Annotated in this window: 51 protein-coding genes (1 of these 51 only partly in view); 15 read left to right on the top strand and 36 right to left on the bottom strand. The window is 63.1% G+C overall.

Annotation, left to right across the window (positions count from 1 at the left end; all coding sequences use genetic code 11):
* Positions 1-132 precede the first annotated feature (132 nt).
* The 9 genes from ACIOWL_RS09240 to ACIOWL_RS09200 all read right to left on the bottom strand — a co-directional run bounded on the left by ACIOWL_RS09240 (position 133) and on the right by ACIOWL_RS09200 (position 8,752).
* Entirely contained in the window at positions 133-417 is a 285-nt protein-coding gene (locus ACIOWL_RS09240; protein ID WP_400383886.1) for an HU family DNA-binding protein, read from the bottom strand.
* A gap of 168 nt (positions 418-585) precedes the next feature.
* Positions 586-1,572 (bottom strand): SDR family NAD(P)-dependent oxidoreductase, encoded by a 987-nt coding sequence (locus tag ACIOWL_RS09235; RefSeq protein WP_400383883.1) that lies wholly within the window; start codon positions 1,570-1,572, stop codon positions 586-588.
* A gap of 24 nt (positions 1,573-1,596) precedes the next feature.
* The gene (locus ACIOWL_RS09230; RefSeq protein ID WP_400383880.1) at positions 1,597-2,547 is read right to left on the bottom strand and encodes an ABC transporter substrate-binding protein; all 951 of its coding nucleotides are present in this window, start codon (positions 2,545-2,547) and stop codon (positions 1,597-1,599) included.
* A complete protein-coding gene (locus tag ACIOWL_RS09225; protein WP_400383877.1) occupies positions 2,544-3,869 on the bottom strand; it encodes an LLM class flavin-dependent oxidoreductase in 1,326 nt (441 codons plus the stop codon). The genes ACIOWL_RS09230 and ACIOWL_RS09225 overlap by 4 nt, the downstream gene beginning before the upstream one ends.
* A complete protein-coding gene (locus tag ACIOWL_RS09220) occupies positions 3,866-4,894 on the bottom strand; it encodes an LLM class flavin-dependent oxidoreductase (protein ID WP_400383874.1) in 1,029 nt (342 codons plus the stop codon). The genes ACIOWL_RS09225 and ACIOWL_RS09220 overlap by 4 nt, the downstream gene beginning before the upstream one ends.
* The gene (locus tag ACIOWL_RS09215; RefSeq protein WP_400383871.1) at positions 4,891-5,988 is read right to left on the bottom strand and encodes an LLM class flavin-dependent oxidoreductase; all 1,098 of its coding nucleotides are present in this window, start codon (positions 5,986-5,988) and stop codon (positions 4,891-4,893) included. The genes ACIOWL_RS09220 and ACIOWL_RS09215 overlap by 4 nt, the downstream gene beginning before the upstream one ends.
* On the bottom strand, positions 5,988-6,944 hold the full coding sequence (locus tag ACIOWL_RS09210) for an ABC transporter substrate-binding protein (protein WP_400383868.1): 957 nt from the start codon (positions 6,942-6,944) through the stop codon (positions 5,988-5,990). The genes ACIOWL_RS09215 and ACIOWL_RS09210 overlap by 1 nt, the downstream gene beginning before the upstream one ends.
* A 10-nt stretch (positions 6,945-6,954) precedes the next feature.
* Positions 6,955-7,773 (bottom strand): amino acid ABC transporter ATP-binding protein, encoded by an 819-nt coding sequence (locus tag ACIOWL_RS09205; protein WP_400383865.1) that lies wholly within the window; start codon positions 7,771-7,773, stop codon positions 6,955-6,957.
* Positions 7,748-8,752: an amino acid ABC transporter permease gene (locus ACIOWL_RS09200; RefSeq protein ID WP_400383862.1), complete on the bottom strand. Its 1,005-nt coding sequence runs from the start codon at positions 8,750-8,752 to the stop codon at positions 7,748-7,750. The genes ACIOWL_RS09205 and ACIOWL_RS09200 overlap by 26 nt, the downstream gene beginning before the upstream one ends.
* Positions 8,753-9,021: 269 nt before the next feature.
* Here ACIOWL_RS09200 and ACIOWL_RS09195 point away from each other — a divergent pair, with 269 nt between their 5' ends.
* The 3 genes from ACIOWL_RS09195 to ACIOWL_RS09185 are packed head-to-tail and all read left to right on the top strand — an operon-like array spanning position 9,022 to position 12,076.
* Positions 9,022-10,965, top strand: a complete 1,944-nt coding sequence (locus tag ACIOWL_RS09195; RefSeq protein WP_400383859.1) for an FAD/NAD(P)-binding protein — start codon at positions 9,022-9,024, stop codon at positions 10,963-10,965.
* A 7-nt stretch (positions 10,966-10,972) separates the two neighbouring features.
* Positions 10,973-11,467 (top strand): GNAT family N-acetyltransferase, encoded by a 495-nt coding sequence (locus ACIOWL_RS09190; protein WP_400383856.1) that lies wholly within the window; start codon positions 10,973-10,975, stop codon positions 11,465-11,467.
* Positions 11,468-11,479: 12 nt separating this feature from the next.
* Positions 11,480-12,076: a DnaJ family domain-containing protein gene (locus tag ACIOWL_RS09185; RefSeq protein WP_400383853.1), complete on the top strand. Its 597-nt coding sequence runs from the start codon at positions 11,480-11,482 to the stop codon at positions 12,074-12,076.
* A 67-nt stretch (positions 12,077-12,143) separates the two neighbouring features.
* On the opposite strand, the gene rpsN is transcribed toward ACIOWL_RS09185, so the two are convergent.
* From rpsN to ACIOWL_RS09145, 8 genes are all read right to left on the bottom strand, one after another.
* Positions 12,144-12,449, bottom strand: coding sequence for a 30S ribosomal protein S14 (rpsN, locus tag ACIOWL_RS09180; RefSeq protein WP_400383850.1), 306 nt, complete (start codon positions 12,447-12,449; stop codon positions 12,144-12,146).
* 3 nt (positions 12,450-12,452) lie between these two features.
* On the bottom strand, positions 12,453-12,623 hold the full coding sequence (rpmG, locus tag ACIOWL_RS09175) for a 50S ribosomal protein L33 (protein WP_022874359.1): 171 nt from the start codon (positions 12,621-12,623) through the stop codon (positions 12,453-12,455).
* A gap of 2 nt (positions 12,624-12,625) precedes the next feature.
* Complete coding sequence (gene rpmB, locus ACIOWL_RS09170) at positions 12,626-12,862, bottom strand: 50S ribosomal protein L28 (RefSeq protein ID WP_313810991.1); 237 nt, start codon at positions 12,860-12,862, stop codon at positions 12,626-12,628.
* A 330-nt stretch (positions 12,863-13,192) separates the two neighbouring features.
* Positions 13,193-13,693, bottom strand: a complete 501-nt coding sequence (locus ACIOWL_RS09165) for a MarR family winged helix-turn-helix transcriptional regulator (RefSeq protein WP_400383846.1) — start codon at positions 13,691-13,693, stop codon at positions 13,193-13,195.
* 87 nt (positions 13,694-13,780) lie between these two features.
* Positions 13,781-14,572 carry an ABC transporter permease gene (locus ACIOWL_RS09160; protein WP_400383843.1) on the bottom strand — a complete coding sequence of 264 codons (792 nt, stop codon included), beginning with the start codon at positions 14,570-14,572 and terminating at the stop codon, positions 13,781-13,783.
* Positions 14,573-15,487 (bottom strand): ABC transporter permease, encoded by a 915-nt coding sequence (locus tag ACIOWL_RS09155; RefSeq protein ID WP_400383840.1) that lies wholly within the window; start codon positions 15,485-15,487, stop codon positions 14,573-14,575.
* Complete coding sequence (locus ACIOWL_RS09150) at positions 15,484-16,632, bottom strand: ABC transporter ATP-binding protein (RefSeq protein WP_400383837.1); 1,149 nt, start codon at positions 16,630-16,632, stop codon at positions 15,484-15,486. Before ACIOWL_RS09150 ends, ACIOWL_RS09155 begins: the two co-directional genes overlap by 4 nt.
* 57 nt (positions 16,633-16,689) lie before the next feature.
* Positions 16,690-17,910 carry a PotD/PotF family extracellular solute-binding protein gene (locus ACIOWL_RS09145; protein WP_400383834.1) on the bottom strand — a complete coding sequence of 407 codons (1,221 nt, stop codon included), beginning with the start codon at positions 17,908-17,910 and terminating at the stop codon, positions 16,690-16,692.
* 199 nt (positions 17,911-18,109) lie between these two features.
* Here ACIOWL_RS09145 and ACIOWL_RS09140 point away from each other — a divergent pair, with 199 nt between their 5' ends.
* The 4 genes from ACIOWL_RS09140 (at position 18,110) to ACIOWL_RS09125 (ending at position 23,065) form a co-directional block, all read left to right on the top strand.
* Complete coding sequence (locus ACIOWL_RS09140) at positions 18,110-18,577, top strand: Lrp/AsnC family transcriptional regulator (RefSeq protein ID WP_400383832.1); 468 nt, start codon at positions 18,110-18,112, stop codon at positions 18,575-18,577.
* Positions 18,574-19,941, top strand: a complete 1,368-nt coding sequence (locus ACIOWL_RS09135; protein ID WP_400383829.1) for an aspartate aminotransferase family protein — start codon at positions 18,574-18,576, stop codon at positions 19,939-19,941. The genes ACIOWL_RS09140 and ACIOWL_RS09135 overlap by 4 nt, the downstream gene beginning before the upstream one ends.
* Before the next feature lie 83 nt (positions 19,942-20,024).
* On the top strand, positions 20,025-21,074 hold the full coding sequence (locus ACIOWL_RS09130) for an XRE family transcriptional regulator (RefSeq protein WP_400383827.1): 1,050 nt from the start codon (positions 20,025-20,027) through the stop codon (positions 21,072-21,074).
* Between the two features lie 74 nt (positions 21,075-21,148).
* Positions 21,149-23,065: an acyl-CoA dehydrogenase family protein gene (locus ACIOWL_RS09125; RefSeq protein WP_400383824.1), complete on the top strand. Its 1,917-nt coding sequence runs from the start codon at positions 21,149-21,151 to the stop codon at positions 23,063-23,065.
* Positions 23,066-23,068: 3 nt separating this feature from the next.
* Here ACIOWL_RS09125 and ACIOWL_RS09120 read toward each other — a convergent pair whose 3' ends face one another.
* Positions 23,069-24,829 (bottom strand): HNH endonuclease signature motif containing protein, encoded by a 1,761-nt coding sequence (locus ACIOWL_RS09120; protein WP_400383822.1) that lies wholly within the window; start codon positions 24,827-24,829, stop codon positions 23,069-23,071.
* A gap of 131 nt (positions 24,830-24,960) precedes the next feature.
* Entirely contained in the window at positions 24,961-26,490 is a 1,530-nt protein-coding gene (locus tag ACIOWL_RS09115) for a PucR family transcriptional regulator (RefSeq protein WP_400383821.1), read from the bottom strand.
* Positions 26,491-26,600: 110 nt separating this feature from the next.
* On the opposite strand from ACIOWL_RS09115, the gene ACIOWL_RS09110 reads away from it, so the two are divergent.
* The 3 genes from ACIOWL_RS09110 (at position 26,601) to ACIOWL_RS09100 (ending at position 30,047) form a co-directional block, all read left to right on the top strand.
* Complete coding sequence (locus ACIOWL_RS09110) at positions 26,601-28,088, top strand: CoA-acylating methylmalonate-semialdehyde dehydrogenase (RefSeq protein WP_400383819.1); 1,488 nt, start codon at positions 26,601-26,603, stop codon at positions 28,086-28,088.
* Positions 28,089-28,092: 4 nt separating this feature from the next.
* Positions 28,093-29,457 carry an aspartate aminotransferase family protein gene (locus ACIOWL_RS09105; protein ID WP_400383816.1) on the top strand — a complete coding sequence of 455 codons (1,365 nt, stop codon included), beginning with the start codon at positions 28,093-28,095 and terminating at the stop codon, positions 29,455-29,457.
* 131 nt (positions 29,458-29,588) lie between these two features.
* On the top strand, positions 29,589-30,047 hold the full coding sequence (locus tag ACIOWL_RS09100; RefSeq protein WP_400383813.1) for an HtaA domain-containing protein: 459 nt from the start codon (positions 29,589-29,591) through the stop codon (positions 30,045-30,047).
* Positions 30,048-30,088: 41 nt separating this feature from the next.
* Here the strand turns inward: ACIOWL_RS09100 and ACIOWL_RS09095 are convergent, their stop codons facing one another.
* The 7 genes from ACIOWL_RS09095 to ACIOWL_RS09065 form a co-directional block, all read right to left on the bottom strand.
* Complete coding sequence (locus tag ACIOWL_RS09095; protein ID WP_400383810.1) at positions 30,089-30,901, bottom strand: shikimate 5-dehydrogenase; 813 nt, start codon at positions 30,899-30,901, stop codon at positions 30,089-30,091.
* A gap of 117 nt (positions 30,902-31,018) precedes the next feature.
* The gene (locus ACIOWL_RS09090; protein WP_400383807.1) at positions 31,019-31,693 is read right to left on the bottom strand and encodes a FadR/GntR family transcriptional regulator; all 675 of its coding nucleotides are present in this window, start codon (positions 31,691-31,693) and stop codon (positions 31,019-31,021) included.
* Positions 31,690-32,961, bottom strand: coding sequence for an MFS transporter (locus ACIOWL_RS09085; protein WP_400383805.1), 1,272 nt, complete (start codon positions 32,959-32,961; stop codon positions 31,690-31,692). The genes ACIOWL_RS09090 and ACIOWL_RS09085 overlap by 4 nt, the downstream gene beginning before the upstream one ends.
* A 105-nt stretch (positions 32,962-33,066) precedes the next feature.
* Positions 33,067-34,479, bottom strand: coding sequence for an aldehyde dehydrogenase family protein (locus ACIOWL_RS09080; protein WP_400383802.1), 1,413 nt, complete (start codon positions 34,477-34,479; stop codon positions 33,067-33,069).
* A gap of 30 nt (positions 34,480-34,509) precedes the next feature.
* Positions 34,510-35,979 (bottom strand): APC family permease, encoded by a 1,470-nt coding sequence (locus ACIOWL_RS09075; RefSeq protein WP_400383799.1) that lies wholly within the window; start codon positions 35,977-35,979, stop codon positions 34,510-34,512.
* Between the two features lie 113 nt (positions 35,980-36,092).
* A complete protein-coding gene (locus ACIOWL_RS09070; protein ID WP_400383797.1) occupies positions 36,093-37,022 on the bottom strand; it encodes a helix-turn-helix domain-containing protein in 930 nt (309 codons plus the stop codon).
* 74 nt (positions 37,023-37,096) lie between these two features.
* Entirely contained in the window at positions 37,097-37,720 is a 624-nt protein-coding gene (locus ACIOWL_RS09065; RefSeq protein ID WP_400383794.1) for a TetR/AcrR family transcriptional regulator, read from the bottom strand.
* Between the two features lie 130 nt (positions 37,721-37,850).
* On the opposite strand from ACIOWL_RS09065, the gene ACIOWL_RS09060 reads away from it, so the two are divergent.
* The 4 genes from ACIOWL_RS09060 to ACIOWL_RS09045 all read left to right on the top strand — a co-directional run bounded on the left by ACIOWL_RS09060 (position 37,851) and on the right by ACIOWL_RS09045 (position 43,547).
* Complete coding sequence (locus ACIOWL_RS09060; RefSeq protein WP_400383791.1) at positions 37,851-39,773, top strand: primary-amine oxidase; 1,923 nt, start codon at positions 37,851-37,853, stop codon at positions 39,771-39,773.
* On the top strand, positions 39,748-40,224 hold the full coding sequence (locus tag ACIOWL_RS09055) for a hypothetical protein (RefSeq protein ID WP_400383788.1): 477 nt from the start codon (positions 39,748-39,750) through the stop codon (positions 40,222-40,224). Before ACIOWL_RS09060 ends, ACIOWL_RS09055 begins: the two co-directional genes overlap by 26 nt.
* Positions 40,225-40,575: 351 nt before the next feature.
* Positions 40,576-42,021: an NAD(P)/FAD-dependent oxidoreductase gene (locus ACIOWL_RS09050; RefSeq protein ID WP_400383785.1), complete on the top strand. Its 1,446-nt coding sequence runs from the start codon at positions 40,576-40,578 to the stop codon at positions 42,019-42,021.
* Positions 42,022-42,056: 35 nt separating this feature from the next.
* The gene (locus ACIOWL_RS09045; RefSeq protein ID WP_400383782.1) at positions 42,057-43,547 is read left to right on the top strand and encodes a gamma-aminobutyraldehyde dehydrogenase; all 1,491 of its coding nucleotides are present in this window, start codon (positions 42,057-42,059) and stop codon (positions 43,545-43,547) included.
* A gap of 3 nt (positions 43,548-43,550) precedes the next feature.
* On the opposite strand, the gene ACIOWL_RS09040 is transcribed toward ACIOWL_RS09045, so the two are convergent.
* The 3 genes from ACIOWL_RS09040 to ACIOWL_RS09030 form a co-directional block, all read right to left on the bottom strand.
* Entirely contained in the window at positions 43,551-44,675 is a 1,125-nt protein-coding gene (locus ACIOWL_RS09040; RefSeq protein WP_400383779.1) for a CDP-glycerol glycerophosphotransferase family protein, read from the bottom strand.
* 20 nt (positions 44,676-44,695) lie between these two features.
* On the bottom strand, positions 44,696-45,691 hold the full coding sequence (locus ACIOWL_RS09035) for a metal ABC transporter solute-binding protein, Zn/Mn family (RefSeq protein WP_400383776.1): 996 nt from the start codon (positions 45,689-45,691) through the stop codon (positions 44,696-44,698).
* 67 nt (positions 45,692-45,758) lie between these two features.
* A complete protein-coding gene (locus ACIOWL_RS09030; protein ID WP_400383774.1) occupies positions 45,759-47,012 on the bottom strand; it encodes a YibE/F family protein in 1,254 nt (417 codons plus the stop codon).
* A gap of 151 nt (positions 47,013-47,163) precedes the next feature.
* Here ACIOWL_RS09030 and ACIOWL_RS09025 point away from each other — a divergent pair, with 151 nt between their 5' ends.
* Positions 47,164-48,351 (top strand): lysostaphin resistance A-like protein, encoded by a 1,188-nt coding sequence (locus ACIOWL_RS09025; RefSeq protein WP_400383771.1) that lies wholly within the window; start codon positions 47,164-47,166, stop codon positions 48,349-48,351.
* 84 nt (positions 48,352-48,435) lie between these two features.
* Here ACIOWL_RS09025 and ACIOWL_RS09020 read toward each other — a convergent pair whose 3' ends face one another.
* From ACIOWL_RS09020 to gcvT, 7 genes are all read right to left on the bottom strand, one after another.
* Positions 48,436-49,566 carry a hypothetical protein gene (locus ACIOWL_RS09020; protein ID WP_400383769.1) on the bottom strand — a complete coding sequence of 377 codons (1,131 nt, stop codon included), beginning with the start codon at positions 49,564-49,566 and terminating at the stop codon, positions 48,436-48,438.
* A gap of 138 nt (positions 49,567-49,704) precedes the next feature.
* Complete coding sequence (locus ACIOWL_RS09015) at positions 49,705-50,832, bottom strand: NADH:flavin oxidoreductase/NADH oxidase (protein WP_400383766.1); 1,128 nt, start codon at positions 50,830-50,832, stop codon at positions 49,705-49,707.
* A 64-nt stretch (positions 50,833-50,896) separates the two neighbouring features.
* Positions 50,897-52,252: a magnesium transporter gene (mgtE, locus tag ACIOWL_RS09010; RefSeq protein WP_400383763.1), complete on the bottom strand. Its 1,356-nt coding sequence runs from the start codon at positions 52,250-52,252 to the stop codon at positions 50,897-50,899.
* A 427-nt stretch (positions 52,253-52,679) separates the two neighbouring features.
* Entirely contained in the window at positions 52,680-54,089 is a 1,410-nt protein-coding gene (locus ACIOWL_RS09005) for an L-serine ammonia-lyase (protein ID WP_400383760.1), read from the bottom strand.
* Between the two features lie 173 nt (positions 54,090-54,262).
* Positions 54,263-55,585 carry a serine hydroxymethyltransferase gene (gene glyA / locus ACIOWL_RS09000; protein ID WP_400383757.1) on the bottom strand — a complete coding sequence of 441 codons (1,323 nt, stop codon included), beginning with the start codon at positions 55,583-55,585 and terminating at the stop codon, positions 54,263-54,265.
* The gene (gene gcvH, locus ACIOWL_RS08995) at positions 55,585-55,965 is read right to left on the bottom strand and encodes a glycine cleavage system protein GcvH (protein WP_400383754.1); all 381 of its coding nucleotides are present in this window, start codon (positions 55,963-55,965) and stop codon (positions 55,585-55,587) included. Before gcvH ends, glyA begins: the two co-directional genes overlap by 1 nt.
* A gap of 59 nt (positions 55,966-56,024) precedes the next feature.
* Positions 56,025-56,526, bottom strand: partial view of a glycine cleavage system aminomethyltransferase GcvT gene (gcvT, locus tag ACIOWL_RS08990; protein WP_400383751.1) — the final stretch only. Its footprint extends 620 nt past the window's final position; 502 of the gene's 1,122 nt are visible here — the last part of the coding sequence; the start codon falls outside the window, past its right edge; the stop codon is at positions 56,025-56,027.

The raw sequence follows: 56,526 nt of genomic DNA, 5'->3' as shown, positions 1-56,526 counted from the left end.
GACTATTGGCCACTTTTTCGCCCGCCGAACCGTATTTTGGGCCCGCCCGGCCGTTAAAACGCTTAACGACACCGCCCGCCGATTCGACACTGGGCGTCGAATCGGCGGGCGGTGGCTGGTAGGTGCGAGGTCCTACTTCTTGGCTACAGCAGCCTTCAGCTTCGAACCAGCGGTCAGCTTCACCGAGTGACCTGCAGGAATCTCAATAGCCTCGCCGGTCTGTGGGTTACGGCCGGTACGAGCGGCACGATCGGTGCGCTCCACTGCCAACCAACCTGGAATCGAAACCTTCTCGCCCTGCGAGATGTTCTCAACGAATACGTCGAAAAGGGCATCCAGAACACCGTTGACGGCAACCTGGGAGTTTTCGGTCTTCGCTGCAACGGCAGCAACAAGTTCGCTACGGTTCATAGCCAATGTATGTCCTCCTGGACTAGTGATCCAAGGCCCGGTACAGACCTCGAACGCCGCACGGTCGCACGGACTTATCAGATTTGAACTTACCAGCTAATCCCGACAACAAGTGCATCATTCCGCGGTTTTCGGTGTTTTCTGCGCTGAAGGGCCGTGTGAAAGTTCACGAAACTAGCTCCCGCGAAACGGGTCGCAACCTTCATTGGCCCGCACAAAAAGCTCCCACACCGGGTCCTGCAGAGTTTTGCCGCGTGTAGATTTCGCCGCGCTGGCCAGCGAAATTCTGCCCTTGGATGTGAACTTTGGCCCCAGATACACCCCCGGTCCAAGTCCCGCCAGCCCCGGGTTCAGTGCTGCCTCAACAGCTGCCACCGCCCCCTGATGTTTGCCCTGCGCGAAACTTGACTGAAGCTGGCCTGCCAGGCGCTTGGAATAGCTTGGTTCATTGATGTTTGCCACCGGAATGCTCAGCCCGGAGATCGAGTACCCCGGGTGGACGGCCAGCGACCTTCCCGGCCAGGACAGTTGCCGCAGCCGGTGGTCCAAGCTGATGGTGAACGCCTGCAAGGCCGCCTTTGACTGTGCATACGCCCGATACGAGCGATACCCCTGCTCTAGGGCCAGGTTCCGCGGATCTGTGCGGCACAGCCGGGTGGCCATGGACCCCAGGCCGATCAAACGTAGCGGGTGATCACTGAATTTGTCCGCCAATTCACCGACCAGCCTGGCGTGGCCGATGAAATTGACGCTCATCACCGTCTCGAATCCGTACAATCCCGGTTGCCGGGTCGCCGGAGTATGGATCATTCCCGCGTTGGCGATCAGTGCGTCCACGGTGCGTGAGCGAAGCTCGGCCGCCAAACCCATGGCGGATTCCAGGCTGCCGGAGTCGAACTGCATGAACTCCAAGCTGGCCTGCGGAACACGGGCGCGAATCTGCTCGATGGCACGTTCGGCCCGCGCCTGATTGCGGCAGGCGAGCACCACGTGGGCCCCGGCCTCGGCCAGCGCCAAACTCGTGAAAAAGCCGAGACCGGCATTCGCTCCGGTCACCACCATCGTTTTTCCGTTACCCAGCCCTGCCCAACGCCGCCTGTTACGATAAACATCGGCCTCGGGCAGGGAACCGGGAAACGAGGGCTGCGGTGTGTACAACATGAGCCCTACGTTACTGCAGGAATCCTAGCCTTTCAGCCCCGGCGGGTTCAGCAAGGATTCGGTGATTCCCTCATCACTCAGGCCCCATTTGTCCAAGATCTCCTGGTAGGCGCCGGATTCGATCAACCCGTTGATCGCCACCTGCACCGCTGGGGCCAACCCGTTGTCCTTCGCACTGGTCACCGCGACCTGGGCGGTGTCCGGCCAGCCGCCGGGGAAGGTTCCGAGCAGACGCAGTTCCCCGGTGGTTGCGGCCTTGTAGGCTCCGGTGGCATTCGGCCCGAAACTCGCATCGGCGCGGTGCGAGAGCAGGGCCAGGGTGGAGGCCGAGTCATCATCGTAGTATTGGAAATCCACCGCGGCCAAACCATCGGCCTGGTTTTGTTTGTCCCAATCCAGCAGCACCTTCTCCTGATTGGTGCCCGAGCCGACAATGATCTTCAGCCCGGCAACATCCTTGGCCTCGTGGATTTCGCCGACCTCGGAATCCGCGGCCGAGTAGAAGCCCAGCAGGTCTTCGCGGTAGGTCGCGAAATCGAACTTCTTTTTGCGTTCCTCGGTCACCGTCACGTTGCTCACCGCGGCCTCGTACTTGCCCGATTCGATGCCCAACGGCCAGTCGGCCCAGGAGACCGGCACCAAGTCGAGTTCCAGATCCAATGCGTCCGCGACCGCCGAGGCAATATCCGCGTCGTTGCCGATCGGTGTGGTGTTATCGGTAGCGTAGAAACTGAGCGGAGCGGAGTGCGGGGCGGTGACCACACTGAGTTTTCCGTCCTTGGCGATGTCTTCCGGAACCAGCGCCTTGGCCTGCTCATTCACTGCAACATCGGGTCGTTGTTGTTCGGGGCTCAGTAGCGGATCGGCAGCTGCGGAAGAATCAGTTGGTGTTTGCGCCTGGGAAGGATCGGAGCAGCCGGTGAAACCCAGCAGCCCCACCAACAGCACCGGCACCAGGCTCACGCGGCGGCTCATGCGGACACCTGCCCGGCAAATAGTTCACCGCGGGCGCGCTGCTCATGCTGCGGCTCCAGGCTCAGCCCGAGGTTTTCACGCAGGGTCGAGCCGTAGGAGGTGGGATAGATCCCGCGTTCCTGCAGGCGCGGCACCAGCTCGTTGACGATGTCGTCAAGGCCGGTGGGGATCAGCCACGGGCTGATGTTGAAACCGTCCACGGCGCGGTGCGCGGCGTATTCTTCCAGCCGCTGCGCGACCTGGTCATAGGAACCGGTAAAGGTATGTCCGGCGCGGTGCGATCGTTCACGCACAAATTCCACGATGTTCTGCCCTTTCTGTGCTGCCTCGGCACGCCAGGCGGCCGCGAGTTTTTTGCTATCTGCGCCCTGGAACCCGCTGCCGCGGGTCACCGAGCTTTGCTCAACCACCGGGTCGCTTTCAGGCAGCGGACCGTAGGGGTCGACCCCCTCCAACCTGGTGCCCCAGAACTGTTCCAGGTAGGCCAGTGCCTGCTGCGGGCCGATCTGGTTTTCCCGCACCCACTGGTATTTCTCCTGCGCGGCCTGCGGGGTGTCGGCCAGGATGAATTCGGCGCTCGGCATGATCTTCACCGAGTACTCCTCACGGCCAACCCGGGCGGCTCGTTCGTTGATGTCCTGGCGGAAGGCCAAGGCGTCCTCGAGCTGCACATGAGCGGAGAAAATCACGTCGGTTTGGCGGGCGGCGAAGTCCCGGCCCTCAGAGGAGTCTCCGGCCTGGAACAGCACCGGGCGCCCCTGGGCGCTGGCGGGAAGCTTGCTGGTGTAGTCCACCGAATAGTGCTTTCCCTCGTGCCGCACCGCGCCATCGGCCCAGATCTTGCGGACAGTGCGCACAAAATCCTCGGCATGGGTGTAGCGGTCGGCATGATCCAGGTAGCCGCCGCGGCGGAAGTTCGCCCCGGTCCAGGCATTGTCGGTGGTGACAATATTCCAGGCGGCACGGCCCTCGGAGAGCAGATCCAGCGAGGCAAGGCGCTGCGCCAGGTGCGCCGGGTCGTTGTAGGTGGTGTTCTGGGTGGCGACCAGCCCGATCTTGTCGGTCACCGCGGCCAGGGCGGCCAGCATGGTCTGGGCATCGGGGCGCCCGGCAACATCCGGCTCATGCACCCGCCCCAGGTGTTCACGCAAGCGCAGCCCCTCACCGAGGAAGAATGCGCTGAATAGGCCACGCTGCGCGGTCTGGGCGATCCGCTTGAAGGATTCGACGTCGGTCTGCGAGCCGGATTCTGCGCTGCGCCAGATGGTGCCGGAATTGACACCCTGGAAAAATACGCCAAAACGGAGCTGGTGGGTGCTCATGAGGCCTCCTGAAAACGGTTCTGTGCCACTGGCAAGACAAAGGATTCGCGCAGTGTGGGGTGGACGGGTGCCAAAAGGTTGGCGGTGTGCAGGCCCGGAATCACCGAGTCGGCAAGGTGCTGAAGGTCAACGGCAAGCTCACCAGGGTGCAGGTGCACCAGGTGGCGGCGCTGGTCTTCGGGGTTGGCGGTCGCCTGGGCGAAGTCGGCCAGCAGCTGGATCAAGCCCTGCGCTGATCCGGCATACACCGCACGCTCAGAGGCCGCGGCCCGCTGGGCGAGCCGGAACGCACCGGATTGGCCCGCGTGATCCAGGTACACTTCAAGCTCGATCGCCACTGCGCCCCCGGCGCGGGCACTGGCTGCCTGCTCAATCAGAGCTGGCAGCGTGGTTGCGTTCAGGGCCACCACATCGGTGCCGTTCAGCCGGCAATGACGCAGCCGGGTCTCATCGACGAACTGGCGGGAGGCGATGATCGGCAGCTGGCCCTGGGGCGGGCGCGGGGTGATGGCCGGGCCCTTCACGAAGAAGTTCTGCCCCTGGACATCAACGTAGTGGACCTTGTCCGCGTCCAGGTAGCGGCCCGTGGCCACATCGCGGATGACCGCGTCCTGCTCCCAGCTGTCCCAGAGCCTGCGGTGGGTGATCACCACGTCGGCCAGTTCCTGGCTGATCGCCTCGGGCTCCAGCACCGGGCGCCCCACGGCCGCCGCCTGCGCCGGGGTATTGTCCGCCGCGAGGATCCAGCCGGCCCGGCCGTGGCTGATCGAATCGAGGCTAGCCAGCTGGGTGGCGGTGTGGAACGGCTCGGTGTACAGCGCGTCGATGACCGGCAGCAGTCCAATGCGGTGGGTGCGTGCGGCCACGAACGTCGCACGCTGCACCGCGTCGAGCAACCCGGCCTCGGAAAAACTCACCGCGTGGAATCCTGCGGATTCAGCCTCAAACGCCGCCTGGACACTCGCGGTGGAGCTGTGCCCTACCTCATCTAGGTTCAGGGCCAAAACTAGCGATTGCTCACTCATGCTGCGTGCTCCTTAAGTGGTGCGTGAACCCGGTTGGCCCGGGGTTGTTGATCGTGTTCGCTCCACAACGTGGTCGGTGTGGAGATCAGGGGGATCACCTGCGTGGCGAAGCGTTCCAAGGTTTCCAGCTGCCCGGCGAAGGGCAGCGTGGTGGGCAGGGAAATCGACTGCAGGTCATGCCCGTAACTGGTGTGGTAGTCGATGATTTTTGCCGCCACATCCTCCGGGCTGCCCACCAGCAGCGGCCCCTCGGCTACCGCGTGCTCGATACTGCGGTACGGGGTATTGTTGCCCGGCACGTCGCGCCGGGCGGTCAACCCCTCATACACCGGGCCGAACTGCTTGATGGCTTGGGCGGTGCTGTCCGCCAGGTACACTCCGCCGGCCCCGCTGCCCGAACCGATGTACCTGCGCGCCGGGTCGTGTCCGGCCTGCTCGTAGTGCTCTTTGTAGTGGTTGATCAGGCGCAGGTAGTTTTCCCGGGGCTGGATCGCGTTCGCGGTGAACAACGGATCTCCGTAGCGGGCGGCCAATTCGGCCGAACGCAGCGAGGTCGCCGATCCGTGCCAGATCCGGATGCCGGGTTGGAATGGCCGCGGTGTGGTGCGCACCTGGTGCAGGTCGGCACGGAAGCGGCCGCTGAAACTGACCTCGTCCTCGGTGAGCAGCCGTGAGAGCAGCTGGTAGTTTTCCTCCAGCAGGTCCCACTGGTCATCCAGGTCGCGGCCGAACAGCGGGTACTGCAGGACCTCGTTGCCTTTGCCGATCCCCAGCTCAAGCCGGCCGCCGGAGAGTTGATCCACGGTGGCGAAATCCTCCGCCACCCGCACCGGGTCGAGAATGGAGAGCACCACCACCCCGGTGTGCAGCTTGATCCTCCGGGTTTGGGCGGCGATGGCGCCCAGCACCACCGCCGGCGAGGAAGAGATGAATTCCCCCGCGTGCCGCTCCCCCACGGAGAACGAATCAAAACCCAGTTCTTCGGCGCGCACCGCGGTTTCAAGCACCTGGGCGAACCTGGTGGCGGTGTCCACCTGCGCCCCGGTGACCGGGTCTGCCTGGTGCGGGATGATATCCAGGACCTGGAAACGCATTATTTGCCCTCGTAGTTCGCTTCGGTGATGGTTTGCGATTCCGGGACCGCCTCATTGCCCAGGCCCCACCGTTCAAGGACCTGGGTGTAGCTTCCGTCCTCGATGCTCGCGTTCAACGCCGCGGTCAGCTGCTCGGCCAAACCGTTCCCGGCCTTGGTGGTGGCCGCCACGAGCGTCTCGGAAGGCCAGCCGGCGTTGATTTTGCCGACAACTTTCAGGTCGTCGCGGGTGTTTTCGCGGTACACGGTTGACGGGTAGGGGGCGATGTTCAGATCGATGCGCCCGGAGGAAAGCGCCAGGATGGTGTCGGCCTCGCTGGAGTAGTACTGCAGCTCGGCCGGGGCCAGCCCTTCCTCGGCGAGTTCTTCGTTCCAGGCCAGCAGGATCTTTTCCTGATTGGTTCCGGAGCCCACGGCGATCTTCTTGCCCGAGATGTCCTTGGCTGATTCAACGGTGATCTCGCTGTCCGCACGCGCCTCGAACCCCATGAACGCCGCGCGGTAGGTGGCGAAGTCGAACTTCTTCACACGTTCGGCGTTCACTCCGACGTTGGAGAACACCGCCTCGTAGTCGCCGGATTCGGTTTTCAACGGCCAGTTCTCCCAGCTGGTGATCTGCACATCCAGTTCCAGTCCGAGTTTGTCCGCCACCAGCTGGGCCAGATCGACCTCCACCCCGATCAGGGTTTTGTCATCGGTGGCGTGGAAGGACAGCGGGACCGAGCCGCCGGTGGTCGCCACGGTCAGCTTGCCATCGGTTTTGATCTCTTCCGGGACCTTCGCGGCCAGTGCAGGGTCTTCTTCGGTGCGGATGCGGTCCTGTTCGGGGCTGGTGTTGTACTGGATGCTGCTGCCTTCTGAGGCATCCACGGTGGTGGCGGCGCTGCCGGGGTCGCTGCAACCGCTCAGGGCCAAGGCGGAAAGGGCAACAAGGCTCAGAGGTGCGGTGTGTTTCATGTGGTGTCCTTTAGATATGGAAGGCCGGTTCAAGGACCTTGGAGAGAAAAGCTTTGGTTCGTTCGTGGCGCGGGGCGCCGAAAACCTGGGCTGGGGTTCCGGTTTCGATGATGCGTCCGGCATCCATGAACACGATGCGGTCAGCCACGTCGCGGGCAAAACCGATTTCATGGGTCACGATCACCAGGGTGGTTCCGGATTCGGCCAGCGAGCGGATCGTATCGAGCACCTCGGTGACCAGCTCGGGGTCCAGCGCGCTGGTTGGTTCGTCGAACAAAACCACCTTGGGATCCAAGGCCAGTGCTCGGGCGATGGCAACCCGCTGCTGCTGGCCGCCGGAGAGCTGGCGCGGGTAGGCATCGGCCCGGTCCCCCAGCCCAACCCGGGCCAGCAGCTCCTTGGCCCGGGCCACGGCCGCGGCCTTGCGCACCTTCTTGGCGTAGATGGGCGCCTCGGTGATGTTCTGCAGCGCGGTCAGGTGCGGGAACAGGTTGAAGTTCTGGAACACCATGCCCACCTCGGTGCGCTGGGCCAGCACCTCCGATTCGCGCAGCTCGTGGAGCTTTCCGTGGCGCGGGCGGTAGCCGATCAGTTCCTCGTCGATCGCGATGGTGCCGCGTTCCACCTTTTCCAGGTGGTTGATGGTGCGCAGCAAGGTGGATTTGCCCGAGCCTGAGGGGCCCAGGATCACCAGCACTTCCCCGGGGGTCACATCCAGGTTGATATTGTGCAATACCTGCTGCGCCCCAAAACTTTTGTCCACGTTGCGGATGCTGATCGCGCCGCGACTGGTGGCCTGGGAATTATCGGTTCGATTTAGCAGGCTCATGGCTTTCCTTTCGCGGGGCATGGGTGGAGGCAAAACGGCGAACCTTCTGCCACGGGGTCAGCGGCAGGGTGCGCAGTGCACCGCGTGAGTAGTGGCGTTCGATGTAGTACTGGGCGATGCTGAGCACCGAGGTGATCACGATGTACCAGATGGTGGCGACCAGCAGCAGCGGCAGCACCTGCTGGGTGCGGTTGTAGATGACCTGCACCGTGTAGAACAGCTCCGAGTAGGCCAGCACGTACACGATCGATGTTCCCTTCACCAGCCCGATGATCTCGTTGAACGCGGTGGGCAGGATCGCCCGCATGGCCTGCGGCAAGACAATCCGGGTGGAGCGGCGCCATTTGGGAATGCCCAGGGCGGCGGCGGCCTCCAGCTGACCCTGGTCGACCGAGAGGATTCCGCCGCGGATGATCTCCGCGCTGTAGGCGGCCTGGTTCAGCGTCAGCCCGAGCACCGCGGCGGCGAACTGGCTGATCAGCGTGGTGGTCTGCACCTCGAAAAAGGTCACCGAGGTGAACGGAATGCCGAGGCTGATTTTGTCGTACAGGTACCCCAGGTTGTACCAGAGCAGCAGTTGCACCAGCAGCGGGGTGGATCGGAAAATCCAGGAGAACGTCCAGGAAACCGAGGAGAACAGCGGCGAGCTGGACAGCCGCATCAGCGCCAGCACAAAACCGAGCACAAAACCCAGGGTGCCGGCGATCGCTGTCAGTTTCAGCGTCTCACCCAGGCCGCGCAGGATGGATTCGGCGGTGAACCACTGGGCCACCACGTCCCATTCCCAGCGGGGGTTGGTGAACAGCGAGTACAGGATCGCCGCTGCGATTCCCGCGACGATCACGGTGCCGACCCAGCGCCATGGGTGACGTGCGCCCACCACGCTGTATCCAGAATAGTCGGTGGTCAGCTGGGGTTGCGCGGCGGGGGTACCCTCACGCTCCGGGTCTTGCACGGGGGCCGTGTCGATAGCTGGCATCGGGTCCTCCTTGGAAAAGTTCGAATGTTGTTGATGCCAACGCTAAACACCGCCCGGCACCCACCGCACACCGCAATTTCACACGTGGCAACAACAATTCATGCGCCGACATGATGTCGATTCGTGACGCGAAAAAATGGCTGACACGTCACGGAATGTGACGGGATGCGTCGATCCGGCGTGCTCCAAGTCGCCGCGAGTCCTGCGGCTGGCCGGTCCGGCGCCGCGCTTCGTAGGGTGATCTGAAGAAGCACGAGGAAGGAATGCCGATGAGCGAACATCACATCGTTTTTGTTGGGGGCGGGCCACGCACCTCCATGATCCTGGAGCGGATCGCGGCCAACCGGTCGCAGTTCCCCGGTGGTGCGCTCAAACTGCATGTGGTTGACCCCTACCCGGCCGGTGCCGGACGGATCTGGCGTGAAGACCAGTCGCCGCTGCTGAAACTGAATTCCCGGGCCGCGGACGTCACCATGTTCACCGATGAGTCGGTGCAGTGCCTGGGCCCGGCCGTCAACGGCCCGGCCCTTGATGCCTGGGTGCAGCTGATCCGCGACGGGAAACTGCCCGATGTTCCCGAGCTGCTCACCACCGATCGCCTGTTACAGGAAGAGGTGCGTACACTCGGGCCGGAGGATTTCCCCACCAGGCGTTTGCAGTCCTGCTATCTTCACTGGTTTTTCACCCTCATCCGGCGCTGGTTCCACACACCGGATGAGGTTTTGGTCCACCAGGACACCGTCGTCGACCTGATTCAGGGCGATTCCCGGCACCAGGTCCAGCTGGCTTCCGGCCAGGTGCTGCTGGCCGATCAGGTGGTGCTGGTTCAGGGCCACGTGGATGCCAGGCTCGATGCCGAACCGCGCTCGCTGCAGTTGGCGGCGGCCGCCGCGGCGCATCCGGATCTTGGCTACTTCGCCCCGGGGTACACCAATGACATCGATTTCAGCGGCATTCCCGCCGGGGCCGAGGTGCTGGTCTCCGGGATGGGGCTGGCCTTCACCGACCTGTTTGTGCTGCTTTTCGAGGGGCGCGGCGGGCGCTTTGAAAATCTGCCCGACGGCACCCTGCGTTACCTGCCCAGCGGGAGGGAGCCGCGGCTGCTGGCCGGTTCGCGCCGCGGAGTTCCCTACCACTCAAAAATTCGCAGCACCCCGCGCGGTGAAATTTCCGCCGAGGCCCGCTACCTCACCGTCGACGCGGTGGCGCGGCTGCATCAGGAACATGGATCGCTGGACTTTTTCACCCACCTGTGGCCGCTGATCGCCAAGGAGGCGGGGTTCTGGTACTACCGCGAACTGCTGACCGGGCATCCCGAACGCACCACGGGCAGCTTCGCAGACTTTGTCCACCGCTACGACGCACTGCACTGGTATTCGGCCGCGCGCAGCGAGTTGGTGGCTCAATTCATCCCGCACCTCGCGGACCGGCTGGAGTTCGACCAACTTGAATTCCCGCTGCAGCTGGCCAACCCGCCCGGCGCGCCCGGATCGCCCGCTGCACCCAGCGCCAACCAGATAGATCGGCTGGTGAGCGAACACATTCGCCAGGACCTTGAACTGCGCGACGGGCTGGAGCATTCACAGCTGCAGGCATTGTTTTTGGGCTTGCTGCGTTCCTACATGGACCTGCGGCTGGTCACCCACCTGCTCAGCGACGCCGGCCGGTTGCAGCTGGCCGGCTGGTGGCAGGGATTTTTCAGTTTTGTCGATTCCGGTCCGCCGGCCCACCGGCTGCGCGAACTGCTGGCCCTGCATCAGGCGGGGTTCATCGGCTTCCTGGGGCCGCAAGTGGGTTTCGGGTTTGACCCCGATGCCCAGCTTTTCAGCGCGGCGACCATTTCCGGGCCGGTTCACGCGCGCTGGCTCATCGAAGCCAGGCTTCCGCAATCCACCGTCGAGAGCACCGCCAACCCATTGATCGCCGCACTGAACCGCCGCGGTCTGGCGGCCACCGAACCAGGAGGTTCAGGAAAAATGAACATCAACACCCAACGCCAGGTGATCGGGGCCGATTCCAAGGCCCGCCGCTGGCTTTTCGCCGTCGGCGCCACCGTTGCAGGATTCGGCGGCGGAGCGTTCTCCCGCCCCGCGTCCAATGCCGCGCCCTTTGTGGATTCCGACGATCTGGCCCGCGAGTTGCTCACCGCGCCAACCATGTCAGAATGGGAATTGGCCGGATCCGTTGCCAGCGCCCACCACACCATCGGATAGGACCACCATGCACCTGATTACCCCGCACATTGTGGAGCTCACCGATCCACGCCTGGCCCCGCTGCTTGCCGGGCTCACCGCGGAATACACCCAACGCTACGGCGACCACGACGGCTCCGTGGCCCGGGAGCTGAACCGATTCCCGGCCGAGGAATTTCGCGCGCCGGTAGGGCGGATCGTGATCCTGGAGCTCGACGGGCAGACCGTGGCCGGCGGGGCATTTCGCCCCTATGATCGGCAGACCGCAGAATTCAAGCGCATCTGGACCCATGATGACTACCGCCGCCGAGGCCTGGCCCGGAAAGTCCTCACCGAACTCGAGCTGGAAGCAGCGAAGCTCGGGTATAGCCAGGTTTATCTCACCACCGGACCGCGGCAGCCCGAGGCGCGGAACCTCTACCTGCGCGCTGGCTACACCCCGCATTTCGATCTGCACGCAGATCCTGCCTCGCTCGCATACCTGGCCTTCAGCAAATCCTTGGCATCCCTGAGTGCGCAGTGACACCATTGGTGTATGAAGGATGAGAAGTCCGCCCGGGACGCGGCCCTGAATGCGGCACGCTACCGGGCGCAGCAGGCAAGCCAGGAGCCGTTGCCGGTCGACGAATACGCCGAAGCGACCGGCATGGCCCCGGTGGCCGAGCCGAAAACCCCGCTGCAGTTCTACGCGCAGGATGAAGCTTGGGAGGTCGCCAATTCGGTGCTCGACGAGGCATTCGCCCGCGGCGACTTCGACAATCTTGCCCTGGCCGGGCAGAACATCGATCACCTGACCAGCTCCACCGACCCGGATTGGTGGCTGAAGTCGATGATGCACCGCGAGAAGATCTCTGGCCTCGGCCCGCCGGCGCTGACGCTGCGCGTGGAAGACGAGCATATGGACAAGACCCTGGATAAGCTGCCTACCGAGGCGGTGGTCCGCGAACATATCGAGGACTTCAACCAGCGCGTTATCGAGGCCCGGCGCCAGCTGCTGGGCGGCCCGCCGGTCATCACTTCGCTGCGCGAGCCCACCGCGGAGGTCCTCGCCTGGCAGCAGCGACGCCACGCCAACGCCCCCGAGGAGCAACCTGCCCAGCCCACGCGCCGCTGGTGGCGGCGGCGAAAATAGGTATTAACGGCGAATGCCGCCCTCCCGAAGGAAGGCGGCATTCGCTAAGTCAGAAGACTTGCAGGTCTTACCAGGAAGACTTGGTGATGCCCGGAAGCTCACCACGGTGTGCCATGTCGCGGAAGCGAACACGGGAGATACCGAACTTCTGGAAGGTACCGCGTGGGCGGCCGTCGATTGCGTCGCGGTTGCGAACGCGCACTGGGGAAGCGTTGCGTGGCAGCTTCTGCAGGCCAACGCGGGCTGCTTCGCGAGCCTCGTCGGTTGCGTTTGGATCAACCAGGGTCTTCTTCAGTTCGAGGCGCTTTTCAGCGTAACGCTCGACGATGACCTTGCGCTGTTCGTTCTTTGCGATCTTGGACTTCTTGGCCATGTCTTAGCGCTCCTCTCGGAATTCTACGTGCTTGCGGACTACCGGATCGTACTTCTTCAGAACCATACGGTCTGGATCGTTACGACGGTTCTTACGGGTGACGTAAGTGAAACCGGTGCCGGCGGTGGACTTCAGCTTGATGATCGGACGTACGTCCTTATCCTTCTTTGCCATTTTTAGAGCTTCACACCCTTCGCAATCAGGTCTGCAACAACAGCGTCGATACCGCGGGCGTCGATGATCTTGATGCCCTTGACCGACAGGGTCAGAGTTACCTTACGGCGCAGTGAAGGCACGTAGTAGGTCTTCTTCTGGATGTTCGGATCGAAACGACGCTTGTTGCGACGGTGCGAGTGGGAGATGCTATGTCCGAAGGCCGGAGTAGTACCGGTTACCTGGCAAACAGCTGCCATGATCACTCCTTAGTTAGTTAGTAGTAAAAATTCGGCGGTACTCGCGCGTGCTGCCCATAAGTGAATATCGGCACCACATCTGCGTTATGAGTCCCGCCAACCAGTGAAACACCGTTATTACTGCACACTAGGAAGAAACCAGGCTGGGTGAGAACCAACCGAAGAGCCTATAAGTATGTTAGACGGTGAACTTCGCAGCCGATCGAGCATTTTCCCCGTACTCAGTGGGTTGCGACATTCGGTATTACGGGCTATTCGTGCCTGCCAGGATCCCAAAAGATGGCATCACGGCACACGCGATTAACGCCAGATTAGCTTATCGAGAATTTCTCAGGGTTCCAAATCCTCCGACGGGTCCCGCAAAATCCAATGTTCCGCATCCATCCCCGCGGTCAGCTTGCGGGTAATTCGTCGAAGATCGTTAACATCCTTGTCATCAAGGGAATCAAAGAGTTTTTCACGGACTGTTGCCACGTGATGCGGCGCCATCCGCACTACCGCATCCCATCCCGCGTCGGTTAATGAGGCGATTTTCACACGTGCATCCTCGGCAGATTGCTCACGCGCCACCCAACCGCGGGCCTCAAGCTTCTTCACCACGTGCGACAGGCGGGAGAGCGAGGCGCTGGTGTGCGAGGCGAGTTTTGTCATCGTCAGCTTGCGGTCGGAAGACTCGGAGAGCATCGCGAGCATGTGGTAGTCGAAGAGCGTGATCCCATCCAGCAGGTGCAGGTCAGAATCAAGTGCGGCTGGAAGCAATGTCAAAACGGCGTTCAGCCCCAACCAGGCCTCGCGTTCCTGCTCCGAAAGCCACACCGGCGCCTCACCCATCAACAGTCCCATCCTTCGCTGTGCACCACGTCGCACGGCACGACGTACTTTCATTGTAGGTGCCGCAAACCCCTGTAACAGGCGCGCCTAGACCTTTTCGAGTTGCCGCTTCTTCCGGTAGCTGATGATCTGCCCGATGATCACCACCAGCAGGGCGATGATGAACATTGCCGAGCCGATCACGTTGGCCTGGGCGGGGATGCCGCGCGTGGCCGAAACGTAGATGAACTTCGGGAAGGTCTGGAAGTTTCCGGAGTTGAAGTTCGTGATGATGAAGTCGTCGAAGCTCATCGCGAAACTGAGCAGCGCGGCCGCCACAATCCCGGGCAGCAGCAGCGGAAAGGTGATCTTCCAAAACGCGAGCCGCGGTGAGGCATACAGGTCGGCGGCGGCCTCTTCGAGCCGCGGATCCAAGGAGGAGACCCGGGCGCGGACCGTGACAATCACAAACGACATGCAGAACACCGTATGGGCGATCACGATGGTCCAGTAGCCAAGCTGCCAGCCGAGGTTCAGGAACTGGGCCAGCAACGAAGCGCCGAGCACCACCTCCGGGGTGGCCAGCGGCAAGATGATCAACACGTCGGTGAGCCGGCGGAACCGGAACCGGTAGCGCACCAGGCCCAGGGCGATGCAGGTGCCCAGGGCAGTGGCGATCACCGTTGCGACCAGGCCGACCTGCAGCGAGTTCGCCAGCGATTCGCACACCGCCGGGGCGCCGCAGGGATTTTGCCAGTTCGCCCAGGTGAACCCGCGCCATTCAAGGTTGGTACGGCCCGCATCGTTGAACGAAAACACAAAAATGTAGATGATCGGCACCAGCAGGTACACAAATGCCAGGCCCCCGGCGAGCGGGACAAACCAGCGTCCACGTGTCATTTACCTCAGCTCCTCGGTGCCGAACCGCCGGATATAGATCGTGACCAGGATCAGGATGGAGAGCATGAGCACGAAGCTCAATGCGGCCGCCCCGGGGTAATCGATGACCTTGAAGAACCTGGAGTCGATGACCTGGCCGATCATCGTGGTATTGCGGTTGTTGCCCAGCAGCGCCGCGTTGACGTAGTCGCCGGCCGCCGGGATGAAGGTCAGCAGGGTGCCGGCGAAAATCCCCGGGGCGCTCAGCGGCAGGGTGATCTTGACGAAGGAGTTCACCGGGCTGGCATACAGGTCCCCGGAGGCCTCCAGCAGGCGGGTATCCAGCCGCCCGAGGTTCGCATAGATCGGCAACACCATAAACGGCAGGAAGTTGTAGGTCAGGCCGGCGACGACGGCGATCGGGGTGGCGGTCAGATGGCCGTCGGCCGGCAGGATCGCGACGAATTTCAGGCTCTGCGCGATGAACCCCTCATCGGCCAGGATCTGCTTCCAGGCCTGGGTGCGCAGGATGAAGCTGGAGAAAAACGGGGCGATCAAAAGCACCAGCAGCATCCCCTGCAGCAGCGGTTTCTCCCGCAGACGCACCGCCACCAGGTAGGCCATCGGAAAACCGATCAGCAGCGCCAGCACCGTGGCGATCAGCGCGAAACCGAATGAACGCAGCAGCTCCGGCCAGTAGGCGGAAAGCACCACCAGGTAGTTCCCGATCTCGAAGCCCGGAACAAATTCTCCGATCTCCGCGCCCGGCGGTTTCACATACAGGCTCATGGCCAGCAGCACCACCACGGGGAGCGCGAAAAACAGCGCCAGCACCGCCAGCCCCGGGGCCACCAGGAACACCCCGGCGCGCCCCTTGCGGCGTTCGGACCGGATCTCGTCCTTGCTGCGCAGGTCTGAGGTGGCACGCCGAGTCATGACTGCACCCCGGCATCCATCCGCTCGTCCCCCGCCAGCCCAAAGGAGTACTCGGTGTCCCAGGAGAGGAACACGGTATCCCCCACGGCCGCCGGCTGCTGCCCGCGGTTTTGCGTGAAGGTTCCCAAACGCCCCACCCCGGGCACATCCACCAGGTATTCGGTGGTGGTGCCGGTGAAGGAGACATCTACCACGATGCCGGAGAATTCGTTGAAGCCGGCCCCGGAGGCGGCCCGGGCGATGCTGATCTTCTCCGGGCGGACCCCCACCACCACCTGCCCGCTGTGCTGCACCGCACGATCCGCCGGCAGCAGCACCCGGTGGCCGTCGACGTCCACCTCCAGCACCGCATCCTGCTTCCCGCGCACCTGCCCGCGCATCAGGTTCGATTTGCCCAGGAAGTTCGCCACAAACGCGGTGCGCGGCAGCTCGTACAGTTCACGCGGCCCTCCCAGCTGCTCGATCCGCCCCTCGTTCATGACCGCGACCACGTCGGCCATGGTCATGGCCTCCTCCTGATCGTGGGTGACGTGGATGAAGGTCAGGCCCACCTCGGTCTGGATGGTTTTCAGCTCGAACTGCATCTGCCGGCGCAATTTCATGTCCAGCGCGCCCAGCGGCTCGTCCAGCAGCAAGACCCGGGGGCGATTGACCAGTGCGCGGGCCAGCGCCACACGCTGCTGCTGGCCGCCGGAAAGCTGCGCCGGCTTGCGCGAGGCCAGCTGCTGTAGCTGCACCATTTCCAATCCAGCCTGGGCCTTGGCCATGGCCTGGGGATCCTTGGTGCGTTTGAGCCCGAAGGCCACGTTCTCCAGCACACTCAGGTGCGGGAACAGCGCATAGGACTGGAACACCGTGTTGACCGGGCGTTTATGGCTGGGCAACGCGGTGACGTCAGCGCCGCCGATCAGGATCTGCCCCGAACTGGGAGCTTCCAGCCCGGCGATCATGCGCAAGGTGGTGGACTTCCCGCACCCGGAGGGTCCAAGCAGCGCAAAAAACGTGCCCGGCTCGATCAACAGATCCAGCTCCTGCACCGCGGTGAACTCCGCGAACCGCTTGGTGATGGAGCGCAGCTGCAGGTGGGCTCCGGAGGTTTCGGGTAGGACGGGCGCGGTGTTCAGCACCGGATCGTTTCCTGGCATTGGTTGCCTCGGTTTCCTCCAGCCCGGGCTCCCGCGGCTGGGTAAGTAAGTGCGCGGCTAGGCGCCGATGGCGTCCTGGAAATCCGCGGCGAAGCTCGACTCCTCGTCGGCATCCAGCGAGCGGAACACATAGGCCTTTTCCAGGTCCTCCTCGGCCGGGAAAATCAGCGGGTTCTCCATGAGCGACGGGTCGATCTTCTCCATCGCCTCCTTGGCGCCGGTGACCGGGCAGATGAAGTTCACGTAGGCGGCGACCTGCGCGGCGACCTCCGGCTGGTAGTAGTAGTCCATCAGCTTCTCCGCGTTGGTTTTGCGCGGCGAGGCCACCGGGACCATCAGGTTATCGCTCCACAGGGTGCCCCCGGCTTCCGGAATCACGAACTCCCATTGGTCGTTGTTCTCAAAATTCATCTGCACCAGGTCCCCGGACCAGACGATCCCGGCGATCGCATCGCCGGAGATGAAATCCTCCTTGTAGGAGTTGCCCTTGACCTGGCGGATCTGGCCGTTGCCGATGTTCTCGCTGAGCACCTCCAGCGCGGCGTGGAATTCGTCGGTGCCCCAGGACCCGGAGATGTCCACCCCGTTGTTCAGCATCAGCAGGCCCATGGTGTCGCGCATTTCATCGAGCACGGTGATCCGGCCCTTGAGCTGCGGGTCCCACAAATCCGCCACGGTGCGCAGCCCCTTGGGGAATTTCTCCTTGTTCCAGGCGATTCCGGCATAACCCGACTGCCAGGTCAGCGAGTGTTCGCGCCCGGGGTCGAAATCCACGTCCTGCAGGCTCGGCAGCAGGTTGGCGCTGTTGGGAATGTTCTCCAGATCCAGCGCCTGGGTGTAGCCCTGGCGGATCATGCGCCCGGCCATCCAGTCGGTCAGCGTGAAGATGTCCTGCCCGATGTCCTGCCCGGCCTTCAGCTGCGCCTGCACCTTGCCGTAATAGGTGTCGTTCCCGTCGATGTCCTCCGCGTAGTTCACCGAGATCCCGCTGCTCTGGGTGAAGGCTTCCAGGGTCGGGTACACCTTCTTTTCATCGTCGTAGTCCAGGTACAGCGTCCAGTTGGCCCAGTTCAGACTTGGATCGGAGGCTGAAATGTCGGTGACGGCCGGGCCAGCGGCCGTACCGTTGCCACCGCCGGTGCCTCCGGTGCCGCAGGCGGCCAGCAAACCACCCAAGCCCAGGGCCCCGGCCGCTGAGAGCACCGTGCGGCGCGAGAGGTTGCGCTGGCTCAGGGCGACCAGTGCTCGAATCTGCGGATCTTGCGGCGTGTTCCCCATCGGTCCAACCTTCTCCTCGCAGGATGTGTGCTTGGTTGTGGAACATCCTGTCAGGTCGGGCCGGCACTGACAAGACCCGGGCGGAAGATTCCACATGAGAATCCGCCAAGCTAGGGCGAAAACTTTATTGAACGGCCCCTATCGCAACTGATTCGGTGGAGGTAGTCTCGTGGCTAACGCTCTTGAGACGAGGACGATCATGACATTGCCAGCACCGGCGAGCGCCAGCATCGACACAATTTCCAAGCAGATCATCGAGCAGCTGCAGCAGGACGGGCGCCGCTCCTACGCCAGCATCGGCAAGGCCGTGGGCCTGAGCGAGGCGGCCGTGCGCCAGCGGGTGCAAAAGCTCTGCGAAAGCAGCGTCATGCAGATCGTGGCGGTGACCAATCCGCTGGAACTCGGATTCACCCGGCAGGCACTGATCAGCGTCGTCACCGACTCCCAGATCAGCGCGACAGCGGACCGCATTGCCGAACTTCCCGAGGTCGACTACTGCGTGATCACCACCGGCAGCGCGGACATCCTGGCCGAGGTGGTCTGCTCCGGCGACGAAGACCTGCTGCGGGTGATCAGCACCATCCGCGGCCTTCACGGGGTGCTGCGCACCAGCACCTTCACCTACCTCTCACTGAAAAAACAGGAATACAACTGGGGAACCCGATGACCGACAACCGCCAGCAAGCCGCCCGCGACCACCTCTGGATGCACATGGCCCGGCATTCGGGCCTGGCCAACGGAGGCACCGTCCCCATCATTTCGCGCGGCGAAGGGCATATGATCTACGACGACGCCGGCCGCGGCTACATCGACGGGCTGGCCGGGCTGTTTGTGGTCAACGCCGGCCACGGGCGCGCCGAGCTGGCGGAGGTGATGGCCGCACAAGCGCAAAAGCTGGCCTTCATGCCGCTGTGGTCCTACGCGCATGAGCCTGCCATCGACCTGGCCGAGCGGCTGGCCGGGTACGCCCCGGGAGAGCTGAACCGCGTCTTTTTCACCACCGGCGGCGGCGAGGCGGTGGAATCCGCGTTCAAACTGGCCAAGCAGTACTTCAAGCTCACCGGCCAACCGGGTAAAACCAAGGTCATCTCCCGGGCCCTGGCCTACCACGGCACCCCGCAGGGGGCGCTGGCGATCACCTCGCTGCCGAGCATGAAAACCCCGTTCGAGCCGCTGGTCCCGGGGACTTTCCGGGTGCCGAACACCAACTTCTACCGGGCGCCAGAGATGTTCGCGGACAATGAGAAGGACTTCGGCCTGTGGGCCGCCGAACGCATCCGCGAGGCGATCGAATTCGAGGGAGCCGATTCGGTGGCGGCGGTTTTCCTGGAGCCGGTGCAGAATTCCGGAGGGTGCTTCCCGCCTCCCCCGGGCTACTTCCAGCGGGTGCGGGAGATCTGCGACGAGTACAACGTGCTGCTGGTCTCCGATGAAACCATTTGCGCGTTCGGCCGCGTCGGGGAGATGTTCGCCTGCAATACCTTTGGCTACACCCCGGATATCATCACCTCCGCCAAGGCGCTGACCAGCGGTTATGTGCCGCTGGGGGTCATGATCGCCTCCGAGAAGCTCTTTGAGCCGTTCACCCGCGGGGATACCACCTTCTACCACGGGTACACCTTCGGCGGGCATCCGGTGGCCGCGGCGGTGGCCATGGCGAACCTGGACATCTTCGAGCGCGAGGACCTGAACGGCAACGTGCAGCGAAATGCCGACGCCTTCAAATCGACCTTGGAAAAACTCAAGGACCTGGATATTGTCGGCGATGTGCGCGGGGCCGGCTACTTCTACGGGATCGAACTGGTCAAGGACAAGGCCACCAAGGAAACCTTCACCGACGCGCAGTCCGAACGGCTGCTGCGCGGGTACCTGACCCCGGCGCTGTGGGAGGCCGGGCTGTATTGCCGGGCCGATGACCGCGGTGACCCGGTGATCCAGCTCGCTCCGCCGCTGACCATCGGGCAAACCGAGTTTGACCAGATCGAATCGATCCTGCGCGGGGTGCTGGCCGAGGCCGCCAACCGAATGTGACGGTAACCTGACTACGCCGGATTGGTGCTTTGTGGCCTGTGACACTACTGTGTGGATTAAGCAGCCATGGAAGCAGGAATCTCATGCTGGAACCGACCCGAATTACGCTGGCCCGCCACGCAGCGGGGTACAGCCTTGTGGATCTTGCGCGACTTCTTCAGGTGCGCGAATCCACCATCCGCCATTATGAATCCTGCGGCGCCCCGCAACGGCTGGCACCGGTGTTGGCCGAGGCGCTGGACTGCGCACCTGGATATTTCCGACGACCGCCGGCGCAGGGAATCGAGAAGGAACGGATCTTCTTCCGCGCCCCGCGCCGCATGGGGCGCGCCCAGAAAAACGCCTGCGCCGCGCTGGGCCGGACCGGCGCCGAGCTCTACCAGCTGATCACCGCCAAATACACGCTTCCGGACACCGAGGTTCCGGACTACACCGGATTCGGGGCCCAGGCCGCCAGCGCACAGCTGCGGCTGGACTGGAATCTGGGGTGCGGGCCGGTACCCGACCTGCTGCACGTGCTGGAATCGCGGGGAGTGCGGGTGCTCAGCGCGGCCAGCGGTCCCACCTTCAGTTTCTGGGAGGATTCCCAGGCCTTCATTTTCCTGGCCGCCGGGGATGTGGCCAGCCAGCGCTACCAGCTGGCGCACGAACTGGGGCATCTGGTGCTGCACTCCGCGTTGGGAACCGACGGGCAGGCGGCAGAATACGAGGCGGAGCAGTTTGCCGCGCGCCTGTTACTGCCGGCCCACTCGTTGCAGGCGCGCATCTCCGACACCCTGCAGCTTCCGCAACTGCTCGACCTGCAGGAGCTGTTCGGAGCGCCGGCGCGGTTGATCCTGGGCCACGCCCGGGAATGCGGCATGCTGGCCGATGAGCCTTACCGGTGGCTGGTGCAGGAGCTGGCCCTGGAACGGGCTCCAGGGGCGGGGCTGCTTACCTCACGGGTGTTCTCCTTGGTGTTCCCGTCGCTGCGAGGCGAGGACCGGCTGGACGCCGCACGGATGGCCGACACCCTGGGCCTGCCGGCGCGCACCCTGCATGAACTGACCTTTGGCCACGCGTTTATGGTGGTGCCCGGCCTGAAGGATGCAATGGTGCTTCGAGCCGAAGGGCATTTGCGCGCGCTGCCCTAGCCGTGCGCCGTCCCGCGCACTAGGCTGGGGATTCCAGGCGGTGGCCTGCCGCCTGGTCGCGAAAGGGTAGTGCCATGGAGATCAACGCCGCCAAGGCCCGTGAACTGGCCGAAGAATCCCGCGAACAAGGCTGGCAGCGGCCGAGTTTCGCCAAGGGAATCTACATGGGCGAGGTTGATTTCTCGCTGATCGATCCCCTGCCCGCCCCGAAAACCTCCGACCGCGCCGCCAGCTTCCTCACCGAGCTTCAGGCCGTTTTAGCCGGGTTCGACCCCGGGCGGATCGAGGCGGCGGCCCGCGTCCCCGACGAGTACATCGAGGCCCTGCGCCAAGTGGGCGCGTTCGGCATGAAAATCCCGGTTGACTACGGCGGGCTGGGGCTGAGCCTGCTCGACTACGGCCGGGCGCTGATGCGGGTCGGGTCATTGAGCCCCGCCCTTGGCGCGCTGCTCTCCGCGCACCAGTCGATCGGCGTGCCCGAACCGGTGAAGTCCTTCGGCACCGAAGAGCAGAAACGCAAGTACCTGCCGCAGTGCGCCGCCGGAGCCATCAGCGCCTTTTTGCTCACGGAGAATGACGTCGGCTCGGACCCGGCCCGGCTGGGAACCCGCGCCACGCTCAGCGAGGACGGCAGCCACTACACCCTGGAAGGTGCCAAATTGTGGACCACCAACGGGGTGGTGGCGCAGCTGCTGGTGGTGATGGCCGCCGTCGAACCCCACGAGGCGCGCGGGGACCAGCCGGCCGGCAAGGGCGGGATCACGGCCTTTGTTCTCCGGGCCGACGCCCCGGGCATCACCGTGGAGAACCGCAACACCTTCATGGGCCTGCGCGGGATCGAAAACGGGGTGACCCGCTTCCGCCAGGTGCGGGTGCCGGTCGCCGACCGGCTTTCCCGCGAGGGCACGGGCCTGAAAATCGCGCTGAGCACCCTGAACACCGGCCGCCTGTCCATTCCGGCGATGTGCGCCGGGGCGGGCAAGTGGGCGACGAAGATCGCCCGCGAATGGTCCGCGGCCCGAGTGCAGTGGGGCCGGCCCATCGGCGAGCATCAGGCGGTGTCCGCCAAACTCGCCTACATCGCCGCCAGCACCTACGCGCTTGAGGCGGTGTTCGAGGTCAGTGCGCTGCTGGCGGATGCCGGGATGAAGGATGTGCGCCTGGAGGCGGCGCTGGCCAAGCTGTACTCCTCCGAGGTGTCCTGCCAGATCGCGGACGAGTTGATGCAGATTCGCGGTGGGCGCGGCTATGAAACCGCCGCGTCGCAGGCGGCCCGCGGCGAGCGTGCGGTCCCGGTGGAGCAGCTGCTGCGCGACCTGCGGATCAACCGGATTTTTGAGGGCTCGACCGAGATCATGCACCTGCTGATCGCCCGCGAGGCGGTCGACGCGCACCTGCAGGCCGCCGGTGCGCTGGCCGATGCCGGATCCTCTCTGGCGCAGAAAGCCGCCGCGGCGCGTGATGCCTCCGGGTTCTACGCCCGCTGGCTGCCCACCCTGGTGGCCGGCGCCGGGAGCCTGCCGGGCAGTTATTCGCAGCACGGAGTGCTGGCCAAACACCTGCGCTACATTGAGCGCAGCAGCCGAAAGCTGGCGAGGGCCACGTTCGCCGGGATGGCCCGCTGGCAGGCGGGGCTGGAAAAGCAGCAGGTGTTTTTGGGGCGCATCGTGGACATCGGGGCGGAGTTGTTCGCCATGGCCGCGGTGATCGCCAAAACTGCCGCGCTGGATGCCTCTTCGCCCCAGCGCGAAGCGGCGCAGGACTTGGCGCAGGCGTTCTGCACGCAGGCCGCCAGACGCTGCGAGGCCCACTTCGAGCACCTGTGGGAGAGCACCACCCAGGATGACAGGCTTGCCGCCGACCTGCTGGCCGGCGACTACCTGTGGCTTGAGCAGGGGGTGCAGGATGTGTCCGAGGGCACCGGGCCGTGGATCGCCGAGTGGTCCCAGGGTGAAACCGAGGATCTGCGCCGCCCCTATGGGGTGGACTGACGGCTATGGGTCGGCGATCTGCGCGTCCAGTTTGCCCGCCCGCCACAGGGCGGTGGCTTCCCGGGCCTGCCGGTTCAAATGCAGCGCCTGCGAGGGAGCGAAAAAGTAGGTGTTGAACTGCAGCTTTTGCTCCGGATCCAGCTCCGGGGGCAAAAGCACCATGGGCCTGGAGCCCTTGACCTTCACCGCGTGGAATAACCCGCAATGCCGGGCGATGTGGTGCACGGTGCAGTACAGGTCGCTGGACTCGATGTCGGTGCACCCTCCCCGTTCCCACTTATCCAGATGGTCCAGCTCGCAGCGCTCCGCCGGCATGCTGCACCCCGGATAAGCGCAGCCGCGGTAGGCGGCGCGGATGGCCCGGGCCTGCGCCTTGGAAAACAGCCGCTGGGTGCGGCCCAAATCCAGGATCTGGCTCTTGCCATTGAGCACCACCGGATACAATCCGGCATTGCATACCATGGCGCGGGCCTCGCCGGCAGAGATCGGGATGCCGGAGGCGGTGGTGGCGAAGTCGTGCCCGGTTTCAACCATCTTGCCGTAGTCCAGCAGCACCCCGATCTGCGGTGTGATCACCGCGTGCGCCGAGTCTCCGGCCCCGGATGCGGCAGGCACGTGGGCCTGCAACACCGCCATCAGCCCCAAGAGGTGGCGCAGTTCCGGGCGTAAATCCTCAAATGGGGCGAGCGGGGACGCGTCCTCCGGGTGGGTTCCGTTCTCAGGCGCGCAGGATTCGGCGGGTTCCGTGTCGGCGGTTTCGCCGGGCTCCTCAGCGTCGGCGGGTTCCTCGGGAAAATCATGCGCTTCGGTGTGGCCAACACCCTCGGGCTCCTGGGAATCGGCGGTTTCGACGGCGGGGTCCTTGGCCCAGTCCGGCATGGTGCTTTCATCGTCCCACTGTCCCGCGGCGCCGTCTTCACGCAACGCGGCGGCCTGCGCGGCCAGCGCCTCACGGTTTCCGGCGACGGTTTTCGGGTTGTCGATGGCGCGGAAGGAGGCGCGCCAGGTCTCACCCTGGGAAGGCAGGACCTTGATCAGGAAATGCTCCAGGCCGCGACGGATTCCCAACGGGTAGACGCCAATCTGGGACAGCAAGTCCTGCGGCGGGCGCTTCTCCCCCACCGCCTGGGCGATCAGCGCGCCGATATGTTTGCGAGCCGTGGCAGGCTGGGCGCAGATCAGCTCAACGGCGAGTGCCTCAAGCTCGGACCGGATGGATTCCGCGTCGTCCCCGGCGCCCAGGTCCTTGTCCGCGGCCTTGAACTTGCGGGCCGCGGAAATGACCAGCCGGGGGTCCAGGTCCGGGTCGGCGAAGGCGGCGGCCAGGATGGGCAGGCCCGGGGCGGCCTGCTCGCCGGCCTCGGTGACCTGTGCGATCAGCTGATCAGCGGTGGCTAGGCGTTCGCGGGCCGTGGAGGCCGGAATGTTCAACCAGCCTGCGAGCAGGTCAAGTGCCTTTTTGAAGTGCGTGCGGGCGCCGGTGGTGCGACCGGTGGCGGCCTGAGCCTGCGCTGGCGTGGGGTCCAGCCCGGCGTCGGCGATCATTTGAAGGGATTGCGCATCGAGTTTGTGCGCGCCGGTGCGGCGCACCGCCTCGGCGGCGTGAAGTTGCGCGCGGGAAAGCTGCCCGGCCAGGTGTTCGATGAGCAGCGCGGCGTAGGCGGCGTGCCCCGCCGGAAGCTCGGGATCGGACAGGGTATTCACCGCCGTCGCCAGCAACTTGTCCGCGTGGGACAAGTCCAGAAGTGTTTGACTGCTGCTCATGAACCCAGTGTGCCCCCGTTGCGCGCTTCCGGGGCGGGATCATCGCGAACTGGGGATAACTCGTGCGCCCTGTAACAGGCGCCGTCACACGCCCGGTAACAGGCGCGCTACTGGACCCTGCAACAGGCGCGCTACCCGTGCATCCGGTACCAGAGCAACGCCACCTGCAAACTGGCGCGTGACTCGGCCGAATCCAGTGACACCCCGAGTTTCTCCTCGAGTTTGGCCAGCCGCGCATACAGCGTGGGGCGCGAAAAATAGCCGGCCTTGGCCAGCGCGGATTTATTGCCGCCGTGGCTCAGGTACAGCTCCAGCAGGTGCAGCCCGTCCTCGTCGGGCCCGGTGAGCAGGCCGGAGAGTTCGGTGTGGGCGAAGGCGCGCAGCCGCGCATCGTCCCCCATGGCGGAGAGCACCCCGCGTAGCCGCAGGTCGGCGAATCGGTAGTAGGGCTGGGCGCGGGTGGGCAGATGCGGGACGATGTGCGCGACGTGGGCGGCCTCGTCCAGCCGGGCCAGGGCGGCGGTGAGCGCGCCGGGTTCCGCCACCCCGATCGCCGCCGGGATGGCCAGTTGTTCGGCCAGCCGGCGGGTGAATCCCTGCAGCACCGAATCAACCAGCTCGCGGGCGCGCAGCGGCAGGATCACCGCGAGGTAGCCCGGGCGCAGCGAGCCGGCCAGCACCCCCAGGCGCAGGGTGTCGGCAAGTTGTTCGATGACCTCCAAGGCGGCGCGCTCGGCCAGCTGGGACTCCGTGGGGGTCAGCTTCTCGGCGCCCAGCGAGATGACCAGCGGGACATAGTAGGGCGCCTGGTCCAGGCCCAGTGACTGCGCGCGGTCGGTGATCTGCTTGGGGCTGTAGCCGTGCGCGGTTTGCAGTTCGTGCAGCAGCGCGGTGCGCGCCTGGTAGACCTGTTCGCGCTGGTCGCGCCCGGACAGGCGGGCGATGGTCAGCGCCTGGCCGGCGCGTTCGAGCACCAGGGCGGCGCTGGCGTCGTCGGCCAAGGCGGCCGGCACGATCAGCCGGCCCCAGCGGCTGCGCACCGCGCCGACCGGGGTCTGCAACCAGTTCTCCGCCCCGGCGCACCGCCCGGTGTGCTCCAGGTACCCCACAAACCGCGAGCGTTCGATCCAGTGATCCAGCTCCGCGTCGGCGTGGGCGAGCACCAGGTGGCGCACGTCTTCGAGCACCACGGGAGCCTGCAGCAGCGCCGCGGTGCGCTCCACAATTTTCTGCTCGTCGGCCTCGGAGAGCGAAAGCTCGGTGTAGATTTCGTGCACGCTGCGTGAAAACTGCAGGTCGGCCAGCTGCGCGGCGACCAGCTTCTGGTGGATGACCTCGGTGATTTCCACAAACCGGACCTTGCGGCGCAGCCGGATGACCGGGAAGTCCAGCCCGTGAAGGTCCAGCGGCAGCGGGTCGGGGGCTTCGATGATCACCCCCACCGCGCCGGCCTGGCGCAGCCGTTCGCAAAAACCGCGCACGTCGTGCACATTGCGCAGGGTGCTGAGCACCAGCTCGCGCCCGATCAGCAGGTCCACGTTCGCCTCCGACTCGGTGACGTGCACCCAGCGCAGTTCGTCGTCCAGCCCCGCCGCGCATAAAACCTGCGGATCGGCCGCCTGGACCACCGGCAGGGACAGCACCTCGTTGACCGTGAGCATCGTCCGCCTTTACACGTTGAGAAGGGTTCAGCATAAATCATGACACAGTGCTCGTGTTGTGACCCCGAGTTTTACGCCACCATGGAAACACACCAAGAACGAGGAGCACCATGACAACGCTGCAGCACTGGATCAACAACGCCGCCTACCAGGGCGATGACCGCTCAGGCAACGTGTACAACCCGGCCACCGGAGAGGTGGCCCGGCAGGTCGCGCTGGCCTCCAAGGCCACCACGCAGGCGGGAATCGCCGCCGCCCACGCCGCCTTCCCGGGCTGGCGCGACACCTCGCTGGCGCGCCGCACCGCGATCATGTTCCGCTACCGCGAGCTGCTCACCGAACGCAAGGGCGAGCTGGCCGCGATCATCACCGCCGAGCACGGCAAGGTGCTGGACGACGCGCTGGGCGAGGTGGCCCGCGGCCTTGAGGTGGTGGAGCTGGCCTGCAACGCGCCGTACCTGCTCAAGGGCGAGTACTCGGAGAACGCCTCCACCGGGGTCGACGTGCAGTCAATGCGCCAGCCGCTGGGTGTCTCGGCCATCATCTCCCCGTTCAATTTCCCGGCCATGGTGCCGCTGTGGTTTTTCCCGGTCGCCATCGCTTCGGGCAACACCGTGGTGCTCAAGCCAAGCGAGAAGGACCCGTCGGCCGCCAACTGGATGGCCGAGCTGTTCGCGGAGGCCGGGTTGCCCGCGGGTGTGCTGAACGTGGTGCACGGGGACAAGGAGTCGGTGGACACCCTGCTGCACGATGAGCGGATCGCCTCGCTGTCATTTGTGGGTTCCACCCCGATCGCGCAGTACGTGTACTCCACCGGCACCGCCAACGGCAAGCGGGTGCAGGCCTTCGGCGGGGCCAAAAACCACATGCTGGTGCTCCCGGACGCGGACCTGGATCTGGCCGCGGACATGGCGGTCAATGCGGGCTTCGGCGCCGCCGGCGAGCGGTGCATGGCGATCTCCGTGGTGGTGGCGCTGGATTCCATCGCCGACGAGCTGGTGGCCAAGATCGCCCAGCGCGCCAAGACCCTGCGGGTGGGCGACGGCACCCGCGGCTGCGACATGGGACCGCTGATCACCGGGGAGCACCGTGACAAGGTCGCCGGGTACATCGAGGCCGGAATCGCCGCCGGCGCAACTCTGGCGCTGGACGGGCGCACCGGGGCCATCGACGCGGACGGCACCGGCTTCTTCCTGCACCCGACCATGTTCGACCATGTGGGCACGGACATGAGCATCTACACCGATGAGATCTTCGGCCCGGTGCTCTCCGTGGTGCGCGTCAGCTCCTTTGAGCAGGGGGTCGAGCTAATCAACTCCTCCAAGTACGGCAACGGCACCGCGATCTTCACCAACGACGGCGGGGCGGCCCGCCGCTTCGAGAACCAGATCCAGGTGGGCATGGTCGGTGTGAACGTGCCGATCCCGGTCCCGGTGGGTTACCACTCGTTCGGCGGCTGGAAGGCGTCGCTGTTCGGAGACCAGCACGCCTACGGCCCGGAGGGCTTCAAGTTCTTCACCCGCAACAAGGTCGTCACCAAACGCTGGCTGGACCCCAGCCACGGCGGAATCAACCTCGGCTTCCCACAGAATGACTAGGACCATGAGCACAGAAATCACCGAGATCAGCGACGAACTGATCGCCGCGGGCCGGCGCGCCCATGAGCTGGACCGCGAGCACGTTTTCCATTCCTGGCAGGCCCAGGGCCCGTTCAACCCGATGACCATCCTCAAAACCGAGGGCTCCTTTGTCTGGGACGGACAGGGGCGCAAGCTCATCGACCTCTCCAGCCAGCTGGTCAACACCAACATCGGCCACCAGCACCCCAAGGTGATCGCCGCGATCCAGGAACAAGCGGGCAAGATCGCCACGATCGCCCCGCAGCATGTGAACGACGCACGCTCCGAGGCCGCGCGGCTGATCGCCGAACATACCCCCGGGGACCTGAACAAGATCTTTTTCACCAACGGCGGCGCGGATGCGGTGGAGCACGCGGTGCGCATGGCGCGGCTGCACACCGGGCGGCACAAGGTGCTCTCCGCGTACCGCTCCTACCACGGCGGCACCCAGCTGGCCGTGAACATCACCGGGGACCCGCGGCGCTTCGCCTCGGATTCCGGGTCAGAGGGAATCGTCCACTTTTTCCCCGCCTATCCGTACCGCTCCTACTTCGGAGCGAGCACCGAGGAGGAGGAGACCGCGCGGGCGCTGGCGCATCTGGAGGACCTGATTGTGCTGGAGGGCGCGCAGAACATCGCCGCGCTGATCCTGGAATCTATCCCGGGCACCGCCGGCATCTACCTGCCGCCGCCGGGCTACCTGGCCGGGGTGCGCGAGCTGACCCGCAAATACGGCATCGTGTACATCGCAGATGAGGTCATGGCCGGCTTTGGCCGCTCGGGTGAATGGTTCGCGGTGAACCACTGGGGTGTCACCCCGGATCTGCTCACCTTCGCCAAGGGGGTGAACTCCGGGTATGTGCCGCTGGGCGGGGTGGCAATCAGCCCGGAAATTTTTGAAACCTTCCGCGAGCGCGCCTACCCGGGCGGGCTGACCTACTCCGGCCACCCGCTGGCCTGCGCCGCGGCCGCGGCCACCATCAAGGCCATGGAAGACGAAGAGCTGGTCCAGAATGCCAAACGCCTGGGGGCTGAGATCATCGGGCCGCGGCTTGAGAAGTTCAAGGCCGATCACCCCTCGGTGGGCGATGTCCGCGGGGCCGGGGTGTTCTGGGCGATCGAGCTGGTCACCAACCGTGAAACCCGCGAGCCTTTGGCAGCCTACGGCGGCAGCTCGCCGCAGATGAATGAGGTGATCGCCGCCGCCAAACAGGCGGGCCTGCTGCCGTTCGCCAACTTCAACCGGCTGCATGTGGTGCCGGCGATGAACATCCCCGACGCGGTGCTCATCGAGGCGCTGGATAAGTTGGAGCAGGCGCTGATCGTCGCCGACGGTTTTGTGAAGTAGTCTCCCGCAGCTGGCAGGTTCACCCCTGCCAGCTGCGTTTTTCTTTATTCGCTGGCAGATGAATGGGCCACCGGCGCGGGGACCGGCTGTGGAATACTGGGAAGACTCGCACAAACTTTCGGGAGGAACCAATGGCAGGCGACGCATACCAGCCGCATCTACAGTGGGGTGTCAAGGCCTCCTTTGTCGGATACATTTCATCGCTGGCCGACGGCCGCATTGAGGCGGCCAACGGCGTGTGGCAGATCGGCAATTCGCTGGCCTTCCCGCTGCACCCGGCCACCGATGTTCCGGAAAACGAAATCTGGTTCAACGGACGGGTCTCCTTCTCCGGCCACGGCGGGATGATGAAACTCGACCTGAACGAACCGCGCATCGAGAATGCGGGAGAGTCGATTTTCCTGACCATCGACACCCCCGAGGGGCGCACGGCCATTGCCCAGCTGACCGAAACCGGGGTCTCCACCGCGATGGGGCTGACCCGCACCCGGTTCTCCGCGGTGGTTACCGAACAGGGATCCAAGATGTTCAACGGCCAGTACCCGGCCGGGCAGGAAATGGAAGAAGTCGAAGTCACCCTGCGCAGCTAACAATGAAGCCCTGCACCATTGGTGCAGGGCTTCATTGTTAGCTACTGGCGCGAGAATTCCGAGGCGCGGGCAACCTGATCGTCGCTCAGCGCCTGGCCCGTGTACTTTTCGAACTGGGCGGCGGCCTGCAGCGCGATCACCTCGGCCCCGGTGATCACCGGTTTGCCCAGCCGCAGGGCGGCCTTGATCAGCGGGGTTTGGCTGGGGAAGGCCACCACGTCGAACACCGTGTGCGCGGCGGCCAGCTGAACGTCGTCGAATGACTGGACTTCTTCCTGCGCCCCGGACATGCCCAGCGGGGTGACATTCACCAGGATCTGGTGCCCAGGCTGCGGATCGGCGGCGCACCAGGTGTAACCGTATTTCTGCGCCAACCCCTTGCCGGCGTCTTCGTTGCGGGCGAGCACCGTCAGGTCCTGGAACCCCGCCTCGCGGAAGGCGGCGACAACCGCTTTGGCCATGCCGCCGGAGCCGCGCACCAGCACCGAGGCCGCGGGATCCAGCTGATGGCGGGAGATCAGGGTGGCGATCGCCTCGAAGTCGGTGTTGGAGGCACGCAGCTCACCGTCGATATTCACGATGGTGTTCACCGAATCGATGGCCGCGGCCGAAGGCTCGACGACGTCCACCAGGGCCATCACTTCTTCCTTGAACGGCATGGAAACCGAGCAGCCGCGAATCCCCAGCGCCCGCACCCCGGCAATGGCCCCGGGCAGGTCCTCGGTGGAGAACGCCTTGTAGATGAAGTTCATCCCCAGCTCTTCATACAGGAAGTTGTGAAAGCGCGTGCCGATGTTCGAGGGGCGTGCGGATAGCGAGATGCACAGCGTCATGTCTTTGTTCAAGATCGGCATGGGCGGCCCTTCCGTTGGGGGTTGTTTCTCCCAATATACGGTCGGGCAGGGCCACCAGGGAAGAATAAAGATGATTTTTTACGCGCGGGTTATGGACCGGTCGGGCAGCGGTGCCGCCTACTTCATCCAGCTCATGCAATAGTCCAGGTTCGCAATCACGGAGCTCGCGGCGGCGTCCGAATCGCCGGCTTCCACCGCATCAACCAGAAAATCGTGGCCCTCGGGCAAGCATCCGTTAAACCCGTCTTCCAGGCGCTGGACCATTTTGGTTCCGTGGAATACGTCGCCGAAACTGCCGTAGAGCTCATGCATCAGCGGCACCCCGGAGGCGCGGGCCATTTCCAGATGGAATTGCCAGTCGGCCTGCGACCACGCCTGATAGTCCTGCCGCTCCCAGGCCGCAACTCGCTGGGTCAGCAACTCGCGCAGCCGGGCGATCACCGAAGCGTCGGCAACTTGGGCCGCCAGCCGGGCCGCCTGGGTGTCCAGCGCGAAGCGCACCTGCAGCACGTCCTGATCAGAATGCTCGCGGTAGACACGTTGCGCGGTGCCGCTGATCTCACTGGTGGCCCGCACGTAGGTGCCGTCACCCCGGCGGACCTCGAAAACCCCGGTGCGGGCCAGGGCCTTGATGGCCTCGCGCAGGGTGCCGCGCGAAACACCCATCTGCGCCATGAGTTCCGGCTCGGCGGGAATCTTCTCCCCCAGCTGCCATTGCCCCCGCGCCACCGAATCGGAGAGGCGGGCAACAATTTCATTCACCAGCGGTGGACGTATTCCCGGCTGGTTCATGAGCGCTGCCCTACGCTGGCTCCGTCGACTTCGATGAGCTTTCGGGCAGCGGACTCGGTGCGCAGCCCGCCGAGTTTGTAGCAGAAAATGAGCTGGGCCACGGCAACACCAAGCACGATGATCAATCCTGCGGTCCAGGACCCCAGCGCGCCTTGGAGCAGGCCCAGCACAAAGGGCCCGAGGGCCGCGAGCAGGTAACCCACCGATTGGGCCACCGTGGACAGCGCGGTGGTTTCCGCGCCGGTGCTGCCGCTGCGGCTGAGCATCAGCATCACCAGCGGGAACACCCCGAAGCCCAGGCCGATGAGCACCGCGGCTATCAGTGAAAGCTCGACCGGCAACAGCAGCAGGGCGATAAATCCAAGCAGCGAACCGGTGGAGGCCACCACAAAGGCGCTGCGCAGCAACCGCGGTTTGGAAGCCATCCACAACATGATCATTCCCACCGGGATACCCACACCCTGCACAATGGCCAGCATCACGCCGGCCGAGGCCGGCTGCAATCCGCGTGAAATGAGGATGTGCGGCAGCCAGCTGACCACGGTGTACACCAGCAGGGATTGGATTCCGAACACCGTGGTGAACAGCAGCCCCTTGCGTGTGGCCAGCAGCGGCCACGGCGAAACATGTTCGGCCGGCGCACTGGCCGTCGGCTTGCTTCGGAAAGACAGCGGGATGAAACACAGCAGCGCCAGGCTCGCCGGGATGGCCCAGAGCGCCAATGCGGTCGAGGGCGAACCGGCCTGCGCCGCGAGCGGCACACTCACCGCGGAGGCGAAGGTCGCCCCGATGGACATGGTGGTGGTGTAGGCAGCGGTCATCGAGGCCGCCCGGTTCCCGTGGTATTCGCGGATGAAGGAGGGCATCGCCACGTTGCACACGGCCAACCCGCACATGCCGATGACGGTGCCGGCCAGCAGCGCCCACGTGGATTCAACCACCCGCAGGGCCAGGCCGGCGGTGAGCAGCAGCAAGGACAGGGTGATTCCACGTTCGAGCCCGGTCCGCCGGATCACCGTGCTGGCGCCGGCGCCGGCCACCGCGAAACACAACACCGGAATGGTGGGCAGCAGCGAGGCAATCAGGGTGCCGTAACCCAGTGACTCCTGCAGGCCGTGGAACAGCGGAGAGGCCGTGGCGATGCCAATACGCAGGTTCAGCCCCACCAAGATGACCGCGGCGACCGCCAGGAAACCCGCCAGCCATGGGGAGCTGCGAACGTTGCTGGCCGATGGCGGGGACGGGGGCTGGGACGAATCGGAAATCATGGTTAAACATTAGACGTTTGATGTTTGGGTGCACGACTTTAGTGTCCGACGCCACGCACAGCAAGGGCGCCGAACCGCGGTGGTTCGGCGCCCAAGCGACCGGGACTAGCCCTTGATGATCTGCGGCTGCGCCAGGGACTTCAGCCCGTCAAGGCCGAATTCCAAACCGTAGCCGGACTGCTTGGCCCCGCCGAACGGGATGCGCGGGTCGATGGTGCCGTGGGAGTTGATCCACACGGTGCCTGCCTGCAGCTGGGCCGCAACCTCCAGGGCCTTGGCGCGGTCGCTGCCCCACACCGAGGCACCCAGGCCGACCTCCAGGGCGTTGGCGTGCTTGATCGCCTCGGCGCTGTCCTTCACCTTGATGATCGGCAGGGCCGGGCCGAACTGCTCCTCGGTCACCAGTCGGTTGTCCGGGTCGATGTCGCTGATCAGCGTGGTTGGGTAGAAGTAACCGGCGGCCGCCTCGTCCGGGTTCGCACCCAAGAGCACGGTGGCGCCGGAGTCCACGGCGTCGGAGACCAGCGAGGCGACAATGTCGTACTGGGCCTTGTTCTGCAGCGGGCCGAGCACGTTGTTTTCATCCAGCCCCACACCCATCGGCATGGCCTTGGCGACCTCGGTCAGCGCGGAGCAGACCGCATCGTAGATGGATTCCGGCACGTAGAGGCGCTTGAGCGCGGCGCAGGTCTGGCCGGTGTTGATGAACGCACCCCAGAACAGGTCCTGGGCGATGGCCTGCGGGTCGGCGTCTTCCAGCACCACACCGGCGTCGTTGCCACCCAGTTCAAGGGTCAGGCGCTTCACGGTGTCCGCCGAGGAACGGATGATCGCCTTGCCGGTGCGGGTGGAACCGGTGAACATGACCTTGCTGATCTTCGGGTGGGCCGACAGCTTTTCGCCGACCTCGCGGCCGCCGGCCACTACGTGCAGCACGTCGGCGGGCAGCACCTCATTGAGGATGTGGCCCAGGGCGATGACCGACAGCGGGGTGTACTCGCTGGGCTTCATCACCACGGTGTTGCCCATCCGCAGGGACGGGGCCAGCTGCCAGATGGAGATCATCATCGGCCAGTTCCAGGGGCCGATGGCACCGATGACACCCAGGGCGCGGTAGTGCTTGGCGGCGTAGGTCTCGCCGTCGTCCACCACCACCTCCGGCTCAACGTCGTAAGCGGTGGCTGCGCGCAACCAGGCGGCGGCTCCGCCGACCTCAAAACGGGCGTTCGGGCCGTTGAGCGGTTTGCCCTGTTCGCGGGAGAGCAGCTCGGCCAGCGCTTCCGCGTTGGCCTCGATGTTATCCGCGGCGGCGTTCAGCAGGCGTTTGCGTTCCTCATGGCCCAGCGCATCCCACGCCGGTTGGGCCGCATGGGCCGCGTCCACCGCGGCGTCAAGATCCGCCGCCGACTTTTCCGCGACGCGGCCGACCACCTGGCCGGTGGCCGGGTCGAGGACTTCGGTGCCGCCGGTTGCCGGCTGAATGGCCGAAAGTAGTTCCTGGGCATTTGCGTAGGCCATGGAAGTGGCTCCTTTATCTTGGTGGTGTTCTTAGAGGACTGGGAGTTTCTCGCCTGCCGGCTCGGCGCCGGTCGAGGTGTCGGTCGGGGCGTCGGGCTGCGTACTCGACGTGGTGGTGCGGGCCGCTGCGGCCACCAGGAATCCGATGATTCCCGGAACGATGACCACGGCCATCAGGATGTAGCCGAGCAACCCCGGCTCTTCCATCCCCAGCAGCACATCGAAGTTGATGACAATTTGGATAAAGATGAAAGTCAGCGCCAGCCCTGAAAGCAACGGGGCGATGACCCGGGTGAGCAGCGAATCGGTGGTGCGGTGGGTGGCGAAGTAGCCGATGATCGCGAACGAGGTCAGCGCCATCAGCAGCACCAGGCCAAAGGCCGCGGAATTGGTCAGCCAGGTGAACATGGTGAACACGATGAACATGGGGTCTTTGCCGGTGGAGATCACCGCAAACACCGCGATCACCGCCAGCGCCAACACCGACTGGGCCAGCGAACCGGCCACCGGGGCGTGGGTGCGGCGAGAGGTCCCGGCAAGGATGGCGGGCAGGGCGCCGCCGCGGCCCATGGAGTAGAAGTAGCGGGCCACCACGTTGTGGAAGGCCAGCAGCGCGGCGAACAGGCTGGTGATAAACAACAGGTTTGCCAGGTCCACAAACCAGGTTGGCGCATGGTTGGTGAAGAAGACGAAGATCAGATCCGGACCGAATTCGGCGGAAGCGCCCAAAACGTTGGAGGCTCCCTCAGCCACGGAGATCGCAAAGGCGGAGAACGCGTAAAAACAAGCGATCACGATCACCGCGATGATGGTGGCGCTGCGGGCGGTGCGCTTGGGGTCCTTGACCTCTTCGTTGTAGATGGTGCCGGATTCAAATCCCATAAAGGCGGCGATGGTGAAGGCCATGACCGCGCCCATGCCCGGGGCGATCGCGGCGGATATGTCAAAGGCCGCCCCCGGGGCCGGAGCCTCTGGGGAGATCGCAAAGGCCATCACGTTGTAGATGATGACCACCAGGAATTCAGCGGCAACCACAATACCCAGGACCTTCACGGAGAAGTCCACCCGGTTCACCCCCAGCAGGCCAACCAAAACCCAGGCCACCAGGGCCGTCGCCCACCACGGGATGCCGGTTCCCAGCAGCCCGTTAACGAAGGACGAGGCGGCGAACCCGAACATGCCGTAGATGCCGATCTGCATCAGGTTGTAGCTGACCACGGCGATCATGGCCGCCCCGACACCGCTGGCCCGGCCCAGGCCCTGGGCAATGTAGGCGTAAAACGCGCCGGCATTGGGAATGTGGCGGCTCATGGCGGTGTAGCCGATGCTGAAGACCAGCAGGATCGCTCCCACCACCAAAAATGACAGCGGTACCGATTCCATGCCGGTCACCGCGTAGTTGGTGGTGACACCACCGGCTACGGCGGTGAGCGGCGCGCTGGCCGCGATAATCATCACCACCAGGGCGGGGACGCCCAGTTTGCGTTGTTCAAGTCCCATTGGATCCCCCATTGCGAGTAAGTATCTCTAGGATGCCTCAGCGTGGTGCAGGTCACCTTGGCATTGCGTGCAGCACTCTTGCGATTGCGCGCAGGCTCACGGGGTCCGGCGGCTCACGCCGCCTGCTGCAAGCGGAAACGGCCGGGGGTGAGGCCGAATTCGCGGGAAAACATCCGGCTGAAACCGGCCGCATCGGGGATGCCTACCCGGGCGCCGATCCGCTGCACGGACATTTGAGCAAGCAAAGGGTCGCGCAGCAGGGTGCAGGCCTGTTGCAGCCGGCGATGCCGAATCAATGCCGCGACGGTGTGCGGCTCGTGCTCGAACAGGGCGTGCAGCGAGCGCACCGAGATGAAGTGCGCGGCGGCGATGCGGGCGGGGTCCAATTCCGGTTCATCCAGGTGGTTGTCGATGTAGCCGGTGATCCGCTGGCGCTGGGCCGCACGGGTATCGGCCTGGTCTTCCCCGCCCAGCGCACCGGCCAGGGCGGTCGCGATCAAATCCACGGTGTTGCGCGCCAGTGAATACCCGCCAAACCGGTCCCACGTGGACAGGTTGTTGCCCAGGTGGCGCAGCAGCGGGGTGACGGTTCCGGCCAGCGGATGCTCGTCTTTCAGCGCGACGGCGGTAATCTGCCCCACCTGCTGGGGCGAGAGGCGGAATTGGTCATGCGGAACCAGGGCAACGACCACGGAGGCGGGTTTGTCGAAGGCCAGCGTGTAGGGCCGTTGGGTGTCGTAGATGGCGAGGTCGCCTGGGGACAGCACGGTTTCGCGCCCGTCCTGCACCAGCAACCCGTACCCGTCGAGCTGGTAGGAAACCTTGTAAAAATCCCCGTCCCCGCTGCTGCTCAGGTCTTCGGTGCGCAGCACCGCGTGAGGCCTGGCGGTGATCCGCATCAGGCCGATGTCCCCCAGCATGTTGGCACCCAGTGTTGCCGCGAAACGCCCCTGGGAAATTTGCTCGCTTTGCAGTTTCACAAACGCGTCGGAAATCAGGGCCGACCATGCGGAAAACGAGTCAACATGCTGTACCTGATACATCCAAGCCCCCTGCGATCTGCGCCCGGAACTGTGGCGGGCGACACGTTCGAGGGTAGCCTAGAACGCCGCAAAAGTCACGGTTTTTCTTCCGTTGTAGATGAAAGATCGGCATTTTTGGGGAGCCGCTGAAGACTCGCCAGATGGTGCTCCAGCTGCTCAAGCAGCGACTGCACGGTATTGGCCCGCTCATCAAGCACACTCCCGGCCTGCGCCCCCATCAGGAAGTTGATCATCGAGTCGCGTGCCGCCGCCGCATCACGGTGCCCCGGGCCAAGCAGCTGTCCAAGCCACACATCCAGTCGCTCGCGCCAGCCCTGCATGGTTTGCGAGTTGGCTTCGGCGAGCGCCGGATCCCCCAGCGCCAGATGCCAGTAGTGCACCGCGACCCGCGCCTCGTCGCGGCGCAGCTCATCCAGCGGCAGCACCTCGTGGGCGAAGGCCTCGATGGCCGCCAATCCTTCAAGTGCGCCTGCACTGCGGGTAATTCGGGTATTTGTCGCCTCGGCAACGTAGATGAAGGTAGCGGCGAGAATCGCGTCCTTGGTGGGAAAGTAGATTTTCAGCCCACCGTTGGCATACCCGGCCGCGGCCGCCAGATCACGCAAATTCAGCTTTTCAATTCCTTCGCGCGCAATGAACCGCCACGTGACTTCGACAATTTCACGGCGGCGCTGGTTGTGGTCAACGATTTTCGGCATGCCTCAAGCGTAGGGGAGAAAAATAGTTTCCCCCTCGTGCTTGCGTCCTGCGTCACAGAGCCGTATTCTCTACAAGCAGAGAACAAAAAATGTTGTGGATCACATCCCATCACCGAAGGGCCGACGCATCATGAGCGAAACCACCGCCGTGGAAACCAACTTCACGCTGCTCTCCGAGCAGGAAATCTCAGCCGCCAAGCAGCTGCTGGTTGACAACCAGCTGTTCGGCGAACAGACCCGCATCGCCTACATGGGCCTGGAAGACCCGAGCGAGCAGAACGCCGACCGCCTGGTGCGCGTGATGCTGATGGACAAGCTGCGCAACGAGCCTAAGGACGTGGTGCTGGACCTGACCCGCGGCACGGTCGCTTCGCTCATCGAACTCGACCCCGCGGCGGTAGGCCAGTTGCCGGTCCTGGTTGAAGAATTCGAAATGGTCGAGGCCATTGTGGCCAAGGACCCGCAGTGGATCGCCGCACTGGAAAAACGAGGGCTCACCACCGATCAGGTTCGGGTGGCCCCGCTGTCCGCCGGGGTGTTCGAATACCCGGAAGAATCCGGGCGGCGCATCCTGCGCGGCCTGGCCTTCCGCCAGGACTTCGCGGAGGATTCCGCTTGGGCGCACCCCGTCGACGGCCTGGTCGTGTACATCGACACCATCGCCGGCACGGTTGACCAGCTGCTGGATTACGGCTTGGTGGATATCCCCGCCACCCACGGCAACTACACCGACCCGGAGCTCACCGGGCCCATTCGCACCACCCAGAAACCAATTGAGATCACCCAGCCCGACGGGGCAAGTTTCACCGTGACCGCAGGCAACCACGTTGAGTGGGAGAAGTGGTCCCTGGACATCGGTTTCGACATGCGCGAAGGTCTGGTGCTCTACAACATCGGCTTCGACGACCGCGGCACCCTGCGCCGGATCTTGGATCGCGCCTCCATTGCGGAAATGGTGGTCCCCTACGGCGACCCGTCCCCGGTGCGCAGCTGGCAGAACTACTTCGACACCGGCGAATACCTGGTGGGCCGGTTCGCCAACTCGCTGGAGCTCGGTTGCGATTGCCTGGGCGAAATCCATTACATCTCACCGGTGGTCACCGACGCCGATGGCAACGCCCAGGAAATCACCAACGGCATCTGCATGCACGAGGAAGACGCCTCGATCCTCTCCAAGCACTCGGATGACTGGTCGGGGGTCAAGTACACCCGGCGCAACCGCCGCCTGGTGATCAGTTTCTTCACCACCGTGGGCAACTACGACTACGGCTTCTACTGGTACCTCTACCTGGATGGCACCATCGAGTTCGAGGCCAAGGCCACCGGCATCGTTTTCACCTCCGCGATGCGCGACGAACGCTACGCCTCGGAAATGGCCCCGGGACTGGGAGCCCCCTTCCACCAGCACCTCTTCGGCGCCCGCCTGGACTTCTCGCTGGATAGCGGTGTCAGCCAGGTCATCGAGGAAGAGGCCGTGCGCCTGCCAATCAGCGACGAGAACCCGCGCGGCAACGCCTTCACCCGCAGCCACACCGTGCTGGCCACCGAAAAGCAGGCGGTACGCGATGCCAACATGGCCGTCGGCCGCACCTGGGTGGTCACCAACCCGGAGAAAAAGAACTACCTCGGCAAACCAGTAGGTTACAAACTGCTCCCCCAGGGGCTGCCGACCCTGCTGGCCGCGGAGGGCTCCTCGGTCCACCGCCGCGCCGAATTCGCCTCCAAGGCGCTGTGGGTGACCCAGCGCGATGCAGCCCATCGGTACCCGACCGGGGACTTCGTCAACCAGAACCCAGGGGTGGACGGCATCGGGTCTTGGATCGAAGATGATAAGAACATCGACGGCGAGAAGATCAGCCTGTGGCACACCTTCGCACTGACCCACTTCCCGCGCACCGAAGACTGGCCGATCATGCCGGTGGACACCGTAGGATTCAAGATCCGCCCCGAGGGCTTCTTCGACCGTTCGCCGGTGCTTGATGTGCCCGAGCCAGCCAAGCACGGTTGCTGCGCCACCACCGAAGCCGATGGCTGCTGCGGCTCTAACGGCTAGCGCCGTCGCCTCGGTGCCCTCGCGCCGGAGCGCGAGGCTCATTCCACCCCGGAATCGTGTCCTGGGCTGGGCCGCGGCTTCCTCCGCGGTGGTGCACCTGGTTGTTTTGGCGCTCATCCCGCATTCACTGCCGTGGGCGGTGCTGCTGGTGGCCATGACCCTGTGGTGCCTGAAGTGCTCGTGGTGCGTCTTGCGCGGCGGCAGCTCGCTGGAGTTGCTGGGCATGTGCGCCGCCATGGGCGCCGCGCACATCGCCATGGTGATCGGCATGCCGTGGTTTGCCGGCCATCACTCAGGGTCGGCCGGCCACTCGGCCAGCCACGTGGTACCGATGCTGTTGATTGCGCTCATGGAGTTTGCCCTCATGTTCGCCGCGGCGCTGGTGGCACGCGGCCAGCTCAGCACCGGTGCGCCGGGAACCAGATCTGTGCGCACAACCGAAATAGCATAACCACCCTGCGGCACAGCCCGGGTTGTTTCATCGCCAATGAAACAACCCGGGCTGTGCCGCATTTTGCCTTAAATTCTTCAATTCCCGACATAGTAGAGATTTTCACAAACCAACTGGTTGGTCGGAAATGGCTTGACACGGAGGTCCCGACACGATTGAATATGTAGCGAATCACATTCTGTTCGTGAACGTGAAGCTGAGAAGAGGGATACTCTTGACTGCCCATCGGCAATCGCCACCGGTCATCCGCGCTCAATTCGCCGCCAAATTCAAAGGTCCTTTGGTGATCCCCCTGCGCTGTTTTATGCCCCGCGCCTGAATCACCCATACTTTGACCCCTAGGACCAACCCATGGTTTTGACCAACCCCATTTCTTTTGACCATCATGAGGCGCAGGCTTCGCCCGTGCACATCGCGGCTTCATTGGCGTTAGCCAAACACACCAGTTACTGGCTGGACACCGCACAACGCCCGGCACCCAAACCAGCCCTGCACGGCAATCTCGACACCGATCTCCTGGTAGTCGGCGGCGGCTACACCGGACTGTGGACCGCGCTGCAAGCCAAGGAACGCGACCCGCAGCGCGAGGTGGTGCTGCTTGAAGGGCAGCGGATCGGCTGGGCCGCTTCGGGACGCAACGGCGGCTTCTGCGAAGCCACCTTGGTTCATGGCCAGAGCAATGGCCAAAACCATCTGCCCCAGGAAAACGAGCTGCTCAGCGAGCTCGGAGCGCGGAACCTCGACGAACTTCAGGCAACCGTTGAACGCTACAACATGGATGTGGACTTCACCCGCCAGGGGGTGTTGAATGTGGCGACCGAAGCTCACCAGATTCAATGGGTCACCGAGGAGGACGGCAATGACGGAGTTGACGTACTGGATGCGAATCAGACTCGTTCACTGATCAACTCCCCCAGCTTTCTTGCCGGCGCCTGGGACAAAAACTCCACCGCCCTGGTCCACCCAGCCAAGCTCGCCTGGGAGTTGGCCCGCGTGTGCAGTGAACTGGGAGTAAAAATCTACGAGCATACCCAGGTCACCGAGCTTCAGGAGCACGGTTCCACCATGCGCGCACTCACTGCGGATGGACAGGTGAACGCCAAACATGTGGCCCTAGCCACCAATGTGTTCCCCTCGCTGCTCAAACGCCACCGTTCCCATGTCATCCCGGTGTACGACTACGCGCTGATGACCGAGCCGCTCACCGCCGAGCAACGGGCGGCCATTGGCTGGGATCCGCTCATTGGCCTGGCGGATATGAACAACCGATTCCACTATGCCCGACCGACCATTGATGAGCAGGGCGGATTCCGCATTTTGTACGGCGGCTACGATGCCGTGTACCACTTCGGCGGCAAGGTCCGTTCAAGCTACGACACCAACCAGCAAACCTTTCAGAAGTTGGCTTCCCATTTCTTCGGCAGCTTCCCCGAGCTCAAAGACGTGAAGTTCTCGCACGCCTGGGGCGGGGCCATCGACACCTGCTCACGCTTCTTTTCCTTCTTCGACGTATCCCACGGTGGCAAGGTCGCCTACTGTGCAGGGTTCACCGGCCTAGGTGTGGGAGCCACCCGTTTTGGCGGCACGGTCATGCTGGATCTGCTCTCCGGGGAAAACACACCGCTGACCCAGCTGGAACTGGTGCGGAAAAAGCCGATCCCCTTCCCGCCCGAGCCGGCAGCCTGGGTGGGTGTCCAACTCATGACCAGCCACCTGGTGAAGGCGGATCGCAATGAAGGAAAACGCTCAGCCTTCCTCAAACTTATGGACAAGATCGGCATGGGTTTTGATTCCTGAACAACGCCGTCAGAAACTACCCCAAGGACACACTCATGAGTAGCTTTGAATTCGTAAACGGACACCAATTCATCAACGGCCAGTTCATCCGCGGCGAAGGAACGGTGTTGACCCGAATCAACCCGGCGACCGGGGCACCACTGATTGAGGTCGATACCGCCAGCACCGCCCAGGTGGATCTGGCGGTCAAGGCCGCCGCGACCGCATTCACCACATGGTCCGCGTTGACCCCCGGCGAGCGTTCTGATCATCTGTTGTCCCTTGCCCGCGAACTTCAGGCGAAAGCCGAATTGCTGGCCGACGTGGAAACCGCGCAGACCGGGAAAACCATCCGGATGTCCACGCAGTTTGATGTGCCCGGTTCAATCGACAATGTGAACTTTTTCGCAGGGGCGGCCCGGAACTTGCAGGGGCTGGCGGCCGGTGACTATGCGGGAAATACCACCTCCATGGTGCGACGTGAAGCCATCGGGGTGATTGGTTCGATCAGCCCGTGGAACTATCCTTTGCAGATGGCCGCCTGGAAGGTGCTCCCGGCGATCGCCGCGGGAAATACCATTGTGCTCAAACCCAGTGAGCTCACCCCGGGCACCTCGCTGCTTTTTGCGCAGGCGGCCAAGGATGCGGGGCTTCCGGACGGGGTCATTAACGTGGTGGTCGGCGGAGGACAAGAAGTCGGCGAACCGCTGGTGCGTCATCAGCTGGTGAAAATGACCTCCTTTACCGGTTCCACCGCGGTGGGGCTGAAGATCATGGCGATGGCCGCCGAAACCGGCAAACGTGTGCATTTGGAACTCGGCGGCAAAGCCCCGCTGGTGGTTTTCGACGACGCAGACATCGAGGCAGCCGCTCACGGCGCCGTGGCCGGGTCAACCATCAACGCTGGGCAGGACTGCACCGCGGCCACCCGCGCCTACGTGCATTCTTCGGTGTTTGAAAGGTTCACCACGCGTGTGGCGCAGCTGATGGAAGCCATGGTGGTGGGCGATCCAACCGACCCTGACACCGATATGGGCGCGTTGATCAGCGAACAGCATACCCGGAAGGTCGCCAGCATGGTTGAGCGGGCGGTGGCCGACGGGGCTACCGTGCTGGCCGGCGGTGTGCGAGTGGACCGGCCGGGCAACTTCTACCGGCCGACCCTGATCGTCGGGGCGGCGCAGGACTCGGAGATTGTGCAGGATGAGGTGTTCGGGCCGGTGCTCGTGGCATTGCCCTTTGAGAGCGACGAACAGGCAATCGAACTGGCCAACGACACCCCCTACGGTCTGGCCGCCAGTGCGTGGACCAAGGACGTGAACCGCGCCCTGCGCGCCAGCGCCGAAATCCAAGCGGGATGCGTGTGGATTAATGAGCACATCATCATCGTTTCCGATATGCCGCACGGCGGCTACAAGGCCTCGGGCATGGGCAAGGACATGAGCCAGTACTCATTTGACGAATACACCAACATCAAACACGTGTTGATCGCCCATGACACCGCGGCCCACCGCCAGTGGCAGGACACGGTATTTAAGCAACGCTAGAAATTAGCGCTGAAAACTGCGCAACAGCTGTCCCAGTTTATCCGTCGCGACCCCGGGTTCGGTGGTGGCGAAAAAGTACTGGGACAGCTGTTTTTGCCGTCCGGACACGCCGGAGGAAGCCAGTGCGACAACTTGGTCGGCCAGCCCATTGGCGTTGCCCAAAAGCTGGTCCGCGGGCAGTCCCTGGCGTAATTTGCAATCGCGCTCTCCGGCCAAGAGCAGTGGCACATTCAGCGCCACGGCGTCATAGGACATCGCGGAAATATCGCAGATCGCCACATCGGCCCAGACCAGTGATTGGCCGGCATCCGTGGTGGGATCCAGCAACGCCGTGTAATTGGATTTCAGCGCGGCGATGGACTTGCGGGTGGCCACCGAGACATCCCCGGTTTTGGGGTGTGGCCGGAAGCGGACCTCAATACGGGGATCGGCCTGCAGCTGGGCCAGAATCCGTTCCCCCAATGCAGTGACCGATGAGTAGGCCATGGCCTGGGAGTCTCCCTCCCAGGTGGGCGCATAAAGCACCCGGATTTTGCTGCTCGGCTCACTGGGAGTCAGTGCATCAAGCTGCGGGCGGCCGATCTGCACCAGGTGTGAAACATCGAAACGAGGGATGGATTCGCGGATGCGATCCACGGCTGCCGGCCCGGCCACGCAGGCGAAGTCATAGGCCTTGAGCTGGTTGGAAACCATGGAAGCCTTTTCGCTCTCCCCATGATTCAGGTGGATGTGCGCCGGGCCGTTGAACCGCAGCATGGTGAAGTTCCGCTGCGAATTATTCACATAACAAATCGCCGTGGCCCCCATACCCGAGAGCCGCTTTTCGATGTTTTCCATGGAGCGGCTGAATAGGATCGGCAGGTTGGTTGTTTCCAGGGCTTTGCGCGCACTAAGTGCATCCATCACCACCACACCGGTTGCCAAGCCCTGTGAATTCAAACGTTCAAAGGTTTCCAGCCAGGTCTCCAGCTGATAAAACTGTCCGGGTCCCTCCGCGAAAAACAACACCACGTCGGCTCGTTCCAACTCCCTGGAGGCATCACCGATCTGGGCCCGTACCGAGCGCTCGGCCAGAATGGATTTTGCTTTGCCAGCGGCTTGATTAATGGGAGTTGGAATCAACGGCATGGATTAATCCTACCGAGGCTTTAGCCTTTCAGGGCGGAAGCTAGGGACTCGATGTTTCCCCGCATCCAGTCCAGGTAGGTTGAGTCATCCGTAATGGTTTCGGTGAGTTCAACCACCGGCACACCCGAATCTTGGGCTGCCGAGCGCAAGGACTGGGTTTCATTGCTTTCGGTCTGTGCGTTGTACACCATCAGATCCACACCCTTGGAGGTGAGCAGATCATCGGCATTTTTGAGGGTCAACGGGGTGATTCCTTCCCCCTCCTCAATAGCTTCGCTCAGGCCTTCAGGGGTTTTGTTCACCATGCCAGCCTCACCCAGCAGGTGGAAAGGCACTGGCTCGGTCATCAGGTAGCTTTTGCCGCTCAGCCCGGTCGCGGCCAGCTGCGCGCTGAGTTCATCGATTCCGGCGTCAAAGGTTTTGGCGTTGTCGGCGTAGGCCTGCGCGTTCGCCGCGTCCTGCTTTCCCAATTCCGCAGCCAATGCGTCAGCGAAGGCGCTCATGGATTCCAAGTCGTACCAGACATGCTCGTTGTATTCGGCGTGCTCGTGAGCATGCTCCTCGGCCTCGTCATGCTCGTGAGCATGCTCTTCACCTTCCTCATGCGCGTGATCATGGTCTTCGGTTTCCTCGACGGCTACCGGAGAGGTGTCAACCACGTGCAGCAGTGTCACCTGATCCAGCTGCTCCTTGGGCAGCGACTGGACCAGCGTGTCCATAAAGGTGTCATATCCCCCGCCATTGGCTACAACGATGTCGGCATTGGAAATGGTGAGCTTATCCCGAGCGGTTGGTTCGTAGGAATGCGGATCCTGCGCGGTGGAGGTGATGATCTCGTTGACCGTGGCGTGCTCGCCGGCAACTGCCTCGGCAATCTGCGCGTAGACATTGGTTGTGGCCACGATGTTCAGCCCGGAGGTTTCCGGTTCGCCCTGCGCTTGGGTGGAGCAACCAGACAGTAGCAGGCCAGCGACGGGAACCAGGGCGAGCGTGGTGAGCAGCGAACGAGATTTCACAACAGTTCTTTCTAAGACGGAATGCTAATGAGAACTATTCTACATTACTCATAAGAATGATTCGCACTTAGGCTGCCCGGCGCCCGCTGGTCTTCAGTGTTTTGCCGTGGGCTCCGCCGGTGCCGGTGGCCTTGACCACCAGGACCGCGATGGCTGTGGTCACCGGAATCGCCAGTACCAAGCCGATGGAACCAATCAAGATTCGGATCACTTCCTCAGCCATTTCCCCCGAGCTCAGGGTGGTCCCGAATCCCTGGTTGCTCAGGGCAGCGATGGCCAGCACCGGCAAGGCGGCTCCGGCGTAGGCGAAGGCGATGGTGTAGACGGTGGAGGCGATATGGTCGCGCCCAATGCGCATCCCCCGCAAAAACAACTCGGTAGAGCTGGCTTTCGGCGCGGATTCGGCCAGCTCCCACACCGTGGCCGACTGGGTGATGGTCACATCATTAAGCACACCCATCCCACCGATCAACACACCGCAAATCAGCAAGCCCGGCAAGGAAATCTGCGGTGCCACGGTAGAGAGGGTCATGGCCGATTCATCATGGGCGCCGGTCAACGCCGCGGCATCCGTGAGCCAGACCGCCAACCCCGCGGTTACCGCCAGCCCAAACAACGTGCCGAGCAACGCAGTAGATGTTTTTGCATTGAGTCCGTGGGCAAAATATAGCGCCACAAACATGATGGCCGTTGAACCGGTCAGCCCCACCAGGATGGGGTTCCCGCCTTCCAGCAAGGCCGGAATCATGAACATGATCATGAAGGCAATGCCACCGATCAGCCCAATCATGGCCCTGGTGCCACGCCACCCGGCCACGAGCACCACCACAATGCCGTAGGCGATGGCCAGCAGGGCCATGGGGAAAGTGCGTACGAAGTCCACAAAAACGTAGTTGGTCCCCGAATTCGACCCGACATTCGACAGGTCCAAGTAACGGAGCGAGTCCCCGGCCCGGGCATCACGAGATTGCAGCGTTTCCTGGGGAATCTCGATCTGGATTTCGGCGCCACCGTCATCCGGCATCACATAGGTCACGGTGCATTCGAGCACTTTGCCCCCGACGTCTTCCAGCCCTTGGGAGGACGGGCAGTCTTGAAGCACCGACCGGGTGACCGTTCCGGTGGCCATCACCGCACCGCTGGCGGTATCGGTGGCCCCGGAGAGAGCGAACTTGTCATAGTTTCCCTGCGGCCACAGGACGATCACCATGATCAGGGCCAGGGCACCGACCGGGGCCAACAGGGCCCAGAGAATGATCGAAGCGCGGCGCCGGCGCTTGGGATCCTGGAGGATGGGTTCATCATGATGGTGGTGGCCCACGGGCAGCTTCTCCGCATCGGTTGAGTCGGGTAGGTCGAGCTCAAGTCTAGCCAGCCCAGAACGGAGAAAGCTGTCAATGCTTCAAGGATGAGCGCAGAGATCCTCCGGAAGGTTCATACCTTTCGTGGCCAAGCCCCGGGAGAATAGAACCATGAGCATGACATCAAATGTGGGCAATCCGACCCCGAGCGTGGATGGCGTCGAACCGCAGTATGAGTATCACCAGCTCCTGCGGCGTGATGAAAATTACCGCTGGTGGCGGCCGTTGGCCTTCCTGGGAACCGCCTCAGGCTTTTTTGTAGTTCTTTCAGTTGTTGTGGCGATCATCAGCTTCGTCATGATCATGCTGAGTCCTGCGTTTTGGAGCAACGATACCGAGTTCCTCGATAGCCTAGACACCATAGACATGGCTGACCCCATGATGTTCACGTTCCTCATGATGTCGCTGATTGTCATGATTCCAGCGGTGTGGTTTGCCTATCTGCTCCTTGGTGCAAAACCCGTAGGGCTGCTGCTTTCCGTGGCAGGGCGGATCCGGTGGGGGTGGATGGGTATCGCCTTCGCGGTGAGCGGGATCGTTTACGCAACCTACTTCGCCCTCACGTTTGTCCTTGATGCGGTGGGCGCCGGCGGCGGGATAGAAGTACCGGCCAGCAGCATTCCTTCCAGCCCGTTGTTTTATGCGTTACTGGTTATCCTGCTCACCCCGTTGCAGTGCGCCGCCGAAGAGCTGGTGTTCCGCGGTGCGTTTATGCAGATCATCGGTTCTTGGCTGAAACACCCGCTGTTCGCGATCCTGCTTCCGGTTCCGTTGTTCACCTTTGGACACGTTTACGACATCTACGGGCTGCTCGACGTGGCCATCTTCGCCATCGCCGCCAGCGTGCTCACCTGGCGCACCGGCGGTCTGGAGGCTGCGATCGCCGTGCACGTGGTCAACAACACTTCACTGTTCCTGCTTGGCGCCGCGGGGCTGGTGGATCTGAACGCCACCGGGTCCGACCTGTTCTCGCTGATGATTTCCGGCACCATGACCACGGTGCTCACCGTGCTGTTGTTGATGGTGGCTCAGCGGAAGAATATCCAGCGGACCGTCGGTCCGGCACCACGCCGGCGACCTGAGCAGCACCTGTTGCAGCCTTGGCCCATTGCCTATCCCATGCCAGATGCCCAGCAGCCCTATTGGAACCCGCCTTCCACCACACCCCCGGCTGCATGGCCACCGGCCGATCCCCGGGGCGGTTATGAGGCGCAGAACTTCACCTCAAACGACCAGGACCCGCTCAGCCCGCCCGCGGGCGAGCAAGAACCACCCAATGAGAACCGCACCGGTCCCTGACCTGCCTTGACGGCAAGAAGCCTGGACAAAGATTAAGCGTGGGAATGCGACAACATTCCCACGCTTGGTTGGTTAACGGTGATTTTAGGCCTTGGCCCACCGGAGCAAGGCGGCAATACCGGCTCCGTCTGGCATTTGAATCTGGGGGACGTAACGAATTGTTGCATCCGTCAGAGCGGTGGCCCTTAACAAAACCTCAGGTGCCGGCCATTCACCGACAACCAGCTCCGCGTGATCATCTCCTTCTTGGTGCGCAACCCATGGTTCCGCGCTCAGGGCCCGCAAGGTGTGCTCATCCTGGTACTGGCCAACCAGCACTATTTCGGCCTGGGCCGACTGCAGGGCGGTGACAACTTCGTCAAGCCCCACGGCAAGCAGCGAGCGTCCATTACCTGCCTGCGCCGTCACCCGTGCCTCCAAATCTGCAACAGCTGCGGCTTTCACCTCATCTACGAGTTTTGAAATATGTTGTTCAACCTGTTTGCTGTCTGCCCCTCCCGTACGCGTATGGGCATCAATGACTTCCACATAGTCCTGCAGGGCCACAGGCAATGCGGCAGCGACCGCTTCACGGGCTTTGATGTCCCCGGAGAGAATAATCAAACGAACGTAGTTGTCACGCGACATCTCACTGATCAGCTCGGCGACTTCCTCCGTGTTGCGCCGAATCATTTCATCCGCCGCAGCCTGGGCCTTGGGCTGGTCGTATTTGCCCGGCACCTTGCGGGCGTGATGAATTTCTTCGGGTGCCCCAACGATGCCTCGGCTCGCAATCCGTTCCGGTGAGTTTGTGTTGTAGAAATGGACCTCCCCGCCATCACGCCCAACCTCTGCCACCAGGTAGGAAAATGATCCGCCTCGCGAGCGCGCCAACGGGGTGAAGTTCGGGAATGGCCCAACATCCACCGACGGCGAATCAACTTTCAGCCCCGGCAGTAGTTCGTTGAGCAACACTTCGCCGTCATGCACCGCGATAAATCGAGCTACCGGTGCACGCATCCCTTGCGCGGGTTCAAGCGCACCGGTCACTGCACTAATGTCCGATGCGGAGGCCTGTTGGCTTTTGAGAAGTTTTGCCACGTCGTCGGGAAGCCGGTCGGCAGCCTCTTGAGCGGAGGTGTTCCCCAACGAAGCATCAACCAGTGCGGTGCTCCACGGGCCGGTCTTTCGATAGAGCGAAGCGTCGATTCCATTAGAATCCGCGCGTAGTGCCATGCTGACTCCCTTCCGCACGCGACTCCCGCCGCGATGCGACTTGATCCGTGGCACTAACCTAACATCACTATTCAGATGCAGGAAGAGGAAAGCGGAAACTATGTTGTAGTTACCGAGAAATCAGCATGGCGCAAAGTTTTACCAGCGGCCGCGCCAGTACTGTGCCGGAGCTGCCAAACTCGCTCCCAATCGCTGAGCAGCGCGGTTGGGCCACTGCGGGTCCCCCAGGGCTGCCCGGCCGATGCTCACCCCATCGGCTTGGTGCGTGACAAGGATTTGTTCTGCCTGAACGGCATCGGTGATCCCGCCAACGGCCGTGACAAATGCGTCTTCAGGAAGCGCTCCCTTGACTGCTTGGGCCAACGGAATTTGGTAGCCCGGGCCGCTGGGACCCTTGAAGGGGCCGATCCCGGCGCTTGAGAGGTCGAAGGCGCGTACCCCAAGGGTGTACAGTTCGGCGGCCATCCGGGTGGTATCCGCAATCCTCCACCCTCCCTCAACCCAGTCGTCTCCGGAAAAACGAATTCCCACGGCCTTGTCCTGCGGCCACACCGCAAGGATCGCCTGGACGATCTCACGCAGATACCTGGTGCGGTTCTCCCAACTGCCACCGTATTGGTCGGTGCGCTTGTTGGTCAGCGGAGAGAGGAACTGGTGAATCAAGTAACCGTGCGCCGCATGGATCTGGATGAAATCAAAACCGGCTTGGTCGGCCCGCTGCGCCGCGGCGGCCCAGTCTGTCACGGAGTCCGCAATTTGCTCGACGGTCAACGCTACCGCTGGGTTCAGCGAATGCAGCTCGCTGGGCGAAGATGTCAGCGTCTGCCAACCACCGTCTGCTGCGGTCAGGCTCCCGGTTTTTCCGACGGCTTCAAGTTCCTTGAGCCAGCCGTAGGTGGAGGCCTTGGCCCCTGCGTGAGCGAGCTGTATCCCGGCTGCGGCACCCTGCGAACGGATGTATTCGGTGATCGGTTTCCAGGCCGTGGCCTGTTGATCATTCCAGATGCCAACATCCAGGTCCGAAATACGCCCCTCGGGTGCCACCGCGGCCGCCTCGGCGATGACCAAGCCGAAACCTCCCTGTGCATGGGAACCCAGGTGCACCAGCTGCCAGCTGGTCGGCACCCCATCACGTTGCTCGATGGAGTACTGGCACATTGGAGGGAGCACCGTCCGGTTACGCAGCTCCAAACCCTGACCCGCACGGGTGGGGATGGTGACTGGGGTAAAAATTTTACTTTGAGGCATGGTAGGTATGACGCTCACAGCACGCGAGTTATTCCTTGCGCGCGCGGTGAGCGTCATCCTGCGGACTTCTTGGTGCAGGCAGTTATCCGAGGATCAGCATTGCGATGCTCAGGTAGACGATCAGGCCTGCCGCATCAACGAAGGTGGAAATAAACGGATTTGAGAACACCGCCGGATCAGCCTTGAATGTTTGTCCGATGATCGGCATGATTCCTCCCACCGAAGCTGCAATGGTGCACAGGGCAATCAAGGTCAATCCGATGACCCACGCAATCTGTATCTCGAAGATCGCCGCGGTGAGCAGGAACCCGAGACTCCCGAGGCTCAGCCCCAGCACCAGGCCAACCCTGATCTCGCGTAGCAGCACTTTGCCGATATCGCGGCTCCTGACCTCGCCCATGGCCAGAGCTCGGGTCACGGTCGTCGCGGCCTGATTGCCGGTATTGCCGCCAATCCCCACAATGAGCGGAATAAATAGGCTGAGCACCACCATTGACTCCAGGGTTTCCTCGAAGCTGGACAGCACCTGAACCGTCAGCGTCGCCCCAATCGCCAGGACCAGCAGCCAGAGAATACGCGAGCGGACCATGGCCCCGATGGGTGTGCTCAGATACGGACGGCTCAGTGGCTCCGCGCCCGAGGTGCGAGCCGACCGGGTCTCCTCTGCGTCTTCCAGGATCTGGGTGGCTTGGGTCCAATGCAGCACCCCAACCAACCGGTGCTCGCTGTCGACTATCGCGCCGAGTTCCTGGTGGCGATTGACCATGTGCCGCGCGGTCTGCACCGCGGGGTCGGTCACCGATGCGCTAAACACCGATCCGAGCAGTTCGCCAATGAGTCGCTGCGGTTCGGCGGCAATCAGCTCGCCCAGCTGAACCGCTCCCAGCAGGCGGCGATCGTGATCGATCACCAGCACCCGATCAGTTGCCGCGCGCTCTGTACTCTTGGCACGAAAACGCTCGATGCTCTGCGCGGCACTCAGCTCCGGATAGGTCGTGACAAAGTGAGGTGAAACGAACCTTCCGATGGAGGTTGCCGGGTAGCCCAGGATCACACTGGTTTCGTGGCCGTTGGTTGCATCCAAGGTCTTCAAGAGGCTCGAGGCGACAGCCGCGGGAAGCTCATCGAGCAGGGCCACGCGTTCGGCGGCTCCGATTCCAGCGAACACGTCCACCACCTCGTGGTGCCGCAGTCCCTGAATCAGGGATGCCTGCAATGGCGCATCGAGGTTTTCAAAAACTTTCAGGGCTCGTGATTTATCCAGCAGCCGGAAGGCTACCGCTGCCTCGGGGAGGCTGAAGCTATCGAAGTGTTCGATGATCTCGATTGGGTCTAGCTCGCGCAGCACCGCGGCCAGTGAGAGAAGATCCGCGGACTTGAGGGACGAGTGCAAGGTGTGTGAAGTAGTCGAGAAGTCTACGTTCTGAGAAATGTGCATGTCTTTTCCAAACGTGTCGTTTGGCGCAGAAACATGGGGATCCTGCCGCGCCGAGGGCGCGCGGAAACGTGAAAAATCAGGGAGATAAATCTACTGAATGAGATGCTGTTCTGCGCAACTGAATGAGAGCCATTCGCGAACTCGCAGACATGCAGGCAGGTAAACCGAGAGTTGGTTTACCCGCTAAGACTTGTTCCGGGGAGATCGCGTGAACATAGATCGACTTGGTCCGTCGTCCATATGATCACCTCCTCCTGAACATGGTGGTATCTGGCCCACCGGCTGTATCCAGTTGTATCATCCAATCGATCAGCTGTCTGCCAAGGGTGCCGGAACTCACAGTTCCGCCAAAGACACCCAGGGTGGAGCTTGATCAAGGCTCCACCCCGTGGCTCTCAGAGCTTGTTAGGGCAAGTCGAGCAGTGGATTAGCATTCCACGACGTTGACGGCCAAACCACCCATCGCCGTCTCCTTATACTTATCACTCATATCCTTACCCGTCTCCCGCATCGTAATAATCACCTCATCCAACGTGACATGATGCTCACCATCACCCATCAACGCCATCTTCGCCGCATTCACCGCCTTCGACGCAGCAATCGCATTACGCTCAATACACGGAATCTGCACCAACCCACCAATCGGATCACACGTCAACCCAAGGTTATGCTCCATCGCGATCTCCGCAGCATTCTCCACCTGCGCCGGCGTCCCACCCAAAATCTGCGCCAACCCACCAGCAGCCATCGACGAAGCCGAACCAACCTCTCCCTGACACCCCACCTCAGCACCGGAAATCGACGCCTGCTCCTTATACAGCACCCCCACCGCACCAGCAGTCAACAAGAAGTCCACCACCGCATCATGAACCTCAGACTCATCCCAATACTTCGCCCCCGGCGCATAATGCGTCGCGTAGAACAACACCGCCGGAATGATCCCCGCAGCCCCATTCGTCGGAGCGGTCACCACCCGACCACCCGAAGCGTTCTCCTCATTCACCGCCAACGCGACCAGGTTAATCCACTCCTGCCAAAACACCGGATCCCGGTCCTTATCCTCTTTGCGCAACCGCTTATGCCACTCCGGCGCCCGACGCCGCACGTTCAACCCACCAGGCAACACCCCGGTACGCACCAACGCTGAATCCTTGCACTCCTCCATGACCTCATAAATATGGATCAACCCCGCACGGATCTCCTCCCGCGTCCGGTAGGTCTCCTCATTAGCCATCATGATCTCCGCAATGGACTTCCCCGAAGACCGGCAATGCTCCATCAACGCCGCCGCGGTACCAAACGGGTACGGCTGAGCCTGAACCTGCTGCACCAAATGCTTCTCAAGGCTCTGCTCCGCGCCCTCCCGCACAATAAACCCGCCACCCACGGAGAAGAACGTCTCGTTAGCTAGTTCCTCCCCTTGGACGTCCAAGGCGATGAACTTCACCCCGTTGGTATGCCGAGGCAGCACCGTCAGCGGGTGCTGGATCATGTCTTCCACCCGGTACTCCAGGTCTTTGCGGTGTCCGAGCTGGTCAGCGAAGCGCAGCAGGCCGGTGGCCTCCATGTCTGCCAGTCGTTCATCGACCTCGGTGGGCAGGATCTTTTCCGGTTCGTAACCTTCCAGTCCGAGCATGATCGCGGTGAAGGTTCCGTGTCCTCGGCCGGTGGCGGCGAGTGACCCGTACACATCAACCCGGATGCTTTCCACCGCGGGCAGCTGTTGATCGCGTACCAGCTGCGCAATGAATGCGTGTGCTGCACGCATTGGTCCCACGGTATGGCTGGACGAAGGTCCGATACCGACCGAGAAGAGATCGAATACGCTGACCGCCATAACGGATCACATCCTTAGATCTTAGGATCCGGTGCTCTCCCGGATCGTAGTGTGTAGTTCAGGGAATTTTCCCTGTGCTCGTTTTTGTGCCACAATTTCTGGCACTGGATAGACTGAGGGCCCGAAAAGCGCGTTTTTCCCGCTTTCCGGGCCCTCATCTTCGTGTGAAGATGTTACTCGGAAACCTTCGCCAGGTCCGGGTACAGTGGGTGGTCCTGGGCCAGCTTCAACACCCGATCCTTCAACGCCGGCAACACCGAAACATCCCCCGCAGCACCAGCAATCAACGCCTGAGCAATCACCTCAGCCACCTCAGCAAACGCAGCCTCAGAAAAACCACGCGTCGCCAACGCCGGAGTACCAATACGCAACCCCGACGTCACCATCGGCGGACGCGGATCAAACGGCACCGCATTACGATTCACCGTGATCTCCACCTGCGCCAACAAATCCTCAGCCTGCTGACCATCCAACTCAGAATCACGCAAATCAACCAACACCAGATGCACATCCGTACCACCGGTCAACACACTGATCCCCGCCGCAGCCACATCAGCCTGAGTCAAACGCTCAGCCAAAATCCGCGCCCCAGCCAAGGTACGCTCCTGACGCTCCTTGAACTCAGCCGACGCCGCAATCTTGAACGCCACCGCCTTGCCAGCAATCACATGCTCCAACGGACCACCCTGCTGACCAGGGAACACCGCCGAATTCAACTTCTTCGCAATCTCCGCATCATTCGAAAGAATAATGCCGCCACGCGGACCAGCCAACGTCTTATGCGTCGTCGAGGTCACCACATGCGCATACGGCACCGGCGACGGATGCAACCCCGCAGCCACCAGACCGGCGAAGTGAGCCATATCCACAAACAAGTACGCACCGACCTTGTCCGCGATCTCACGGAACCGGGCAAAGTCCAACTGACGCGGGTACGCCGACCAACCGGCAACAATCATCTTCGGCTGGTGCTCCAGCGCCAGACGCTCCACCTCATCCATGTCCACCACGTTGGATTCCTCATCCACACCGTAAGGAACAATGTTGAACAACCGGCCCGAGAAATTCAGCTTCATCCCGTGGGTCAGGTGGCCGCCATGAGCCAGGTTCAAGCCCAGCACAGTATCCCCCGGACGCACCAACGCGTGATACACCGACGCGTTGGCCTGCGCCCCGGAATGCGGCTGCACATTGGCGAACTGCGCACCAAACAGCTCCTTGAGCCGCTCGATAGCCAAGGTCTCAATCACGTCAACCTCTTCGCAACCACCGTAGTAACGGCGGCCCGGGTAACCCTCGGCGTACTTGTTGGTCAACACCGAACCCTGAGCCTGCATCACGGCCTGCGCCGTATGGTTCTCCGAAGCGATCATTTCCAAGCCGCGCTGCTGACGAGCCAGCTCAGCGTCGATACGCTGCGCGACCTCCGGATCCAGCTCGGCAAGGGACGCAGTCAATGACGCAGAGGCCAAAGATTCAAAAGTTTTGTTAGTCATTACTCGACGTTTCCACCGTTCGCACTAGCGTAATCTGCTGCGGACAGCAGCGGACCTTCGGACTCAACTTCAACGGTGAACAGCCAGCCTGCACCGTATGGGTCTTCGTTCAGGATTGCGGGGTTGTCCGCGGCATCCTGGTTGACCTCGACAATGGTTCCGGTGACCGGCGAGTACAGGTCGGAAACCGACTTGGTGGACTCAACTTCGCCACAGGTTTCGCCGGCGGTGACGGTGTCGCCAACCTCTGGCAGGTCTACGTAGACCACGTCGCCCAGTGCGTCGGCTGCGATCTGGGTGATACCAACCTTGGCTGGTGATGCTGCATCGATCCACTCGTGCTCGGCCGAGTAGCGCAACGATGAAAGAACTTTACTCACGATTTTTCCTCTCCCAAGGGGAAATAGGGGGCGTTAGGCTATGCCCTCTTTGTTTAACGTTACTTGGCGCGGGTGTAGAACGGCAGTTCCACGACAACAAATGGCAAAGTCTTACCGCGCAGGTCGACTTCGAGTTCGGTTCCCACGGCGCTGAAAGCTTCATCAACGTAACCTAGGGCTACCGGGTAGCCCAAGGTCGGCGACGGCTGGCCGGAGGTGATTTCACCGATGACCGCACCGTCCTTGACGATTGAGTAGCCGCCGCGGCCGGCGCGTTTGCCTAGGCCCTTCAGGCCAACCAGCTTGCGTGCCGGAGTCTGCTCGCGCAGTGGTTCCAAGGCGGTGCGGCCAACAAAGTTTTCCTCTTTTTTGAAGGAGACAACCGGGCCGAAGCCTGCATCGAACGGGGTGCGCTCCAAGGAGAGCTCGTTGCCGTACAACGGCATGCCGGCTTCCAGACGCAGCGAGTCACGGGCGGCCAGGCCGCACGGAACCAGCTCGTGGTGCGCGCCGATCGCCACGATGGTGTCCCACAGCGCTTCGGCGTCTGCGTTTTTGACG

The sequence above is a fragment of the Glutamicibacter sp. NPDC087344 genome (assembly GCF_044744225.1).
Lineage (GTDB): Bacteria > Actinomycetota > Actinomycetes > Actinomycetales > Micrococcaceae > Glutamicibacter.
Note: the sequence above shows the minus strand (reverse complement) of the source record. Positions and strands in the feature narration are given on the sequence as shown.

What these genes read in the sequence shown, in the direction of transcription:
- ACIOWL_RS09235 (WP_400383883.1), bottom strand. Translation starts at nt 1,572, where the DNA reads ATGTTGTACACACCGCAGCCCTCGTTTCCCGGTTCCCTGCCCGAGGCC.
- ACIOWL_RS09230 (WP_400383880.1), bottom strand. Translation starts at nt 2,547, where the DNA reads ATGAGCCGCCGCGTGAGCCTGGTGCCGGTGCTGTTGGTGGGGCTGCTG.
- ACIOWL_RS09225 (WP_400383877.1), bottom strand. Translation starts at nt 3,869, where the DNA reads ATGAGCACCCACCAGCTCCGTTTTGGCGTATTTTTCCAGGGTGTCAAT.
- ACIOWL_RS09220 (WP_400383874.1), bottom strand. Translation starts at nt 4,894, where the DNA reads ATGAGTGAGCAATCGCTAGTTTTGGCCCTGAACCTAGATGAGGTAGGG.
- ACIOWL_RS09215 (WP_400383871.1), bottom strand. Translation starts at nt 5,988, where the DNA reads ATGCGTTTCCAGGTCCTGGATATCATCCCGCACCAGGCAGACCCGGTC.
- ACIOWL_RS09210 (WP_400383868.1), bottom strand. Translation starts at nt 6,944, where the DNA reads ATGAAACACACCGCACCTCTGAGCCTTGTTGCCCTTTCCGCCTTGGCC.
- ACIOWL_RS09205 (WP_400383865.1), bottom strand. Translation starts at nt 7,773, where the DNA reads ATGAGCCTGCTAAATCGAACCGATAATTCCCAGGCCACCAGTCGCGGC.
- ACIOWL_RS09200 (WP_400383862.1), bottom strand. Translation starts at nt 8,752, where the DNA reads ATGCCAGCTATCGACACGGCCCCCGTGCAAGACCCGGAGCGTGAGGGT.
- ACIOWL_RS09195 (WP_400383859.1), top strand. Translation starts at nt 9,022, where the DNA reads ATGAGCGAACATCACATCGTTTTTGTTGGGGGCGGGCCACGCACCTCC.
- ACIOWL_RS09190 (WP_400383856.1), top strand. Translation starts at nt 10,973, where the DNA reads ATGCACCTGATTACCCCGCACATTGTGGAGCTCACCGATCCACGCCTG.
- ACIOWL_RS09185 (WP_400383853.1), top strand. Translation starts at nt 11,480, where the DNA reads ATGAAGGATGAGAAGTCCGCCCGGGACGCGGCCCTGAATGCGGCACGC.
- rpsN (WP_400383850.1), bottom strand. Translation starts at nt 12,449, where the DNA reads ATGGCCAAGAAGTCCAAGATCGCAAAGAACGAACAGCGCAAGGTCATC.
- rpmG (WP_022874359.1), bottom strand. Translation starts at nt 12,623, where the DNA reads ATGGCAAAGAAGGATAAGGACGTACGTCCGATCATCAAGCTGAAGTCC.
- rpmB (WP_313810991.1), bottom strand. Translation starts at nt 12,862, where the DNA reads ATGGCAGCTGTTTGCCAGGTAACCGGTACTACTCCGGCCTTCGGACAT.
- ACIOWL_RS09165 (WP_400383846.1), bottom strand. Translation starts at nt 13,693, where the DNA reads ATGGGTGAGGCGCCGGTGTGGCTTTCGGAGCAGGAACGCGAGGCCTGG.
- ACIOWL_RS09160 (WP_400383843.1), bottom strand. Translation starts at nt 14,572, where the DNA reads ATGACACGTGGACGCTGGTTTGTCCCGCTCGCCGGGGGCCTGGCATTT.
- ACIOWL_RS09155 (WP_400383840.1), bottom strand. Translation starts at nt 15,487, where the DNA reads ATGACTCGGCGTGCCACCTCAGACCTGCGCAGCAAGGACGAGATCCGG.
- ACIOWL_RS09150 (WP_400383837.1), bottom strand. Translation starts at nt 16,632, where the DNA reads ATGCCAGGAAACGATCCGGTGCTGAACACCGCGCCCGTCCTACCCGAA.
- ACIOWL_RS09145 (WP_400383834.1), bottom strand. Translation starts at nt 17,910, where the DNA reads ATGGGGAACACGCCGCAAGATCCGCAGATTCGAGCACTGGTCGCCCTG.
- ACIOWL_RS09140 (WP_400383832.1), top strand. Translation starts at nt 18,110, where the DNA reads ATGACATTGCCAGCACCGGCGAGCGCCAGCATCGACACAATTTCCAAG.
- ACIOWL_RS09135 (WP_400383829.1), top strand. Translation starts at nt 18,574, where the DNA reads ATGACCGACAACCGCCAGCAAGCCGCCCGCGACCACCTCTGGATGCAC.
- ACIOWL_RS09130 (WP_400383827.1), top strand. Translation starts at nt 20,025, where the DNA reads ATGCTGGAACCGACCCGAATTACGCTGGCCCGCCACGCAGCGGGGTAC.
- ACIOWL_RS09125 (WP_400383824.1), top strand. Translation starts at nt 21,149, where the DNA reads ATGGAGATCAACGCCGCCAAGGCCCGTGAACTGGCCGAAGAATCCCGC.
- ACIOWL_RS09120 (WP_400383822.1), bottom strand. Translation starts at nt 24,829, where the DNA reads ATGAGCAGCAGTCAAACACTTCTGGACTTGTCCCACGCGGACAAGTTG.
- ACIOWL_RS09115 (WP_400383821.1), bottom strand. Translation starts at nt 26,490, where the DNA reads ATGCTCACGGTCAACGAGGTGCTGTCCCTGCCGGTGGTCCAGGCGGCC.
- ACIOWL_RS09110 (WP_400383819.1), top strand. Translation starts at nt 26,601, where the DNA reads ATGACAACGCTGCAGCACTGGATCAACAACGCCGCCTACCAGGGCGAT.
- ACIOWL_RS09105 (WP_400383816.1), top strand. Translation starts at nt 28,093, where the DNA reads ATGAGCACAGAAATCACCGAGATCAGCGACGAACTGATCGCCGCGGGC.
- ACIOWL_RS09100 (WP_400383813.1), top strand. Translation starts at nt 29,589, where the DNA reads ATGGCAGGCGACGCATACCAGCCGCATCTACAGTGGGGTGTCAAGGCC.
- ACIOWL_RS09095 (WP_400383810.1), bottom strand. Translation starts at nt 30,901, where the DNA reads ATGCCGATCTTGAACAAAGACATGACGCTGTGCATCTCGCTATCCGCA.
- ACIOWL_RS09090 (WP_400383807.1), bottom strand. Translation starts at nt 31,693, where the DNA reads ATGAACCAGCCGGGAATACGTCCACCGCTGGTGAATGAAATTGTTGCC.
- ACIOWL_RS09085 (WP_400383805.1), bottom strand. Translation starts at nt 32,961, where the DNA reads ATGATTTCCGATTCGTCCCAGCCCCCGTCCCCGCCATCGGCCAGCAAC.
- ACIOWL_RS09080 (WP_400383802.1), bottom strand. Translation starts at nt 34,479, where the DNA reads ATGGCCTACGCAAATGCCCAGGAACTACTTTCGGCCATTCAGCCGGCA.
- ACIOWL_RS09075 (WP_400383799.1), bottom strand. Translation starts at nt 35,979, where the DNA reads ATGGGACTTGAACAACGCAAACTGGGCGTCCCCGCCCTGGTGGTGATG.
- ACIOWL_RS09070 (WP_400383797.1), bottom strand. Translation starts at nt 37,022, where the DNA reads ATGTATCAGGTACAGCATGTTGACTCGTTTTCCGCATGGTCGGCCCTG.
- ACIOWL_RS09065 (WP_400383794.1), bottom strand. Translation starts at nt 37,720, where the DNA reads ATGCCGAAAATCGTTGACCACAACCAGCGCCGCCGTGAAATTGTCGAA.
- ACIOWL_RS09060 (WP_400383791.1), top strand. Translation starts at nt 37,851, where the DNA reads ATGAGCGAAACCACCGCCGTGGAAACCAACTTCACGCTGCTCTCCGAG.
- ACIOWL_RS09055 (WP_400383788.1), top strand. Translation starts at nt 39,748, where the DNA reads ATGGCTGCTGCGGCTCTAACGGCTAGCGCCGTCGCCTCGGTGCCCTCG.
- ACIOWL_RS09050 (WP_400383785.1), top strand. Translation starts at nt 40,576, where the DNA reads ATGGTTTTGACCAACCCCATTTCTTTTGACCATCATGAGGCGCAGGCT.
- ACIOWL_RS09045 (WP_400383782.1), top strand. Translation starts at nt 42,057, where the DNA reads ATGAGTAGCTTTGAATTCGTAAACGGACACCAATTCATCAACGGCCAG.
- ACIOWL_RS09040 (WP_400383779.1), bottom strand. Translation starts at nt 44,675, where the DNA reads ATGCCGTTGATTCCAACTCCCATTAATCAAGCCGCTGGCAAAGCAAAA.
- ACIOWL_RS09025 (WP_400383771.1), top strand. Translation starts at nt 47,164, where the DNA reads ATGAGCATGACATCAAATGTGGGCAATCCGACCCCGAGCGTGGATGGC.
- ACIOWL_RS09020 (WP_400383769.1), bottom strand. Translation starts at nt 49,566, where the DNA reads ATGGCACTACGCGCGGATTCTAATGGAATCGACGCTTCGCTCTATCGA.
- mgtE (WP_400383763.1), bottom strand. Translation starts at nt 52,252, where the DNA reads ATGCACATTTCTCAGAACGTAGACTTCTCGACTACTTCACACACCTTG.
- ACIOWL_RS09005 (WP_400383760.1), bottom strand. Translation starts at nt 54,089, where the DNA reads ATGGCGGTCAGCGTATTCGATCTCTTCTCGGTCGGTATCGGACCTTCG.
- glyA (WP_400383757.1), bottom strand. Translation starts at nt 55,585, where the DNA reads ATGACTAACAAAACTTTTGAATCTTTGGCCTCTGCGTCATTGACTGCG.